Source organism: Novosphingobium sp. YAF33, assembly GCF_052113265.1.
Taxonomy (GTDB): Bacteria; Pseudomonadota; Alphaproteobacteria; order Sphingomonadales; family Sphingomonadaceae; genus Novosphingobium.
The window spans coordinates 114,502-171,915 of record NZ_JBFRCW010000004.1; the positions used below are offsets into that span (position 1 = coordinate 114,502).

General features: G+C 67.0%; 49 protein-coding genes (2 of these 49 cut by a window edge). 23 read left to right on the plus strand and 26 right to left on the minus strand.

The annotated features are described in order from the left end of the window. Together coxB and AB4Z00_RS09915 are read right to left on the minus strand one after the other, a co-directional pair. A protein-coding gene (gene coxB, locus AB4Z00_RS09910; protein ID WP_442045797.1) for a cytochrome c oxidase subunit II crosses the window boundary here: on the minus strand, positions 1-438 show its start. It extends 540 nt beyond the left edge of the window; 438 of the gene's 978 nt are visible here — the first part of the coding sequence; its start codon is at positions 436-438; its stop codon lies beyond the left edge, outside the window. A gap of 163 nt (positions 439-601) precedes the next feature. Then, positions 602-835, minus strand: coding sequence for a hypothetical protein (locus AB4Z00_RS09915; RefSeq protein ID WP_442045798.1), 234 nt, complete (start codon positions 833-835; stop codon positions 602-604). Between the two features lie 157 nt (positions 836-992). On the opposite strand from AB4Z00_RS09915, the gene AB4Z00_RS09920 reads away from it, so the two are divergent. Continuing rightward, positions 993-1,601, plus strand: coding sequence for a flavodoxin family protein (locus AB4Z00_RS09920; protein ID WP_442045799.1), 609 nt, complete (start codon positions 993-995; stop codon positions 1,599-1,601). A 23-nt stretch (positions 1,602-1,624) separates the two neighbouring features. After that, entirely contained in the window at positions 1,625-1,804 is a 180-nt protein-coding gene (locus tag AB4Z00_RS09925) for a hypothetical protein (protein WP_442045800.1), read from the plus strand. A gap of 203 nt (positions 1,805-2,007) precedes the next feature. On the opposite strand, the gene AB4Z00_RS09930 is transcribed toward AB4Z00_RS09925, so the two are convergent. Beyond that, the gene (locus tag AB4Z00_RS09930) at positions 2,008-2,415 is read right to left on the minus strand and encodes a DUF3597 family protein (protein ID WP_442045801.1); all 408 of its coding nucleotides are present in this window, start codon (positions 2,413-2,415) and stop codon (positions 2,008-2,010) included. A 120-nt stretch (positions 2,416-2,535) separates the two neighbouring features. On the opposite strand from AB4Z00_RS09930, the gene AB4Z00_RS09935 reads away from it, so the two are divergent. From AB4Z00_RS09935 to AB4Z00_RS09945, 3 genes are all read left to right on the plus strand, one after another. Further along, entirely contained in the window at positions 2,536-3,117 is a 582-nt protein-coding gene (locus tag AB4Z00_RS09935; RefSeq protein WP_132265963.1) for a DUF4142 domain-containing protein, read from the plus strand. A 192-nt stretch (positions 3,118-3,309) separates the two neighbouring features. Further along, entirely contained in the window at positions 3,310-3,714 is a 405-nt protein-coding gene (locus tag AB4Z00_RS09940; RefSeq protein WP_132265961.1) for an acyl-CoA thioesterase, read from the plus strand. Positions 3,715-3,793: 79 nt separating this feature from the next. Beyond that, positions 3,794-4,147, plus strand: a complete 354-nt coding sequence (locus tag AB4Z00_RS09945; RefSeq protein ID WP_431567704.1) for a hypothetical protein — start codon at positions 3,794-3,796, stop codon at positions 4,145-4,147. A gap of 25 nt (positions 4,148-4,172) precedes the next feature. On the opposite strand, the gene AB4Z00_RS09950 is transcribed toward AB4Z00_RS09945, so the two are convergent. The 5 genes from AB4Z00_RS09950 to AB4Z00_RS09970 form a co-directional block, all read right to left on the minus strand. Next, positions 4,173-6,008: an acetyl-CoA hydrolase/transferase C-terminal domain-containing protein gene (locus tag AB4Z00_RS09950; RefSeq protein WP_442045802.1), complete on the minus strand. Its 1,836-nt coding sequence runs from the start codon at positions 6,006-6,008 to the stop codon at positions 4,173-4,175. Continuing rightward, positions 6,005-8,122 carry a 3-hydroxyacyl-CoA dehydrogenase NAD-binding domain-containing protein gene (locus tag AB4Z00_RS09955; RefSeq protein ID WP_442045803.1) on the minus strand — a complete coding sequence of 706 codons (2,118 nt, stop codon included), beginning with the start codon at positions 8,120-8,122 and terminating at the stop codon, positions 6,005-6,007. Before AB4Z00_RS09955 ends, AB4Z00_RS09950 begins: the two co-directional genes overlap by 4 nt. Before the next feature lie 11 nt (positions 8,123-8,133). Beyond that, entirely contained in the window at positions 8,134-9,420 is a 1,287-nt protein-coding gene (locus tag AB4Z00_RS09960) for an acetyl-CoA C-acetyltransferase (RefSeq protein ID WP_431567701.1), read from the minus strand. Beyond that, the gene (locus tag AB4Z00_RS09965; protein ID WP_442045804.1) at positions 9,417-11,684 is read right to left on the minus strand and encodes an acyl-CoA dehydrogenase; all 2,268 of its coding nucleotides are present in this window, start codon (positions 11,682-11,684) and stop codon (positions 9,417-9,419) included. The genes AB4Z00_RS09960 and AB4Z00_RS09965 overlap by 4 nt, the downstream gene beginning before the upstream one ends. Positions 11,685-11,775: 91 nt before the next feature. Further along, positions 11,776-11,988 (minus strand): DUF2945 domain-containing protein, encoded by a 213-nt coding sequence (locus AB4Z00_RS09970; protein ID WP_442045805.1) that lies wholly within the window; start codon positions 11,986-11,988, stop codon positions 11,776-11,778. A 185-nt stretch (positions 11,989-12,173) separates the two neighbouring features. Here AB4Z00_RS09970 and AB4Z00_RS09975 point away from each other — a divergent pair, with 185 nt between their 5' ends. The 11 genes from AB4Z00_RS09975 to AB4Z00_RS10025 all read left to right on the plus strand — a co-directional run bounded on the left by AB4Z00_RS09975 (position 12,174) and on the right by AB4Z00_RS10025 (position 23,994). Further along, positions 12,174-14,123, plus strand: a complete 1,950-nt coding sequence (locus AB4Z00_RS09975; protein ID WP_442045806.1) for a methyl-accepting chemotaxis protein — start codon at positions 12,174-12,176, stop codon at positions 14,121-14,123. 55 nt (positions 14,124-14,178) lie between these two features. Next, positions 14,179-15,507 (plus strand): chemotaxis protein CheW, encoded by a 1,329-nt coding sequence (locus AB4Z00_RS09980; protein ID WP_442045974.1) that lies wholly within the window; start codon positions 14,179-14,181, stop codon positions 15,505-15,507. 38 nt (positions 15,508-15,545) lie between these two features. Further along, positions 15,546-16,619, plus strand: coding sequence for a chemotaxis-specific protein-glutamate methyltransferase CheB (gene cheB / locus AB4Z00_RS09985; RefSeq protein WP_442045975.1), 1,074 nt, complete (start codon positions 15,546-15,548; stop codon positions 16,617-16,619). After that, positions 16,616-17,464, plus strand: coding sequence for a CheR family methyltransferase (locus AB4Z00_RS09990; RefSeq protein ID WP_442045807.1), 849 nt, complete (start codon positions 16,616-16,618; stop codon positions 17,462-17,464). The genes cheB and AB4Z00_RS09990 overlap by 4 nt, the downstream gene beginning before the upstream one ends. Beyond that, positions 17,464-19,401: a chemotaxis protein CheA gene (locus AB4Z00_RS09995; RefSeq protein WP_442045976.1), complete on the plus strand. Its 1,938-nt coding sequence runs from the start codon at positions 17,464-17,466 to the stop codon at positions 19,399-19,401. Before AB4Z00_RS09990 ends, AB4Z00_RS09995 begins: the two co-directional genes overlap by 1 nt. Further along, on the plus strand, positions 19,398-19,643 hold the full coding sequence (locus tag AB4Z00_RS10000; protein ID WP_442045808.1) for a hypothetical protein: 246 nt from the start codon (positions 19,398-19,400) through the stop codon (positions 19,641-19,643). The genes AB4Z00_RS09995 and AB4Z00_RS10000 overlap by 4 nt, the downstream gene beginning before the upstream one ends. Positions 19,644-19,738: 95 nt before the next feature. After that, entirely contained in the window at positions 19,739-20,122 is a 384-nt protein-coding gene (locus AB4Z00_RS10005) for a response regulator (protein WP_132265947.1), read from the plus strand. Further along, complete coding sequence (locus tag AB4Z00_RS10010) at positions 20,119-20,757, plus strand: chemotaxis protein CheX (RefSeq protein ID WP_132265945.1); 639 nt, start codon at positions 20,119-20,121, stop codon at positions 20,755-20,757. The genes AB4Z00_RS10005 and AB4Z00_RS10010 overlap by 4 nt, the downstream gene beginning before the upstream one ends. Further along, a complete protein-coding gene (locus AB4Z00_RS10015; protein ID WP_442045809.1) occupies positions 20,750-22,786 on the plus strand; it encodes an ATP-binding protein in 2,037 nt (678 codons plus the stop codon). The genes AB4Z00_RS10010 and AB4Z00_RS10015 overlap by 8 nt, the downstream gene beginning before the upstream one ends. A 115-nt stretch (positions 22,787-22,901) precedes the next feature. Continuing rightward, entirely contained in the window at positions 22,902-23,363 is a 462-nt protein-coding gene (locus AB4Z00_RS10020) for a pyridoxamine 5'-phosphate oxidase family protein (protein WP_442045810.1), read from the plus strand. A 58-nt stretch (positions 23,364-23,421) separates the two neighbouring features. After that, a complete protein-coding gene (locus tag AB4Z00_RS10025; RefSeq protein ID WP_442045811.1) occupies positions 23,422-23,994 on the plus strand; it encodes a 3'-5' exonuclease in 573 nt (190 codons plus the stop codon). Between the two features lie 6 nt (positions 23,995-24,000). On the opposite strand, the gene AB4Z00_RS10030 is transcribed toward AB4Z00_RS10025, so the two are convergent. Beyond that, positions 24,001-24,918, minus strand: a complete 918-nt coding sequence (locus tag AB4Z00_RS10030; protein WP_442045812.1) for a LysR family transcriptional regulator — start codon at positions 24,916-24,918, stop codon at positions 24,001-24,003. 215 nt (positions 24,919-25,133) lie between these two features. Between AB4Z00_RS10030 and AB4Z00_RS10035 the strand changes: the two genes are divergently transcribed. Further along, entirely contained in the window at positions 25,134-26,363 is a 1,230-nt protein-coding gene (locus AB4Z00_RS10035; protein ID WP_442045813.1) for an MFS transporter, read from the plus strand. 166 nt (positions 26,364-26,529) lie between these two features. Continuing rightward, positions 26,530-29,208 (plus strand): pyruvate, phosphate dikinase, encoded by a 2,679-nt coding sequence (gene ppdK, locus AB4Z00_RS10040; RefSeq protein ID WP_314466592.1) that lies wholly within the window; start codon positions 26,530-26,532, stop codon positions 29,206-29,208. Between the two features lie 103 nt (positions 29,209-29,311). On the opposite strand, the gene AB4Z00_RS10045 is transcribed toward ppdK, so the two are convergent. Together AB4Z00_RS10045 and AB4Z00_RS10050 are read right to left on the minus strand one after the other, a co-directional pair. Next, the gene (locus AB4Z00_RS10045) at positions 29,312-30,199 is read right to left on the minus strand and encodes a LysR family transcriptional regulator (RefSeq protein ID WP_132265937.1); all 888 of its coding nucleotides are present in this window, start codon (positions 30,197-30,199) and stop codon (positions 29,312-29,314) included. Between the two features lie 58 nt (positions 30,200-30,257). Then, on the minus strand, positions 30,258-31,952 hold the full coding sequence (locus tag AB4Z00_RS10050; RefSeq protein ID WP_442045814.1) for a glycoside hydrolase family 43 protein: 1,695 nt from the start codon (positions 31,950-31,952) through the stop codon (positions 30,258-30,260). Between the two features lie 303 nt (positions 31,953-32,255). Here AB4Z00_RS10050 and AB4Z00_RS10055 point away from each other — a divergent pair, with 303 nt between their 5' ends. After that, the gene (locus AB4Z00_RS10055) at positions 32,256-34,379 is read left to right on the plus strand and encodes a TonB-dependent siderophore receptor (protein ID WP_442045815.1); all 2,124 of its coding nucleotides are present in this window, start codon (positions 32,256-32,258) and stop codon (positions 34,377-34,379) included. A 59-nt stretch (positions 34,380-34,438) separates the two neighbouring features. Here the strand turns inward: AB4Z00_RS10055 and AB4Z00_RS10060 are convergent, their stop codons facing one another. Both AB4Z00_RS10060 and AB4Z00_RS10065 read right to left on the minus strand, forming a co-directional pair. Beyond that, positions 34,439-35,614, minus strand: a complete 1,176-nt coding sequence (locus tag AB4Z00_RS10060; protein WP_442045816.1) for an amidohydrolase family protein — start codon at positions 35,612-35,614, stop codon at positions 34,439-34,441. Then, entirely contained in the window at positions 35,611-37,086 is a 1,476-nt protein-coding gene (locus tag AB4Z00_RS10065; RefSeq protein ID WP_442045817.1) for an amidohydrolase family protein, read from the minus strand. Before AB4Z00_RS10065 ends, AB4Z00_RS10060 begins: the two co-directional genes overlap by 4 nt. 94 nt (positions 37,087-37,180) lie before the next feature. Between AB4Z00_RS10065 and AB4Z00_RS10070 the strand changes: the two genes are divergently transcribed. Further along, the gene (locus AB4Z00_RS10070; RefSeq protein WP_132266250.1) at positions 37,181-38,017 is read left to right on the plus strand and encodes a LysR family transcriptional regulator; all 837 of its coding nucleotides are present in this window, start codon (positions 37,181-37,183) and stop codon (positions 38,015-38,017) included. Between the two features lie 115 nt (positions 38,018-38,132). On the opposite strand, the gene AB4Z00_RS10075 is transcribed toward AB4Z00_RS10070, so the two are convergent. The 4 genes from AB4Z00_RS10075 to AB4Z00_RS10090 form a co-directional block, all read right to left on the minus strand. Then, entirely contained in the window at positions 38,133-39,434 is a 1,302-nt protein-coding gene (locus AB4Z00_RS10075; protein ID WP_442045818.1) for an MFS transporter, read from the minus strand. A gap of 121 nt (positions 39,435-39,555) precedes the next feature. Next, positions 39,556-39,930, minus strand: a complete 375-nt coding sequence (locus AB4Z00_RS10080; RefSeq protein WP_132265926.1) for a response regulator — start codon at positions 39,928-39,930, stop codon at positions 39,556-39,558. Positions 39,931-39,935: 5 nt separating this feature from the next. Next, positions 39,936-43,682, minus strand: coding sequence for a PAS domain S-box protein (locus tag AB4Z00_RS10085; RefSeq protein ID WP_442045819.1), 3,747 nt, complete (start codon positions 43,680-43,682; stop codon positions 39,936-39,938). 186 nt (positions 43,683-43,868) lie between these two features. Next, positions 43,869-44,834 carry a DUF4424 domain-containing protein gene (locus AB4Z00_RS10090; RefSeq protein ID WP_442045820.1) on the minus strand — a complete coding sequence of 322 codons (966 nt, stop codon included), beginning with the start codon at positions 44,832-44,834 and terminating at the stop codon, positions 43,869-43,871. 169 nt (positions 44,835-45,003) lie between these two features. On the opposite strand from AB4Z00_RS10090, the gene AB4Z00_RS10095 reads away from it, so the two are divergent. Together AB4Z00_RS10095 and AB4Z00_RS10100 are read left to right on the plus strand one after the other, a co-directional pair. Next, positions 45,004-46,485 carry a hypothetical protein gene (locus tag AB4Z00_RS10095; RefSeq protein WP_442045821.1) on the plus strand — a complete coding sequence of 494 codons (1,482 nt, stop codon included), beginning with the start codon at positions 45,004-45,006 and terminating at the stop codon, positions 46,483-46,485. A gap of 4 nt (positions 46,486-46,489) precedes the next feature. Next, positions 46,490-47,605, plus strand: a complete 1,116-nt coding sequence (locus AB4Z00_RS10100; RefSeq protein ID WP_442045822.1) for an acyltransferase family protein — start codon at positions 46,490-46,492, stop codon at positions 47,603-47,605. Here the strand turns inward: AB4Z00_RS10100 and AB4Z00_RS10105 are convergent. The 7 genes from AB4Z00_RS10105 to AB4Z00_RS10135 all read right to left on the minus strand — a co-directional run bounded on the left by AB4Z00_RS10105 (position 47,531) and on the right by AB4Z00_RS10135 (position 54,527). Further along, positions 47,531-48,007, minus strand: a complete 477-nt coding sequence (locus AB4Z00_RS10105; protein WP_442045823.1) for a hypothetical protein — start codon at positions 48,005-48,007, stop codon at positions 47,531-47,533. The two genes, AB4Z00_RS10100 and AB4Z00_RS10105, sit on opposite strands and share 75 nt — an antisense overlap. A 78-nt stretch (positions 48,008-48,085) precedes the next feature. After that, positions 48,086-49,129, minus strand: a complete 1,044-nt coding sequence (locus tag AB4Z00_RS10110; RefSeq protein ID WP_442045824.1) for a Csu type fimbrial protein — start codon at positions 49,127-49,129, stop codon at positions 48,086-48,088. Continuing rightward, positions 49,117-51,546 carry a fimbria/pilus outer membrane usher protein gene (locus AB4Z00_RS10115; protein ID WP_442045825.1) on the minus strand — a complete coding sequence of 810 codons (2,430 nt, stop codon included), beginning with the start codon at positions 51,544-51,546 and terminating at the stop codon, positions 49,117-49,119. The genes AB4Z00_RS10110 and AB4Z00_RS10115 overlap by 13 nt, the downstream gene beginning before the upstream one ends. Positions 51,547-51,580: 34 nt before the next feature. Next, the gene (locus AB4Z00_RS10120; RefSeq protein ID WP_442045826.1) at positions 51,581-52,348 is read right to left on the minus strand and encodes a fimbrial biogenesis chaperone; all 768 of its coding nucleotides are present in this window, start codon (positions 52,346-52,348) and stop codon (positions 51,581-51,583) included. 42 nt (positions 52,349-52,390) lie between these two features. Next, entirely contained in the window at positions 52,391-52,981 is a 591-nt protein-coding gene (locus tag AB4Z00_RS10125) for a Csu type fimbrial protein (RefSeq protein WP_442045827.1), read from the minus strand. A gap of 20 nt (positions 52,982-53,001) precedes the next feature. Further along, positions 53,002-53,544 (minus strand): Csu type fimbrial protein, encoded by a 543-nt coding sequence (locus AB4Z00_RS10130; protein ID WP_165921394.1) that lies wholly within the window; start codon positions 53,542-53,544, stop codon positions 53,002-53,004. A 431-nt stretch (positions 53,545-53,975) separates the two neighbouring features. Continuing rightward, entirely contained in the window at positions 53,976-54,527 is a 552-nt protein-coding gene (locus tag AB4Z00_RS10135) for a hypothetical protein (RefSeq protein ID WP_442045828.1), read from the minus strand. 215 nt (positions 54,528-54,742) lie between these two features. On the opposite strand from AB4Z00_RS10135, the gene AB4Z00_RS10140 reads away from it, so the two are divergent. Continuing rightward, the gene (locus tag AB4Z00_RS10140) at positions 54,743-56,458 is read left to right on the plus strand and encodes a methyl-accepting chemotaxis protein (protein WP_442045829.1); all 1,716 of its coding nucleotides are present in this window, start codon (positions 54,743-54,745) and stop codon (positions 56,456-56,458) included. A gap of 56 nt (positions 56,459-56,514) precedes the next feature. On the opposite strand, the gene AB4Z00_RS10145 is transcribed toward AB4Z00_RS10140, so the two are convergent. Together AB4Z00_RS10145 and AB4Z00_RS10150 are read right to left on the minus strand one after the other, a co-directional pair. After that, complete coding sequence (locus AB4Z00_RS10145) at positions 56,515-56,718, minus strand: hypothetical protein (protein WP_132265906.1); 204 nt, start codon at positions 56,716-56,718, stop codon at positions 56,515-56,517. A gap of 150 nt (positions 56,719-56,868) precedes the next feature. Further along, positions 56,869-57,414, minus strand: partial view of a UdgX family uracil-DNA binding protein gene (locus tag AB4Z00_RS10150; RefSeq protein ID WP_442045830.1) — the end only. The gene runs 894 nt beyond the window's last position; 546 of the gene's 1,440 nt are visible here — the last part of the coding sequence; the start codon falls outside the window, past its right edge; it ends in the stop codon at positions 56,869-56,871.

Genomic DNA, 57,414 nt, shown 5'->3' on the forward strand with positions numbered 1-57,414 from the left:
GACCGTCCGGCCGACCGGGAGGCGCACTTCGTTGGCGGAGAGCAGCAGCGGCTCCGTCCGGCCGCCCGGGCCGTTGTGATCGCTCCGCGCGTAAGCGACGCGCCACCAGAACTGCTCGCCCTCTACGCGGATGTGCAAATCGCTGTCGCCGGTGGGAAGGGGGCGCATGGCCGGAAGCGCCCAGACCAGCAGCGCGGTCAGCACAACGGTCGGGACAACCGCACCGAGCCAGAGGACGAGACGCATGCCGCTCTGGTGAGTGAGCTTTCCTTCCGGAGCCCGCGCCGCGACGAAGTAGATCGCGGCCATTCCAAGCGCGATGACGCTGCCTCCCGCCGCCAGCACCGCGGTCAGCCAGAGTGTGGAGCGCGCTTCCAGCCCGAACGGCGCCAGCGCCGACTGATGCCCGTTGCAGCCCGCCAGCACCAGCGTCGCCATGGTAACGGACGCTAAGGTAACGGACGGTGCGGCAATCGATTTTCGCAAGACGACATTTTCCCCTGACTCGTTCGGGGGCAACGCGTCAGGGGCCGCCAGGTTCGAGCGAAAGCGGCGAACGCGGCGTTACAAATGGTTGCTGCGGCGTGCCGCGGCTGAAAGGTCAGCCGTGAGAGCCTCGCCGGGCGCCGCCCACGCCGCCGGTTGTTTCGGTATCGGCGCCCGGATTGAGGCGTTCGTCTTCCTTGTCGGGGTGAAGCTCCGCTTCCCGGGCGCGGGCCGGATCCTTCTGGGGGACGCCTTGGGGCGGCTTGCCATCGCGGTTGGTCCAGCGTCCGTCGGGCGTGCCGGCGGTTCCGGTGACATTGCGGGAATCGTCGGGTTCGTACTCGGCCATGATCCTTCTCCTTCGACAGAAGAAAGGCGCGAGCAGGCGGCCCCGTTCCCAGCTTTCGTTTTCAATCGGTCTTGCCGGCAGGGCGCCCTGCGCTCGAACCAAACGCCGGGTCCCGCGTTGGTTCTGCAAACATGTATCGGAAGAAGGACGCCTGCCCGTGACACTCAAAGCCCTGGCCATCAATTGCACTCTGAAGTCCGATCCAGCCGAGCCTTCCTCCACGGACGCGATGATCGCGGTTCTCGCGAAGGCCTTTGCCGAACGCGATGTCGAGATCACGGAGACCGTGCGGGTGGCTGGGCTCAACGTGCTACCCGGCGTGACCTCGAACGAGGGCGAAGGTGACGAATGGCCCGGCCTGCGGGAAAAGATCCTGGCGCACGATATTCTGGTGTTCGGCGGCCCCATCTGGATGGGCCAGATCGGCAGCGTCGCCAAGCGCGTGCTCGAACGGATGGATGCTTTCCTCGACGAGACCGACGACGAGGGCCGCATGCCCAGCTACGGCAAAGTCGCGGTGGCGGCGATCGTCGGTAACGAGGACGGCGCCCATTTCTCATCGGCCCAGCTGTTCCAGTCCCTTAACGACGTGGGCTGGACGATCCCGGCTGTCGCGGCCTGTTACTGGGTAGGCGAGGCAATGGGATCCACCGATTTCAAGGACTTGGACAAGACACCTGACAAAGTCACCAAGACGGCAAGGATGGTGGCAGGCAATGCGGCGCACCTTGCAGGTCTGCTGAAGACCTCGCCCTACCCCGGTTGAACCGCGCGATCAGGAGATTGGGCATGACCGATAGGAAAGAGGAAGTGAAAGGCGCTGCCAAAGTGATGAAGGGGTACGCCAAGCGCCTTGCGGGGGAGCTTGCCGGGCGTCCCGACCTGGTGGTGGAAGGAGAGAAGGAACAGACCTCGGCCCTCCACGAGATCCGCCGTGCCCGCGACGCGGGCAGCGAAGGCGAGCTATAAGTGCGGCAGCCCGATCCACATGAAGAGACAGGCCGGCAACGGGCGCTAGGCGCCGCACGCTGCCGACCTGTCCGAAACCGCGATACCGCGGCTTCACCCCACCGGGGTGCGCTCATAGCGCCGCTTTGGCAGGGCGCATTAACCGAGGTTACTTTTCAGGATTTACGCTCGGTCCTCATTTGATACCTACCGATGTCTGATACTTATTGGCGAAGGCTGTCGGGCACGATGCCGCCATTCTTGGCAAGGTTGTCCATGACGGCGCGATGGAGGGCGATATTCTGCTCTGCCGAACCGTCTGCAGCGGCATGGACGCCCAGTTCGTCTGCGAGTTCCTTCCGCGCGGAGAGGCTGGAATCGAGATCCAGCAGTTTCAGCAGGTCGACGATGGAGGTCTGGTAATTGCCGCCATGGTCCGCCTTCATCGATGCCATTTCCTCAAGCACCGCGCCGACGTCCACGGGTTCCGCTGCTTCGGGCGCGGCTGCGGCAGGCGCGGGGGCGGCCTGCGTGGGGGCGGGTGCCGCAGGGGCGTTTTGCGTAGGCGCGGGGGCGGCTTTCGCCTTGTTGCGATGGAAGACCTTGTCGAAGATATTTCCTAGCATTCCCATAGTCTTGCTCCTGCCTTGCCGGGACGCTCCGCGATCCTTGCGACCGAGAGCAGTCTGTCCGGGAACGCGCGGCGGACTGGTTGGTTCACGATGGAGCATAGTGAGGAAGAGGAAATCACCATGAAGCACCGGGTACTATACGCCGTCTCGTTCGCAGCACTGGCCCTCACGGCCTGCAAGAAGGAGGCTCCCGCCACGAATGACGTGGCCACGGCACCGGCAACGGAAGTGGTTCCCGGCGCCATTCCGGGGGCGGACATGCCGATGGGCACGGCCACGCAGACCCCTGCGCAGGCCTTCGCCAATGCCGCCGCCAGCAGCGACGCCTTCGAGATCGAGACGTCCAAGCTGGCCATGGCCAAGGGCCAGTCGGCCGCCGTGAAGCGCTTCGCCGAAAAGATGATCGACGCGCACACCCAGTCCACCGCCAAGCTGAAGGGCGTGGCTGACAAGCTGTCGCCCGCGATCACGCCGGACGCCGGCCTCAGCGACGCGCAGGATCAGAAGCTCGATGCGCTGAAGAATCTCACCGGCGCCGATTTCGACAAGGCCTATGCCTCGGCGCAAGTCGATGCGCATCAGATGACCCTCGACAAGCTGAAGGACTACGCGGCGAACGGCGATTCCGCGCCTCTCAAGGCTTTCGCGAAGGAATTGGTGCCTACGGTGACAGCGCACCTGAACATGGCCAAGGCGCTCTAGTTCGCGAGCGGACCAAAGGTTTTAACCTGAAGTTTCGGGCCGTTTCCAAGCGGAAACGGCCCGAAACCACCATTGCCATCGGTGGTGCGACGGGGCGTTTCCGTTCTGTCGTGATACCGCAATGCTTCGGGCTTATCCGAAGCGGATGATATTTGTCTGCTGCGCGCGCCGCACTTCTGCTAGAGTCTTCCTGTGAGCACCGCGATTCCCCACGACTTCCGCATTGGTGTCGATGCAAACGACATCGACTTCATGGGCCATGTGAACAACGCCAGCTACCTCAAGTGGGTGCAGGACGCTGTTCTAGACCATTGGCGCGCCTTTGCGCCTACCGAAGTGGTGGGCCAGCATCTGTGGGTCGCGCTCAAGCACGAGATCACCTACCGCAAGCCCACTTTCCTGGGGGACGACGTGATTGCCACCGTGCTCCTGGAAAAGGTCCAGGGTGCGCGGGCGTTCTACGAAACGATCATCAAGCGCGGTGAGGAAGTGCTGGCCGAAGTGAAGTCCAGCTGGTGCTGCCTCGATGCCGTCACGCTCAAGCCTTCCCGCTTGGCACGCGACGTGATCGACCACTTCTTCGGTAGCGAGTCCTGACAGTCTGACCAGGTTTTTCCGGCGTTTCCGTGAAGGGCCGGTACTTGGGTCATCTGTCCACTCGTGGTATCAGCGCGCCATGTTTCCCGCCGCTATCTTGCTTCTGGCAGCGATGCCTCCGGCTTCTTCCTTCATAAAGGCGCATTCCGACCGGCCCATCGGTGAGGTTGCCGCCTGCGTGGAAACCGAGTTCGACGATGTCGGTGTCAGTGAAAACCTGTCGGTGGAAACCGGCAGGAAGGTGAATTTTCGCGTCGCCAAGGAAACCGATACGCCGACGAGCCCCTTGATGTCCTTCGAGGCGCGGCACGACGGCACGCTGGTTCTCTATGGTTTCGGGGACTGGAAGGACGCGGTGGAACCGATGTGGAAGAACCTGGCGCGGGAATGTTTTCCAGAGGTCCAGGGCACGGCGCCGAAACCAAAGCCCTGAAAACGGCCCGATCGATCTGCCTGGTTCATTCCACGGATCGCAGGGCCCCGAGTACCAAGGTGCGGTAGGTTCGCGAACGCAGGCCTGACGGGGCTTGCAGATCGAGGCGTTCGAGCGCTTCCTCCTCCTCCCGCGTCGGCGCGGTGCGAGCAAGTCCGCGCGCCGCGATGGCTGCCAGCGCGCCGGGGCGCCCGCCGGTTTCGGACAGATGCTGCAGTGCAGGCACGAGCCGCTGCTCGACCGGCGTGAAATCGGTGCCGAAGGGATAGGCGGGAAAGTCGTCCCTTGGCAGGGCGTCGGTGATGCGCTGCGGAAGGTTGGACCGCCATTCCTGCGGGATGCGCCAATCCGCTCCGATTTTTCCGGCGCTTTGCGCTGCCTGCAGAAGTTCGTCCTGAAACCGGCTGTCGGCCACGGCGATCAGGCGCTGGATCACCCGCTCGTCGCTCATGCCGCGAAGGTCGGCCACGCCGTATTCGGTGACCACCACGTCGCGCAAGTGGCGGGGGATCGTCTCATGGCCGTAGCTCCAGACGATGTTGGATTGCAGCGACCCGTCGTGCAGCCGGGTGGCGGGCAGGGTGATGATCGAGCGCGCGCCGTCCAGTTCCATGGCCTGCGCCACGAAGTTGTATTGCCCGCCCACGCCGCTGACGACGCGGCCGTCCTCCAGCCCGTCGGAAACCGTGGCGCCGAGCAGCGTCACCATCATCGCGCTGTTGACAAAGCGGGCGTCGACGCGGGCGGCCCGCTTGGCCGCTTCGTCGCCGTAAAGCGCGTTGACCCAGGAGATTTCGCGCATGTGGATAAGGCCGCGCGTGGCTTCGTCCATGTCGCGCAGCGCTGCATAGAAAGCGCGGGGACCGACGAAGAAACCGCCGTGCAGCACGGCGCCGTCGACTTCGCGCTTGACGATATCGGCCCGGATCAGTTCGACGAAGCCGTCGACCAACATCTCGGTGGGCGCATAGAGGCCGTGCTCGAAGGCACCCATCTCCACGGGCGGGCGCACTTGCCCGGCCACGAGCAAGGTATCGATGGCGCTGCGGAAACGGTCTGGCTGGTGCTGGCGCAGGATCAGCGAATGGGCCACGGCATCGCCGATCTCGCCGATACCGATCTGCAGCGAACCGCCGTCCGCCACCAGCGAGGCGACATGGACGCCGATCGCGTGCTGCGCCGGGCTGACCGGCTGCTTGGGCGGCCCGAACAGGGGAAACCGCGTATCCGCACTGTCGAGGATCATGGCGAAAGCATGGGCGGGAAGGTCTGCCGGCCCGGGCATGAACGGCAGCTCGTCATTGACCTGACCGACCAGCAGGAAATCGGCTTTGCCCGCCTCCCGATGGCGGAGCAGGTCCAGCGTCATGTCGCTGTTGCAGCTGAGGCTGAAGCGGTCCTGTCGGCGGGCAACGATCTGCGCGATCACGTTCACGCCCTGGTCTAGCAGGCAGCGCACGGCATGGGTGTAGTTGGCCGAAATGTAGCTGCGCTGGGCCACGGCGTTGGTGAGCCGGCTGCCCGCCTGGAAGAAGAACTCGTTCACCTCGATGTTGGGCGGCAGGTCGCCCGCCCGCTGGGCCGCGGCATACGCAAATTCGGGATAGCCGCCCATCGTGCGTGCGAAAACCGGCTCAAGAAAGCGGCGTTCGAGGTCCGACCCCAGCGCGGGCGGTTCCAGGGTCAGGGCGGTGAAGATCACGAGCCGTATCGATGGATCGCGCCGGGCGCGTTCGAACAGGGCATTGGCGACATGGGGAGACTTGCCCAGCCCCAGCGGCAGGCCCAGCACGATCCGCCCGCCGGTATGGGCAATGATGCGATCCGCGATCTCTTCCGGATCGGTGAGATATGGGCTCACTTCAGCGCGTCCCACCCCGCGTCCGGTTCGAAGCGCGGCCCATGCTTGGCGGCCAGTTCGGTGAGCGCCGCGACCACCTCACTCACGCCGCGTTCTTTGGCATAGTGCAGCGGGCCGCCGCGGAACGGCGCGAAGCCGGTGCCGAAGATCATCGCCGCGTCTATCACGTCGGGATCGTCGTTCACGCCCTCGCGCAGTACGGCGACGGCGGTGTTGAGCATCGGCAGGATCAGGCGGTCCGCCAGATCGGCCTGGGGCGCTGCGGTACTTCCGTGCCTTGCACCGTGCCCCTTCACCGCCTTGCCCTCTCGCCAGACGTAGATGCCCTTGCCGGTCTTCTTGCCGAGGTCGCCGGCCTCCACCTTTTCCTTCAGCCATGGCGGGGCATCGGGCATCGGCCAGTCGAGTTCGCGCTTCAGCATCTCGGCGACGGCCAGCCCGATGTCGAGCCCCACCTGGTCGGCCAATTCCAGCGGACCGACCGGCATGCCGAAATCGGTCGCCGCCTTGTCGATGACTTCGGGGGCGAGCCCCTCGTCCATCAGGGTCAGCGCTTCGACCAGGTAGGGCGTCAGCACCCGGTTGACGATGAAGCCCGGCGCGCTCTTCGCGGGCGCGGGCAGCTTGCCGATGCGACCAACGAAAGCGCGGGCCTGTGCCGCGACATCCGCATCGGTGCCGTCATGAGTCACCACTTCCACCAGATCCAGCCGCGAGACCGGGTTGAAGAAATGAATGCCGACCAGTCGTTCGGGCCGCTGGAGCCCTTCGCGCAGTTCGGCCAGCGGGATCGAGGAGGTGTTGGTGGCCAGAATGGCGCCGTCCTTCATGCGCGGCTCGGCATCGGCGTAGAGCTTGCGCTTGAGATCGGCCTTCTCCGGCGCGGCCTCGATGACCAGATCGGCGCTCGTCACGCCATGGCCTTCGGGATCGGGGATCAGCCGGTCCAGCGCGTCGCGGATCTTGAGCCGGTCGCCATGCGCGATCTTCTCGTAGAGCGCGGCCGCGCGGCCGATGGCCTTGCCGATCGGCCCGGGCTTCACGTCGGACAGGCTGGTGCGCAGGCCCTTCCACGCGCACCACGCGGCAATGTCCCCGCCCATTGCGCCCGCGCCGATGACGTGGACTTGCGCGATGCCGGAAGTCTTGCCGGCCAGTTCCTTCAGTTTCTGCCGCAGGAAGAACACGCGGATTAGGTTCTGCGCCGTATCGGTCAGCATCAGCTTGGCGAAGGAGCCGATTTCCGCCTGCTTCATGGCATTCAGGTCGCCGCCGTGCTCCTCCCAGAGATCGATCAGCGCATAAGGCGCGGGATAGTGCGCGGAGGGCGCGCGGCCCTCGGCCTGCGCGCGCATCTGCCGGGCGGCGATGCGGCGTGCCGGGGCGCTGTCCTTCAGCCGTTCCACCAGGCCCTGTCGCGCCTGCTCCAGATCGCCGCCGACCGCGGCTGCAATGGCGGCGGCGACATGGCGCTCGGGCACCACGGCATCGACCAGCCCCATGCGCCTGGCCTGCCGGTCATGGATCGACTTGCCGGTGAGCATGGCGCTCATCGCCTCGATCGGATCGCACAAGTGCGTGAAGCGCGCGGTGCCGCCAAGGCCGGGGTGGAGGCCGATCTGCACTTCGGGAAAGCCGAAGCGCGTGCCCTCCACGGCGATGCGCTGCGTGCAGGCGAGGGCCAGTTCCAGCCCGCCGCCCATGGCGTAACCGTGCATGACGGCGATTGTCGGTATGGTCAGCGCGGCCAGCCGGTCGACCACCTCGTGCGCCGCTGCGATCCTCTCGCGGATCGCGCTTTCGTCAGTGACGCCGCGAAATTCCGCGATGTCCGCGCCTGCAAGGAAGCCGTCCCGCTTGGCCGACCGGATGACGAGCGCCTTGGGCGCACGCTGCTCGACAAGGTCGAGGATGCGGGAGAATTCCTCCAGCACCGCTTGCGACAGGGTGTTGGTGCCGGTGCCCTGCTGGTCGATCACGGCCCAGGCCACGCCATCGGCATCGCGCGCAAAGCTCCAGTGCGTGAAGCCTTCGGTGCTTTCCGGGTGATCGTGGGGAACGGGGCCGAGCGTCAGGTCGCGGTCGGCCAGATAAGTCCATACGGGATCGTTCATCGTGGCCTCCTTCATGCGCGTTCGATCAGCATGGCGCCGCCCTGGCCCCCGCCGATGCATTCGGTGGCGATGCCCCGGCCGCTGCCCAGCCGCTCCATCGCCTGCACCAGATGGAGCGCGATGCGCGCGCCGCTGGCGCCGACCGGATGGCCGAGCGAGATCGCCCCGCCGTCGACATTGATGCGCCCGGGATCGATAGTGCCCGCCGCGCCGTCCAGACCGAGCACCTCGCGGCAGAAGCCCTCGTCCTGCCAGGCGGCCAGGCAGGCCAGCACTTGCGCGGCGAAAGCCTCGTTCAGTTCCCAGAGGTCGATGCTGTCGAGCGAAAGTTCGTTGCGTTTCAGCAGTGCGGTGGAGGCAAGCACCGGACCGAGGCCCATGATCGAGGGATCGAGCGCTGACCACTGGCTGTCGACGATACGCGCGCGGGGCTTGAGGCCATGGCGCTCCACCGCCGCTTCCGAGGCGAGAATGGTCCAGCAGGCGCCGTCAGTGATCTGCGAGCTGTTGCCGGCCGTGACTTTGCCGTAGGGCCGCTCGAACACGGGCTTGAGCTTGGCCAGCTTGGCAGGCTCGCTGTCCGGTCGGACGCCGTCGTCGTGGTCGTGGACGGTGCCGTCGCGGGCGAAGGCGGGTTCGAGTTCGCCTTTCAGCCAGCCTTCCGCCTGCGCCTTCGCCAGCCGCTTGTGGCTCTCTACCGCATAACGGTCCGCCGCCTCGCGCGAGATCGAGAAGAGGTGAGCGAGCACTTCGGCGGTCTGCCCCATGCCGAGATCGGTGATCGGATCGGTCAGCCCGCGTTCGAGGCCGACGATGGGCTTCAGGAAATCGGGCCGGAAGTGGCTTGCGGCCTTGAGCGCGCCAAGCGGGCCGGCCTTGTTGCCCTGCATTTCCGCCAGCCATTCCACCGCGTCCTGCCGCAGCACCAGCGGGGCGTGGCTCAAGGCTTCGGCTCCGCCTGCCAGGATCAGGTCGCTGCCGCCGTCGGCGATGTAGCGATAGGCCGTGTCCATCGCCTGCATGCCGGAGCCGCAATTGATCTGCACGGTGAAGGCGGTGGTCTGCGGGCCGCAGCCAAGGCGCAGGGCGGCGACGCGGGCCGGGTTCGCCTCGTCCGCGATGACGTTCACGCAGCCCAGGATCACCTGATCGAAGGCCGTCGGCGTGAATGGCTGGCGCAGCAGCAGCGGCCGCCCGCATTGCACGGCCAGATCGACCGGCGTGAAGGGACCGGGGCCGCCGCGTGCCTTCAGGAACGGGGTGCGGGCACCGTCGACGATATAGACCGGGCGGCTCATTCGGCGGGCTCGGCGATGCGCGGGGTGGCCGTTTCGTGGCCGGACTGGTCGAGGTCTTCGGCCGCGAAGTCGTCCACCGCGATCACTTCCGCCACGGCCGCATCGGCGGCGCGCAAGCTCTCCAGTTCCCCATCGGTGATGAGGCCCTGTTCGTGCGCCTTGTCCAGATCGCGGATGCGTGCCTTGCGCAGGCGGTCGTGGACGGGCTGGGTCGCCACGGTTTGCTGGAAAGCGTCGGTCAGGCGGCCGACGGCCTCGTCCGCCCCCCCGATATAGACGTTCTCCACCAGCCGCTCTCGCGCGGCGCAGGGTTCCAGCAGGATGTCTGCGCACTGGCGGATCGTGCGGTCCGACGGGCCGTTGCGGCGGCCGAACGGCTGGATGAACAGGCGCAGCATCCAGCCGACCGGACGGGCCGGGAAGTTGGCGATGATCTCGGCAAAGCGCTGCTCGATGGTGGCGAAGCCGCTTTCCATGCACCAGGCCAGCAGCGGCAGGTCTTCGTCCTGCCGCCCTTCGTCTTCCCAGCGCTTGAGCGCGCCGGACAGCAGGTAGAGTTCGGAAAGCACGTCACCCAGGCGGCCCGAGAGCAGTTCGCGCCGCTTGAGTTCGCCGCCGAGCGTCAGGAACGAAATGTCCGAAACGAAAGCGAAAGCGGCGGCATAGCGGCTCATCTGCCGGTAATAGCGCGTGGCCTTGCCTGCCCTGGGCGCGGGGGCGAACCTGCCGCCGCTCCAGCCGCGCACGAAGGCGCGGATCGCCGTTTTCAGCGCATGGCCGATGTGCTTCCACAGCACCTGGTCGAAATTCGCCAGCGCCCGGCCGCGATTGGCATCGCCCACGGCGCGGATTTCCTCCAGCAGGTAGGGGTGCGAGCGGATCGCGCCTTGCCCGAAGACCATCAGGCTGCGGGTGAGGATATTGGCGCCTTCCACCGTGATGCCCACCGGAATGGCGCGGTACTGGCTGCCGAGGTAGTTGCGCGGTCCTTCGATGATCGCCTTGCCGCCGTGCACATCCATGGCATCGTTGATAACGACGCGCATCCGCTCGGTGGCGTGGAGCTTGAGGATCGAGGAAATCACCGCCGGGTGGTTGCCCTGGTCCAGCCCGGCGCACGTCAGCCGCCGCGCGCCGTCCAGCAGATAGGCGTTGCCGGCGATGCGGGCGAGGCGCTCCTGAATGCCTTCGAACTTGCCGATCGGCAGATTGAATTGCGAGCGGACGCGGGCATAAGCGCCGGTGGTATGGGCCGCGAAAGCGCCTGCTGCCGCCGAGAGCGAAGGCAGCGAGATCCCGCGCCCGGCCGCCAGCGCGCTCATCAGCATCTTCCAGCCCTGGCCGACGCGCTCCGGCCCGCCGATCACGTTGTCGAGCGGGATGAACACGTCATGGCCTTCGTTGGGACCGTTCTGGAACGTCTGCATGGAGGGGATGTGGCGGCGGCCGATGGTCACGCCCGGCAGGTCCGTGGGCACGAGCGCCACGGTGATACCGATATCGTCCTGATGGCCCAGCAGATGGTCGGGATCGCGCAGCTTGAAGGCCAGGCCGAGAATGGTCGCGACCGGCCCCAGCGTGATGTAGCGCTTGTGCCAGTTGAGGCGGATGCCCAGCACGTCCTCGCCGTTCCATTGGCCCCGGCAGATCACGCCCTCATCGGTCATCGCGGCGGCGTCGGACCCGGCCTCGGGGCTGGTAAGCCCGAAGGCCGGCACTTCGCGCCCGTCGGCCAGGCGGGGCAGCCAGTGCTCCTGCTGTTCTTTCGTGCCGAAGCGCAGGATCAGTTCGCCCGGCCCAAGCGAATTGGGCACCATGGCCGTCACTGCAGTGGAGACCGAGCGCGTCGCGATCTTGCGCACGATTTCGCTATGGGCGAAGTTGGAAAAGCCAAGGCCGCCGTGTTCCCTGGGGATGATGATGCCGAAGAACTTCTCGCGCTTCAGGAAGTCCCAGGCTTCGGGCGGCAGGTCGCGGGTTTCCCAGGTCATGCGCCAGTCGTCGATCATGGCGCAGAGCCTGTCGACCGGGCCGTCCATGAAGGCGCGTTCTTCTTCGGTCAGCGTGGCGGGCGGGATCGCCAGCAATTGCTCCCAGTCCGGATTGCCAGTGAACAGCGCGGCGTCCCACCAGGTATTGCCTGCGTCGATCGCCTCGTTCTCCGTGGCGGACAGTGCGGGCAGCGCGGACTGAACGAGCGAAAGAACCGGACGGGTGAGGATTTCGCGGCGGGCGGTGGTCATGATATGGGTCGCGGGCGACATCGGGCAGGCTCCTTCTCCTGCCCCGCACAACGCCTCTGCAAGGCGAATTGCTCCCGGCTCCGTCTCAAGTCAGCCTCGCGCAGACGCGGCTTCAGGACTTGCGCCGCAGTTCCTCGGGCTTGTGCGCCGCTTTCTTGCCCGACTTGTCGCTCTTGACGATATATTGCGGGTCGTCCGGCGTGGCGGCGATCTTGTGGCGCTTGATATGCGTCTCGGTGGTCTGCTTCTTCTGGACAGTGCCGTGTGTCGCGCCCTGGCTGGTGTCCCACTCCACCTTGTCGCCCTTCTTGAATTCCTTCGTCATGGCGCTGTCGCTCCTGCTCGCGGATATTCCCCGCCAACGCCCGCCGCCGGGTCGGCGTTCCTGTTCGTCCGCTCCTTTCGCGCCTGTGCTTTAGTGCTGGGAGCTTGATGGCGGCTATGGTTTGCGCATATGCCGGGAGGATCACGAGTGGCCCATCCGCTGCCGGGTCATCTGAGAGGTCTTCCATGCCCCTAGTCAAGAAATCCGCGCTGGCCGCCCGCAAGACGGCCCCCACGGGCTCCGGCACCGATACGGTCGCCCCGCAGGCGGTGCCGCGCACGGCCGCGGCATCGGCCCGTGGAGGGCGGCGCGCGGTCACCGTGCTCGAACGGCTGGACGAGGCGACGCAGGAACTCGCCAGCGGGCTTACCGAGGCGGCGAGCGCTGCGGGAGAACTCCAGCGGGCGGCCGATCACATTTCCGTCTCGGCCGAAGAAGCGGCAGGCGCGGCCCAGGAATCGCTTGGGCTGATCGCCAGCCTGCGGGGCAATTTCCGCGAATCCAGCGAGCGCGCGGGTGCTGCGCAGCGGCACATCGAACTGGTGCAGTCGGGCTTTGCCGAAGCGGCGACACAGATCGACGCTTCGGTCGCGGCGATCGTCCTGAATGGCGAGCGGCAGCTGGGATCGGTCCAGCTTGTCGAGAAGCTGGAGGCCACGGCCGCGTCGATCATCGCGATCGGCGGCACGGTGGCGGACCTTTCGGAGCAGACCGGGATGCTGGCGCTCAACGCCGCGATCGAGGCGGCGCGCGCCGACGAGGCGGGAAGAGGCTTCGCGATCATCGCCGACGAAGTGCGGGAACTGGCCGACGATTCGGAGCGGAACGCCGCGGAAATCCGCAGCCTGGGTGACAGCATCGTCTCCGAAATCCGCCAGGTGGCCGAGCGCATCCGCCGTGCCGCCACGGTTGCCATCGGTCAGGCCGATGGCGGGCGGGCGCTGGTGAACGATCTTCAAGAGGCGCGCGGGCGGCTGTCCTCGCTCGGGAAGGGCGCGCAGGATATCGCGCTGGCCGCCATGGAGGCCGACAGCGCCGCCACCGAGGCGGAGAAGGGCGCGGAGCAGATCGCCGCCGCGGCCGAGGAGCAATCGGCGGCAGCGGCAGAAGCGCGGCAGGCCGTGGAGCAGCAGGCGGCCTCGCTGGAGCAGAGCCAGCAGACCGCCGAGACGCTGGCAGTGCTGGCAGACCGGCTTTCGGGCGAAGTCGGCGCAGAGAACGCCGGGCAGGGCCAGGAAAGCGGCGCGGCCGAGCAGATCGCGGCGGCCGCCGAAGAGCTTTCGGCCACCGTGCAGGAACTGTCCGGCGCGGCGGGCGAGATCCTCGTGGCCATCGAGCAGATTTCGCGCGGCGCACAGATCCAGGGCGCAGCCACCTTGCAGGCCAGCGCGGCGATGGTGCAGATCGAAAAGGCGGCTATATCCGCCCAGGAACGCGCGGAAGAGGCCAGCACGGGCATCGCCGCAGTGATCGCCACGACCGAGCAGGGCAGCACCCAGGTGATGGCCCTGGTGTCCGGCGTCACCGAAAGTGTCGAGGAAACCCGCGCGGTGCTGTCGTCGCTCGGCACGATCGGCGACACCGGCCGCCGGATCGAGAAGATCGGCGACGGCCTGGCACTGGTCGCGCTCCAGACCAACATGCTCGCGGTCAACGGCGCGGTGGAAGCGACCCGAGCGGGTAGTGCCGGCGCCGGTTTCTCGACCGTGACCGGCGATATTCGCAAGCTTGCGCGAGAGGCGGCTGCCAATGCGCAAGACGTCAAGGACGCGGTGCGCGCCATCCAGGACCACTTGACCCTCGTACGCAGCGATCTCGACCAGATCGTGGGCGCCGCTGAAACCGAAGGCGGGCGGAACCGCGCGATGATCGAGCGTTTCTCCGTCATGGCCGAAAACCTTTCCGAGACCGGGCGCGGAAATGCCGCCATTCTCGGCGGAGCGCAGGCGATCCTGCACGCCGTGCGCGAGATCCGCAGCGGCAGCGACCAGATCGCCTCGGCCGCCGAACTCGCCGCAGGCGCAGCCCGGCAGGCCAGCGCTGCCGCCCGCCAGCAGGCGCAAGGCGCGGAAGAACTGGCGGCGGCGATCGAGGACATCGCGGCGCTGGCCGTTTCACTCGACCGCGGCGCCTGATCGGTCCGTGTCCGCGCGGGCGGCGGCCGAAAGCGAAGATACGGTTCTCAATTTCGTGGCGGGCGGTCGGCGAATGGCCCTGCCTGCCCGCCTGGTTCGCGAAATCTCGGCTCTGCCGCGACTGACCCCGGTGCCGTTCGGTGCCGCCAGGTTGCTGGGCCTTGGCAACTTTCGGGGGCACATCCTGCCCGTTCTCGCGCTCGGGGATGCCAGGAATGGGGCCGGCGAAGGGGCGCCCGCGCGGGCCTTGCTGCTGGACGGCGCCCGGCCTGTGGCGCTGGCGGTGGATGCCGTTCTGGGCCTCGGCGCAAGAGGGGATAGCGAGAACCTGGACCTCGATGCGCTGCTCGCGGCCAGTTTTCCGGCTCCGGAGCGACGCGCTGCGCGCCATGCACCGCTCCATGCGGAGCGCGGCGAAGCGGTGCGGGACGAGCGCCTGGCACTTCTGGTCATGGATCTGGCCGGCCAGCGCTTCGCCTTGCCCGCCGATCAGGTGCAGGAAGTTCTGACGAAGCCCGCCGATCTTGCCGTCGTTCCCGGAGCGGCGGCAACGGCGCTGGGGGCCATCGAACATCGCGGCAGCCTTTTGCCGCTGTTCTCGCTGGCCCGCCTGCTGGGTTTCGAGGCCGAAGTCCCTGCCGCGCGCGAGCAGATCGTGGTCGTGCGCGTCGGCGCGGGCCGGGTAGGGCTGGTGACGGAACGGGTGCGCAATGTCGTTCATGTCGAGCATGGGCGCCTGGAGCCGGTGCCGGGCGTGCTGCTGCGCGGGGATGCGGAGACTTCGATCCAGGCGATCTGCCGTCCCGGTTCGGGCGAGCGCCTGATTTCCGTGCTCGATGCCGATCATTTGCTCGATGCCGAGGCGGTGGCCGGGATGGAGGCGCTTCCCGACTTGCCGGATGTGACCACCGCGGCTGTGGAGGCGGAGAGCGCCTACCTTGCCTTGCGAGCGGGTGGAAACCGGCTGGCGATGCCGCTCGGCTCCGTGGAAGGGGTGGCGCGGGTGCCGGTTCTCTCGGCCATTCCCGATGCGCCGGGCTGGCTATCAGGCATGGTCAATGTGCGCGGGTCTGCAGTGCCGGTGATCGATGTTTCCATGCGGCTCGGCGGCGGATCGGTGGCGGAACGGGAGGGCAGGCGCCTCGTGCTCGCGCGGCAGGGCGGGGATGTCGTCGGCCTGCTGGTCGAACGCGTGGACGGCCTCATCAGGCTGACGAACGCGGCCATCGAGCATCCAGAGGCCGGCGGCGAGGCGGACGCGATCTTCGAGGGTTATGTGCGCCTGGCCGATGGTGCCGGCGCGGGAGAGCGCATCGCCCTGCTGGTCTCGCCCCTGACCCTGATCGACGCGGCCGGGCGCGATCTGCTGGAGGCGGTGCGTTGACCACGATCCGGCTGCTGATCGTCGACGATTCCGCGCTGATGCGCAAACTGCTCGTCCAGCTTTTCCGCGAGGACGGCGGGTTCGAGATCGCAGTCGCGCGCGATGGCGCCGAGGCGCTGGCCATGCTTTCCACTTTTGCGCCCGATGTGGTGACGATGGACGTTCACATGCCGCAGATGGATGGGCTCGCCTGTCTCGACCGGATCATGGTGGAGCGGCCCTGTCCGGTCGTCATGGTCTCGGCACTGACGCAGGAGGGCGCCGACGAGACCCTGGAGGCGCTGTCGCTGGGTGCGGTCGATTTCGTGGCCAAACCCGAGGGGCCGATCTCGCTGGAGATCGACCGGATCGCCGACCCGCTCGTGGAAAAAGTGCGCGCGGCGGCGTCTGCGCGCCTGCCGCGCTTCGTGCGTCTGGCCGACCGCCTGCGGGCAAGGGCTCATGCGCGCGCTTCTGCGATGAGGACCGGGCATGCCGCTGAGACGCAGCTTGTCGGGAGGGAACCGGCCCAGCTGCCGGGCGCCGAACCGCTGGACGGCATTTCCGCGGTGATCGTCGGTTCCTCTACAGGCGGCCCGCCCGCGCTCGATGCCTTGCTGCAGCCGCTGCCGGCGGACTTCCCCTGGCCCATTGTCATCGCGCAGCACATGCCGGCCAGCTTCACCGGGCCGCTCGCCCGCAGGCTCGACCGGCAATGCGCGCTGACCGTCAGCGAAGTGACCGGCGCGGAACCGCTGCTGCCGGGGCATGTCTATATCGGCCGCGGCGATGCCGACGTGATCCTGTCACGCCGCCGGGGAGAGGCCTTCGTGCTGGCCGCGCCCGCCCGCGCCGACTTGGCCTGGCACCCGAGCACGGATCGGCTCGTCGATTCCGCATGCGATGTGCTGGGCGCCGAGGCCCTGGTGGGGGTACTGCTCACCGGCATGGGCAACGACGGGGCGCAGGCCATGGCGCGCATGCGGCGCGAGGGTGGCCGCGYGATCGCGCAGGACGCCGACAGCGCCGTCGTCTGGGGCATGCCGGGGGCGCTGGTCGCGCTGGACGGCGCTGACCTGGTATTGCCGATGGACCGCATCGCCGGCCAGTTGCTCGACTGGGCCGGCGCATGACGGATACCGGAACGGGCATTTCGCCGGGTTCGGGCGTCGAGAACGCCGATATCGCGCGCATCAGCGACTTGCTGCGCGGCTGGACCGGCATGACTTTCGGCCCGAACAAGACCTATTATATCGAGCGCCGACTGGTGGATCGGATCCGGCGCACCGGATCGCCCGATGTCCGCGCCTATTTCACCCGCCTCCTGACCGACGCGGAAGAACGGCAGCAACTGATCAATGCCGTCACCATCAACGAAACCTATTTCTTCCGCGAGGAACACCAGTTCGCGGCGCTCGCCAATACGATCCTGCCGGAACTGGCCCGCACGCGCATTCCCGGCGACCGCATCCGCATCTGGTCGATGCCCTGCGCAACGGGCGAGGAAGCCTATTCCATCGCGATCTGGCTGCTCGAATTCTGGCCGCTGGTGGATGCCTATAACATCGAGATCGTCGGCTCCGACATCGACACCGCCGCGCTCGCCGCCGCGCGCGAGGGCGACTATGGCGAGCGCGCCGTGGCCCGCATGCCCGAAGAACTGCGGGCGGCCTATTTCGAGCGGGACGAGCGGCACTATCGCCTGATCGCGGACTTGCGCGAATCCGTGCATTTTGCCTACGCCAATCTGATTGACGCCAGTTCCATGGCCGCACAGGGCCAGTTCGACGTGATCCTCTGCCGCAATCTCCTGATCTATTTCGACGAGGCAGGCAGGCAGGTGGCGGCGGACAACCTGCATGGTGCGCTGCGCCGGGGCGGCTATCTTTGCCTTGGTCACAGCGAATCGATGACCCGGATCGACGATCGCTTCAATCTCGTTCGCCTTGACGACGCGATCGTCTATCGTCGCTCATGATGGACGAATTGCTCGAACAGTTCCTGATCGAGGGACGGGATCTCGTGGCACAGGTGCAAGGCGATCTGGTGGCCCTGGCGCGCCAGCCCGAACGCCGCGACGTGCTCGACAGCCTGTTCCGCGCGGTCCACACGCTGAAGGGCTCGGTGGCCCTGTTCGAAATGGCGCCCGCCGAGCGCCTGCTGCACCGTGCCGAGACGCGCCTGGATCAGGCGCGGCGCGGCGATGCGGTGCTGACGGCGGAAGACTTCGACGGCTTCGTGGCAACGGTGGACCAGGTCGACCGCTGGATCGACGATGTGGAACGCGACGGCCGGCTGCCGGCGGATGCCGAGACGCGCAGCCTTGCGCTCGCGGCCTCGCTGGATGCAGCGGAACGCCCCGCCGCGGTGCCGGAAACGACCGGCGAACTGCCGGACTGGACCGCACCGATTGTCCGCAGCGCTGCCGCGGCGGATGGAGCCTGTGCCATGGCCGCCTTCCGCTACAGGCCCGATCCGGATTGCTTCTTTCGCGGCGAAGACCCCCTGACCGTCGTGCGGGCGGTGCCGGGCCTGCTGGCGATGGAACTGCAACCGGCGCCGGACGCGCCGGACCTCGCGCAGTTCGAGCCGTTTCGCTGCGCGATGCATCTGCTGGGGCTCTCCAGCGCCGAGCCGGACGATGTACGCGCGGCCTTTCGCATGGTGCCCGATCAGGTCGAGGTGGTGCGGCTGCGCCAGGGCGAGAGCGAACCCGGCGCGGCGGACACGGCCCCGGCCGACCCGGGCGAGGGCGGCGGCATGCTGCGCGTCTCGGCCTTGCGGCTGGACGTTCTCGCTGCCGAAGTGGGCCAACTCGCGGTGGCGCTCAATGCCCTGGAGGCGACGGCAGAGCGCGCGGCGGTGACGGACCGCGCGCTGGCCGCCGAGCTGCGCCGCGTTCAGGGCGAGCTGTCACGCGCGCTGGGGCGGCTTTCCTCGACGGTGGCCGAAGTGCGCCGGGTGCCGTTGCAGCCCGTCCTGCGCCGTCTGCCGCGTCTGGCGCGCGAACTGGCCGCTTCGCTGGGCAAGGACGTGCGGTTCGAACTGGCCGGCGAGGGGGCGGAAGTGGACAAGCAGGTGGCGGACGCCATCTTCGAGCCGCTGCTCCATCTCGTGCGCAACGCCATCGACCACGGCCTCGAAAGCGCCGAGCGACGCGCGGAGGCCGGCAAGCCTGCCACCGGGACCGTCCGCCTGAGCTTCCAGCGCAGCGGAGACCATCTCGCGGTCGCGCTTTCGGACGACGGCAAGGGCATCGATGCCGCGGTAATCCGGCAGGCGGCGGTGGCTCGCGGCCTCCTGGACGAGGCGGCGGCGGCGGCACTGACGGATCGCCAGGCCTTGCGGCTGATTTTTGCGCCGGGCTTTTCCACCTCGCAAGTGGTTACCGACGTGTCGGGCCGGGGGGTGGGCATGGACGCCGTGCAGCGCGCGGTCGAGCGGATGCAGGGCTCGATCGAGGTGGAGAGCACGCTCGGCCAGGGCACCGATATAGCCATCCGCCTGCCCCTCACGGCGATCCTGACGCGCCTGGTTACGGTGCGTGTCGCTGGCGAGCGCTATGGCCTGCGCATGGACCAGATCCACGAGACGCTGCGCATCGACCCTGCGGAGATCCAGGAGCTTGGCCATGGCCGCGCCTGCGTGATCCGCGACCGCACGGTGCCGGTTTTGTCGCTGGCGGCGCTGCTGGGCCACGAGGACACGCCGGGGGCCGAAGCGGCGAGGCTGGTGGTGACCGGAGCGGCAGGCGAGCGGATCGCGCTGCGCGTAGACGCCGTGGGCGAGCGGATGGATGCCGCCGTGCGCGAACGCTCCGGATTGCTCGCCGCGATGCCGGCCATCGGCGGCACTGCCGTCGATGCCGATGGCGGGGTTCTGCTCGTGCTCGATCTGCCGGAGCTGCTGTCATGAGCATCGTCGTGGAAAGCGATATCGTGCGTCTGGTCGGGGCCTGCCCGGTCGAGGATGCGGAGCCGCTGCTTTTGGCGCTACAGGACGATCCTGAGCGCGTCGTGGACGTCTCGGCCATGGAAGGCGCGCATTTCGCGGTTTTGCAACTGCTGGCGCTGTTCGCCCGGCGGATCGAGGGGGACTTTGCCGATCCCCTGCTTCAGCGCCTGTCCTTTGCCGCACCGCAACCGCCGGCTTTGTAATGAAAGTTATACCCGCCTTCAGGATCGCGCCCTATAGGTCGGGAAAATCGCCCTCGCGGGCAGCACCATGAGCAGCAGAAATTGAGGAGCAGTCCGTGTCGGTTACCGTGATGATCGTGGATGACAGCAAGCTTGCGCGGATCGTGGCATCCAAGGCCCTGGCCCAGCTCCAGCCGGAGTGGAGCAAAGTGGAAGCCGGCAGCGCGCGGGAGGCGCTGGAAGTGATCGAAAACGAGACGGTCGACGTCTCGCTGATCGATTTCAACATGAGCGAGACGGACGGGCTGGAACTTGCGGCCGAGTTGCGCGCTATGCGGCCCGAGATGCCGATTGCGATCATCACCGCCAACATCCAGGACGAGATCATCGCCCGCGCCCGCGAAGTGGGTGCGGCGTTCATCGCCAAGCCCGTGACCAGCGATGGTCTTTCGGGCTTCCTTTCGGGTGCCGCGCTCAAGCTGAGAACGACGCGGGCATGATTCCGGAGCAGGTTGCCCTTACCGAGCTTGAACGCGATGCGCTGACGGAAATCGTCAATATCGGGGTGAGCCGCGCTGCCTCCAGCCTGCGCAAGATGATCGGCGAGCAGGTTCTGCTCTCCGTCCCTTCCATCGAAGTGGTGAGCCACCGGCGCGCCGCGCGCCTCATCAGCGAGCGCGAAGTGGCCGAGCTGATCGCGGTACGGCAGGATTTCCGCGGGCCTTTCTCGGGCCGCGCGCTCCTGATCTTTCCCGAGACGAACAGCCTCGAACTGGTGCGCGCCGTTACCGGCGGCGAACTCAGCGCCGAGGAAGTGGTAGAGATGGAGCATGAGGCCCTGGCCGAAACGGGCAACGTCATACTCAATTCCTGCCTGGCGACGATGGCGAACATGCTGAAACGGTCGTTGACGATGACGATCCCGGAAGTGCTTCGCGGCAATGGTGCCACCCTGTTCGAGGTGGACGAGTCCGGCGCCGAGGAAGGGCTCGTGCTGTTCCTCTACATCGACTTCGCCGTGCGCATGCGCGACATCAGGGGCTATATCGCCATGCTGATGGACATCCCCTCGCTGGCGACGCTGAAGGAACTGCTGGACGAATTCATCGCGAGCGTCGTGGGCGACGATGCCTGACACGGACGGGGGACCGGGCGGCGGCGCCGGTGATGGCAAGGGCGGAAACGGGATGGCGCGCGCCGCGGGCAGCGCCCTGAACGACGAGCAATTGCGCGCGGTCCTTGCGGCGGCCGGGGCCAGCGGGTCCTGGGACTGGGACATCGCCGGAGAACGCTTGTTCCTCGATGCCAGCTTCGCCGATCTCTACGGCCTGCCCACCGACCAGATCCGGGACGGTTTCCCCACCGCCACGTTCTTCCGCTCGATCCATCCCGAAGACCGCCCGCGCATCCGCATCGCGGTGGCGGGCATGCTGGCCGGGGCCTCGCTGTTTTCCAAGGAGTTCCGCGTCGTCACGCCGGCGGGCAAGGTCCTGTGGATGCACGGGCGCGGGCAATGTCATCTCGATGCCGATGACGAGCCGTTGCGCTTCACCGGCCTGCTGGTCGACGTTACCGAGCGCAAGCGTACCGAAGAACGCCTGCGCATCGCGCAGAGTGCGGGCGGGGTCGGCACTTTCGAATATAACGACGGCTTTGCGACCGTGTCCGTCTCCACCGAATTCTGCGTGTTGCTGGGCCTGCACCCGGCGGACCGGCTACCGCTGCGAACGATCAATTCGGTCGTCAGCGAAGGTGAACTGGCGCTGATCCCCGAAGGCGTGCAGGGCGCCCTTCCGGACACGCTGGCGGGCGAGTTCCTCATCCGCAGGGGCGACGACGGCGAACTGCGCTGGATCGCCCGGCGCGGCGAAGTGCAGTACGAGGCGGACGGCACGGGTTACCGTTTGCTGGGCGTCATCTACGACGTCACCAACGCCAAGCGGCAGGAAGCCACGCTGCGCGAACTGGCGGAAACGCTGGAACAGCGCGTCGCCGCCGAAGTCGCGGAACGCCAGCATGCCGAAGAGGCCCTGCGCCAGGCGCAGAAGATGGAGGCCGTCGGTCAGCTTACCGGCGGCATCGCTCACGACTTCAACAACCTCCTGACGATCATCATCGGCAGCATCGACATGGCCTCTCGCCGGGTGGCGCCTTCGGCCGATCCGCGCGTGCGGCGCTCGCTGGAACAGGCGATGAAGGGGGCCGAGCGCGCCGCCGCACTGACCCACCGCCTGCTCGCCTTCTCGCGCCGCCAGCCTCTGGACCCGCGCGCGGTGAACGTGCGCGACTTGCTGGAGGGCATGTCGGATCTGCTCTCGCGCACGATCACCGAAGCCATCGCCATCGCCATCGATGCGAATTCCGGCGTGTGGATGATCGAGGCCGATCCTCACCAGCTTGAAAATGCGATCTTGAACCTGGCGGTCAACGCGCGCGACGCCATGCCCGAGGGCGGTTCGCTGCGGATCACCGCCCGCAACGCAGTCCATTCCGGCACTGGCGGGGACATGCCCGCCGGCGATTATGTGGCCATCGAAGTGGTCGACAACGGCGTTGGCATGGACGAGGCGACGCTGGCGAAAGTCTTCGATCCCTTCTTCACCACCAAGGACGTGGGCAAGGGCACGGGGCTGGGCCTGTCGATGGTCTATGGATTCGCCAAGCAGTCGGGCGGCGGCATCGATATCGCCTCGGAGCCGGGCAGCGGTACGCGGGTGGTGCTTCACCTTCCCCGCGGCGATGCAAGCGCAGTAGAGGATCAGGCCTACCATCCCGCCGCCGAGGATTTCGGCCGCCCTTCCGAGACGATCCTGGTGGTCGAGGACGATGACGACGTGCGCCGCTACGCCGTGGGCGCGCTCTGCGATCTCGGCTACCGCGTGCTGGAGGCGGCCGACGGCTTTGCCGCGCTCGACTTGCTGCGCGGGCGCGATCGACCCGTGGACCTGCTGGTGACCGACGTGGTGATGCCGCGCATGTCGGGCAGCGAACTGGCGCAGTCCGCCCACGAGATCGTGCCCGGTCTCGGCGTTCTCTACACCTCGGGATACCCTCACGACGCGATCATGCACGAAGGGCGGCTGGGCGAGGGCGTGGAACTGCTCTCCAAGCCGTTCACCATGCAGGCGCTGGCCGCGAAAGTGCGCGAACTGCTGGACCGCTGAGCGCCGTCAACGCCGCAAGGTTCCGGCTGGCGACGCTCCTGCCCGCTTGGTCTTTCCCTCGGGAGCATCGACGCCCATCGCGGGTTGATTTCGGCAACCTCATGGGAGAACTGCAATGACCAGCAAGACCCTCAGCGACCTTGCCGAGAAGATGAAGGACATAGATTTCACGATGCTCTCCACCCACGGCCCCGGCGGCACGATCGCCGCGCGGCCGATGAGCAACAACCGCGATGTGGAATATGACGGCGATTCCTGGTTCTTCACGACCGAGGATGCCGCGATGGTATCCGAGATCGCCGACGATCCCCGCGTCGGCCTGAGCTTCCAGGGCAAGGCCGGGATCCTGGGCATGCGGCCATTCTTCATTGCCGTGGAGGGCAAGGGCGAACTGATCCGCGACAAGGCCCAGTTCGCCGCGCACTGGACCAAGGACCTCGATCGCTGGTTCAAGGACGGCGTCGATACGCCCGGCCTCGTGCTGATCCGCGTGGGAGCAGAGCGCGCTCACTATTGGGACGGCGAGGACGAGGGCGAAGTGATCGTGGAGAGAGGGTCCTACGTTGGTGGTCCCTGACGCTTTCGGCTCCGCAGGTCCGGCTCGGCGCGTCCCTCCGCGGGCGTGCTGAGCGGGCATGCGCGTATTCCTCGATTTCGAAGCGTCTTCGCTGGCGAAGCGCAGCTATCCGATCGAGGTGGCCTGGGTGTTCGAAGACGGGCGCTGCGAAAGCCATTTGATCCAGCCGCACCCGGACTGGACGGACTGGGACGAGGAGGCCGAGGCCATCCACGGTATCTCCCGAAGCCAGCTTGCGCGCGAGGGAGAGCCGCATGACCGGGTGGCGCTCCGCATGGTGGAGGTGCTGACCGGCCACGACCTCTTCGCCAGTGCGCCGTCCTGGGATGCCAAGTGGCTTAACGCGCTGCTGCGCAGCGTGGGTTTCCCCAAGCACCAGCTTCGGCTGGGCAAGACGTCCGAGATGATCGCACGGGAACTGGGCACTCTGCTCGGAGAAGCGTTGTCACCGGAGGAAGCCCGGGAGGCTGTGAAGGCAATTCTTGCGGAGACGGACCCGGCGCGGACGGGGCCGCCCGCCCACCGGGCGCTGCCCGATGCGCAGGCCGATTGCTCGCGTTGGCTCGCAGCGCAGGGGGCTGCCGAGGCGCTCCGGCAGGCGAAAGGCGATCTGCCGCCCCGGACGGCGTAGCGCCGACTACCCCGCCTGACCGCCGTGATCCTGACGAGCCGCGGCCATGAGGCGATCCTTGAACCAGATCATGCCCGCATCGCTCGCGCGGGCCGCGTGATACTGGATCATCTCCCGCATCGGCGGCATGGCGATCGGCGCGGGTCGGATTTCCAGCGGCAACAGGGGTGCAAATAGCCGGGCGAGCCGCTCATGCATCAAAGCCAGCAAGTGCGTGCCGGGCAGCAGCCATGGCACCAGCGAGAACGATGGCGCCGTCACTTCTATGCGCCGCCGGTCATCGGTCGCCAGCAGGTGCCGCTCTGCGAACGAGGGAACGCCGGTGATCCGTACCGCCACATGGCCGCAGGAATGGAAGGCCTCTTCGGTCATCTCGCCGGAAAAGACGGGGTTCCCCGACCAGCCCACCACGACGTGGCGCTCCTCGAACAGCAGTTCGCTGGGGTGGTCGGCGCTGAGGAACTGTTCCGGCGTGAGCTGGAAGTCGAGCTTGCCGTCTTCCAGCAGCGCGCTGGTCTGGCGGGTGGGCAGTACGACGTTGATCGCCACGTTCGGGGCTTCTGTCTTGAGCTGGGGCAGCAGGGGACTGAGCAGGATCGTGGCGATGTAGTCGGAAGCGGCGATTTCGAAGCGGCGGTCGGAGGTGGCCGGATCGAAGGCCGTGGCCCCGGATATGAGCGCGCGAAGGCTGCGGACCGCTTCGGAGACTTGCGGCGCCAGCGCCAGGGCATGGGGCGTCGCCACCATCCGCCGGCCATGCGGCACCAGCAGTTCGTCGTTGAGCGCCAGCCGCAGCCGCGCGAGTGCCGCGCTCATGGCCGACTGTGTCAGGTTGAGGCGCTGCGCCGCCCGCGTGACGTTCTGCTCCTCCAGCAGCAGCTCCAGCGCGATCAGCAGGTTGAGATCGAACTTGTCGAGGCGCATCGAATATCGATCCTGTCCATGATAAGAGCATTGAACCAGAGGTTTCATCGATGATGAACCGGTCCAAGTCCAGCCCTTTGGAAGCGATTTGCCAAGCGAGGCCGCCTGGCTATCATGCGCTTCATGTTAAAGAGGAATCAAGCGGGCCGCACGGGCCGATGAAGGCCGACGCTGGTCGCGACGGGAAGGAGCGCGGGCCTCTTTCGAGGCGCTCGATGGTGATCGCCGCATTCTCGACCATCGTCGAGTGGTACGATTTCACGCTTTACCTCTATCTGGCGACCGTGCTGTCGCGGGTGTTCTTCGGCGGCGGCGAAGGATCGCTTTCGGTCACGCTCGGCGGGTTCGCCGTGGCCTATCTCATGCGGCCGCTGGGCGCGGCGGTTTTCGGCCATGTCGGAGATCGCTATGGACGCAGGCGCATGATGCTGCTGTCCATGGCACTGATGACGGCGGCCATGCTCGCCACCGCCGCGATGCCGACTTATGYCAGCATCGGCGCGGCTTCGGGCTGGTTGCTGCTCGGCCTGCGCTGCGTCATGGCCTTCTCGGTCGGCGGCGAATATACCGGCGTCGTCGCCTATCTGATGGAAGGCGCTCACCGCCGGCGGCGGGGTCTGGTGACGTCCTCGGCGGCCGCCGCCAGCGAACTCGGCGGTCTGCTGGCGGCGGGCGTCTCGGCGCTGGTCGTCAATGCGCTGGCTCCGGCCGCGCTCGACGCCTGGGGCTGGCGCATACCCTTCCTGTTCGGCGCCGGCCTTGCCGGAGCCGTGCTGCTGGCCCGGGCAACGCTGGAGGAATCCCCCGAGTTCGAGCGGCAGGTGGTCCACCGCACGGTGCCCGAACGACCGCTGCGCCTCGTCCTTACCCGCCACCGCGCTGCGATCGGGCGCGGGTTCGCCATCTCCGCGCTGGGATCGATCACATATTACGTCGGCATCACTTATGTCCCGGCATTCGTCACCGAATCCGGCGTGATGGCGGAGAGCGAGGCCTTGTGGCTGTCCACGGCGGCGGCCTTCCTCGTCATTCTGGTCACGCCGTTCATCGGCGCGCTGTCCGACCGGATTGGGCGCCGACCGGTGCTTCTCGGCGTGGGCGCGCTGGCGGTGCTGCTGCCCGCCGCGTCCTTCGCCGCAATGGGAGAAGGATCCTACGGGGCCGCGCTGATCGGCGCGCTGTTGCTGGCGGCGCTGGGCGGCGCAGTGAGCGCGGTGGGGGCGGTAGCGACGGCGGAGCAGTTTCCCGGCGAGGGGCGTCTTTCGGGGCTGGCCCTGGGTGCCACGGCCGCGACGGCGATCTTCGGCGGGCTGGCGCCATTCGTGGCGCAATTGCTGGTCAAGGCAACGGGCTGGCAGGCCGTGCCGGGCGTGATGATCGCGATCGTGGCCATCGGAGCCTTGCCGGTATTCCTCAGAATGCCGGAAACCAGACCGACCCGCTGAAGCGCGCGAGTGCAGCCGGATTTCACAAATTGTGAAATCCGGCTTTGCCATTTATCGATGGTCGTCGCGGAAAAATCCCGTCATCTACACCGTTGCATCGCAGCAAAGTGCCGAATCCCGGTTCGGGCACAATAACGCTCCTGGCAGCAACGAGGTATTTCGATCCATGACGGCTTTGACTGAAACGCGCTACGTCTATCGCTTCGGTGGCGGCGTCGACGATGGTGGCAAGGGCGACAAGAACCTCCTTGGCGGCAAGGGCGCGAACCTCGACGGCATGGCTGCGATCGGCCTGCCGGTCCCCCCGGGCTTCACCATCACCACCGAGATGTGCACGCGCTACTACACGGACGGCGGCGTCTATCCCGAAAGCGTGAAGGCCGAAGTGGCAGAGGGCATCGCCCATATCCAGCAGGTGACCGGCAAGACCTTCGGCAACATCGCCGATCCGCTGCTGGTCTCGGTGCGTTCGGGCGCGCGCATCTCGATGCCGGGCATGATGGACACCGTGCTCAACCTCGGTCTCAATGACCAGACGGTCGAAGGCCTCGCCCAGACCTCGGGCGACGAGCGTTTCGCCTGGGACAGCTATCGCCGTTTCATCCAGATGTATTCGGACGTCGTGCTCGAACTCGATCACGGTGCCTTCGAGGAAGCGCTGGACATCGCGAAGGAAGATCGCGGCTACGACCTCGACACCGAGATGACCGCTGCCGACTGGAAGATCCTGGTCGCCGAATACAAGGCCATCGTCGAGAAGCTCTGGGACAAGCCTTTCCCGCAGGACGTGCACGACCAGCTCTGGGGTGCGATCGGCGCCGTGTTCGGTTCCTGGCAGTCGGACCGCGCCAAGGTCTATCGCCGCCTGAACTCCATCCCCGGCGAATGGGGTACGGCCGTCAACGTGCAGGCCATGGTCTTCGGCAACATGGGCGAAACCTCGGCCACCGGCGTCGCCTTCACCCGTGACCCCGCCACCGGCGAGAATGCGTACTACGGCGAATATCTCATCAATGCCCAGGGCGAGGACGTCGTCGCCGGCATCCGCACGCCGCAGTACCTCACCAAGGACGCCCGCGAGCGTGCCGGTGCCCGGGCCGCCTCGATGGAAGAGGCCATGCCCGAGACCTATGGCGAACTCGCCGGTGTGTTCGAAGTGCTGGAAAAGCACTACCGCGACATGCAGGACATCGAGTTCACGGTACAGCAGGGCAAGCTCTGGATGCTCCAGACCCGCTCGGGCAAGCGCACTGCCAAGGCCGCGCTGAAGATCGCGGTCGACATGGCGCGCGAAGGTCTCATCAGCGAGGAAGAGGCCGTTGCCCGCGTCGATCCCGCCGCGCTCGACCAGCTGCTTCACCCCACGCTCGATCCCGATGCGCCGCGCGACGTGCTCACCAAGGGCCTGCCTGCATCGCCGGGCGCGGCTTCGGGCGCGATCGTGCTCGATGCCGATACCGCCGAAAAGCTGGCCGAGCAGGGCAAGGCCGTGATCCTTGTCCGCGTGGAAACCAGCCCTGAGGACATCCACGGCATGCATGCCGCCCGCGGTATCCTGACCGCACGCGGCGGCATGACCAGCCACGCCGCCGTCGTGGCGCGCGGCATGGGCCGCCCCTGCGTCTCGGGCGCCGGCAGCCTGCAGATCGACAATGTCGCTCGCACCATGCGCATCGACGGGCGCGTCCTGAAGGAAGGCGACACCGTCACCATCGACGGCGCCACCGGCGAAGTCATGGCCGGCGAAGTGGCCACCGTGCAGCCGGAACTCGCCGGTGACTTCGGCACGCTGATGGAATGGGCCGACAAGGTTCGCCGTCTCAAGGTCCGCGCCAATGCGGAAACGCCGCTGGATTGCCGCACCGCGCGCGAATTCGGCGCCGAGGGTGTCGGGCTCTGCCGCACCGAACACATGTTCTTCGATGCCGCCCGCATCACTGCCGTGCGCGAGATGATCCTGGCTGAGGGCGAGGCCGAGCGCCGCGCCGCGCTGGCCAAGCTGCTGCCCGAACAGCGTGACGACTTCGCGGAGATCTTCACGGTCATGGCCGGTCTGCCGGTAACGATCCGCCTGCTCGATCCGCCGCTTCACGAATTCCTGCCCCATGCCGAGGCGGAATTCGAAGACGTGGCGCGTGCCGCCGGCGTCAGCGTAGACACGCTCAAGCGCCGCGCTGCGGAGCTGCACGAGGTCAACCCGATGCTCGGCCATCGCGGCTGCCGCCTCGGCGTGACCTATCCGGAAATCTACGAGATGCAGGCCCGCGCGATCTTCGAGGCGGCGCTCATCGTCAAGGAGAACACCGGCGAGGCGCCGATCCCCGAAGTGATGATCCCGCTGGTCGCCACCCGCAAGGAGCTGGAGCTGATGAAGGCCATTGTCGACCGCGTTGCGGCCGAAGTCTTCAGCGAGCGCGGCGCCACCGTGGACTACCTCGTGGGCACGATGATCGAACTGCCGCGCGCTGCGCTCAAGGCGGGCGAGATCGCGGAGCTGGGCGAATTCTTCTCGTTCGGCACCAACGATCTCACCCAGACGACCATCGGCATCAGCCGTGACGATGCCAGCCGCTTCCTGACGCATTATGTCGACAAGGGCATCTTCGCCCGCGATCCTTTCGTCAGCCTCGACGTGGACGGTGTCGGCGAACTGATCGAACTGGCCGCGGAACGTGGCCGCAAGACGCGCCCCGATATCAAGCTGGGCATCTGCGGTGAACATGGCGGCGATCCGGCCTCCATCGCTTTCTGCGAAAAGACCGGCCTCGATTACGTCTCGGCCTCGCCTTACCGCGTGCCGATCGCGCGCCTGGCGGCGGCGCAGGCGGCGCTTGCCAACAAGTAAGTCATAACCGCGTCGGGGAGGAGGAGCGACCTGACCGGGAATGCGGATCGCGCGCGATAGCGTGCGGTCCGCATTTGCTTTGGCCATTGCGAAACCTCGGCCTTCAGCGGCCGGCGGAGCGTTCCACCAGGAAGTCGATCAGCAGTCGCGCCGGGCCGGACAGGCTGGCGCCGTTGGCGGCGATCAGCATCTGGCGCTCGGCCCAGTTCTCGTCGAGTTCCACCAGTTTGAGACCCATGGGCACGATGAAGTTCTTGGCGGCTTCGCTGGGCAGGACGCCGATGCCGAAGCCGGCCTGGATCATGCGGCAGACCGCGTCATAGCTGTCTACGGCGGCGCGCAGGCGGAAGGACCAGCCCTGCTCGTCGGCAGCACGGGCGAGGAGGCGGGTATTGGCGGTATCGTAGCCCATTTGCACGAATTCGTGCTCGGCCAGATCGTGGAAGCGAACCGAATGGGTGCCGAAAAGCAAGTGCGGCGGGGCGACCACGGTGAGCCGGTCGCATCGGTATTTCCAGGTATCGAGACCCACCGTTCCCGGCTCTTCCATGATGACGCCCACTTGCGCTTCGCCGGCGCGAAGGCGGCCGACGATCTCTGCGGAGTAGACCTCCTGGATGTTCAGGCGGATCTTGTCGTTGGCATGGCCGAAAGCGGCGAGGTCGGCGGGCAGGAACTGGGTGATCGCCGAAGTGCAGGCGAGAATGTCGACGCTGCCTTTCAGACCGTTGGCGTAGTCGGAGAGGTCGGACACTGCCAGCCCGATGTCGCGCATGATGCGCTGGGCATGGGCCAGCAGGGCATTCCCCGCCGCCGTCGGCGTCACGCCGCGCCCGTTGCGGACCAGCAGTTGCACGCCGAGGTCCTGCTCCAGCTGGGTGAGCCGGCGGCTGATCGCGCCGATTGCGAGGTTCGCCTCGTCGGCCGCCCGCGACAGGCTCCCCAGTTCCGCAACGCGAATGAACAGTTGCAGGGTCGTCAGGTTGAGCATCGGATTTCGCGCGTTACGGCCATGAGCCGGTCTCTATAGTGCGCAACGCTCCCCGCGGCTAGCGCGCCGCGGCGGCTCGCGCTTGCCAGGCATAGGGGCCGACCACCGTACCTACGAAGCCGCCTGCCGACTTGGTGCTGAGAAAGCGCACGTCGACGGTCTGCGCCAATGTGGCGCGCTGCCCGTCCGCGGCATAGGAGATGTCCACGCTGGCGCCTTTGAAGTGGAGGAAGAGCGTGACCGGCCCGGTGCCTGCGAAGGGCTGCGAAGCGATCTCACGCTCGGGCGCATCGCCGTCGCGCACGAGAAGGGCGACGCGGGTGGTGCCCTGTTTGCGGAGAAGGCCGAAGAACAGGTAGGCCTTGTCGGACTGGACGGCGGCCAGTCCCGCGCGGTCGCCATCGGCGGCGGGCGCGTAGCGCAAGTCCACCGATATGGCGGCGTCATGGTGCTGCTGCCGCCTGCCCACAAAGGCGGGGGCGGCGGAGAGGTCGCCCAGCGGCGTCGCGCCTTCCAGTACCAGCGAGCCGTTTTCCAGCTTGTAGAACGGCGCGCGGGGCGTGCGCAGGCCGATCCAGGCCATGCCCAGCCGGTCGCCGTCGAACGTGTCGCGGTAGCTGTAGCCTCCCGAGGCAGCCGGTGCGGCGGCGCCGGCGGGCAGGTCCGGCCGAGCCGCGACCAGCGGGATGGCCTTGTCCGCCGGCAGGATACGCGGCCAGCCATCCTGCCAGGTGACGGGGAGCAGGAATGTCTCGCGGCCGATGTTGTAGTAATCGCCCTCATAGGGCCGGGTCGCGAGGAACGTTGCCCACCACTTGCCGTCCTGCGTTTCGACGAGCTTGGCATGCCCGGCGGAAGTGACCGGGTTGGCGCGCGCGGGATCGAGCGACCTCTGGCTGAGAATGGGATTGCCGGACCAGGGCACGAACGGCCCGCGCACGCTGCGGGAGCGAAAGACGACTTCGCTGTGCTGCTCCCCGGTGCCGCCTTCCGCGGCGATGAGGTAATATTGGCCGTCGCGGCGGAGCAAGTGCGGCCCTTCGATCCAGACGGGTTTGCGTGCCAGGTCCACGCCTCCGTTGACGATCTGCGTCGCTGCGCCGACCATCTTGCCGGCGTGCCAATCGAATTCCTGAACCCAGATCGCGCGGTGCCCTTCGTAAAGCGCGGTCCCGCTCGGCGCCCGGTTGTTGACGATGAAGGCGCGGTCGCCCTCCCAGTAGAGCGAGGGATCGATACCTTCGAACGACAGCCAGACCGGGGCCGACCACGGGCCTTTGGCGTCCTTCGCGGTCATCACGAAATTGCCGCCGCAATCGACGCAAGTGCCCAGCAGGTAGAACGTGCCCGCATGCCAGGAGATGTCCGGGGCGAACATCCCGCGCGAGCTTCGCAGGCCCGCGAAGTCGAATTGATCCGGGCGGTCGATGGCGTTGCCGATCTGGCGCCAGTTCACGAGGTCGGACGAAGCGAAGACCGGCAGTCCGGGATAGTGTGCGAAGGAGGAATTGACGAGGTAGTAGGTGTCGCCCACGCGCGTCACCGAAGGATCGGGATAGTAGCCGGGAAGGATCGGGTTACGATATTCTCCCGGGCCGGGCTCCACCGCGTCCTGGCTGCGGCCCTGGTAGGCAAAGTTGTTGAAACGGGCGCCGCGATCCGGTTCTGCCGCGCGTGCTGCCGGCATGGGGGACGCCAGCAAAGGCAAGGCGCCGGCGGCGAGCAGGAATGCAGCGCGAACGGATTTCAGCAATGGTTCTCTTCCTTTGCGGGAGAGCTTAGGTCACGCTTGATGGTAACGCTACCATAAACCGAGCAGGCCGTGATCGAGGCTGCGGGGCCACCCGTTCGGCGTAAATAGCACCTTCTCGGTCGTGGCGCATATCCCACACAAAGGCCGGACAGCTTGTTTAATCAACCAGCAATCCCTCAGCAATCTTGCGAGCCAGTCGCATTATCACTAGTGGCGCGATCGCGACTCATTATCGATATCGAAAGGCAGTTTATGTTTCGAACGACGGTCCGCGGCCGCCTTCTCCTGGGAGCAGCCACCGGCATGGTGGCCATTTCCCTCCTTCCCGCTGCCGCACAGGCTGCGGCGGCCGATTCCGACGACACCATCGTCGTCAAGGGTGACCGTTCCGCAACCGTGGCCTCCTCGGGTACGAAGAGCGATGTTCCGCTGGCGGAAACGCCGCAGTCGGTGTCGGTGATCGACGCGTCCACGATCGCCGAGCTGGGCATCCAGAACCTCAACCAGGCCTTGCGCTATGTGGCCGGCGTCACGCCGGAAACGCGTGGTTCCTCGGCCGAGGTCTACGATCAGTTCAAGCTGCGCGGCTTCGATGCGCCGGTCTATCTCGATGGCCTGAAGATGTTCTCCAGCGGCTCCGGCTATGCGACGCCGCAAGTGGACATGTCGCGCTTGGACCGTATCGAAGTGGTGAAGGGCCCGGCATCGGCGCTCTACGGTTCTTCCAGCCCGGGCGGCTTCGTCAACGAGCAGAGCAAGCTGCCGATCGACCGCGATTTCTACGGCGCCGTGTCCGGCACCTACGGCAATTACAGCAATTACCGCATCGATGGCGACGTGGGCGGCAAAGTGGGCGAAACCGTCCTCTGGCGCCTCTACGGCAGCGCCAACGGGGCCGATGCCCAGCAGCGCTACGGCAAGCGCCGCCGCGAAACCGTTTCCGGGGCCGTGACGCTGGGCGCCGGCACCTCGACCACGTTCACGGTGCTCGGCGCTTACTCGCACGATCCGTTCAACGGCAACTACGGCGTGTTCCCGGCCAGCGGTACCCTGTTCGACAACGCCAACGGCAAGATTTCGACCAAGTTCTACGGCGGCGAGCCGGACGACTTCTTCAAGCGCGAGCAGGCCGCGGGTACCTTCATCTTCCGCCACGATTTCGGCAATGGCTGGGCCTTCCGCTCGTCTGGGCGCTACCAGTATGTGAAGACCCGTCTGGGCATCGTCTATACCTCGGGAACGCCGGTCGAAACGGACAGCACGGTCTACAACCGCGCGTCCTATGCGACGAATGAGCAGCTCAACAACTGGACGTACGACAATCAGCTGTCCGGCGAGTTCACCACGGGTTCGGTGCACCACTCGGTCCTGTTCGGTGTGGACCGCCAGGTTGCCCATTCGACCGAGCTTTACGCTTTTGGATCGGCGACCACGATCGACGCGTACAATCCGGTCTATGGAACGATCGCAACGCCCGCGAACCCTTACGTGGTTCCAGGCTATGACGCGGACTTCAATTACGATCCGAACAATTACTCCGAGCCTGGCTACACCGCCACCCGCCAGCGCCAGCAAGGCATCTACGCGCAGGACCGCATCTCGGTGGGTAATCTGGACGTGACGCTCGGCGGCCGGCAGGACTGGGCGCGTCTGGAGCAGAACGGCTCGGTGCAGACCAACCGCAAGTTCACCTGGCGTGCGGCGGCGCTCTACAAGACCGAACTCGGCCTGTCGCCTTACGTGACCTACTCCACCTCGTTCGAACCGCAGTCCTCGGTGCTGGAAAGCGGCGAACTGGCCAAGCCTTCGGTCGGCAAGCAGATCGAGGCGGGCGCCAAGTACCAGGTTCCCGGCACCGATATCCTGCTGACCGGCGCCTGGTTCCAGATCAACCAGACCAATGTGGTGGTTTCCGATCCCGTCACGTTCACCGCGTTCCAGTCGGGCGAAGTCCGCTCGCGCGGCGTCGAGGTGGAGGCCAGCGGGTCGCTGCCCTACGACTTCAACTTCCGGGTTGCCTTCAGCACCCAGAACGTGAAGGTCCTCGAAGACGTCAATACGGACAACGTCGGCAAGGGCCTGGCGACTGTCGGCAAGGGCGGCATCTCGGCCAACCTGGCCTGGGCGCCGAAGTCCGGTTCGCTGGAAGGCTTCTCGATCGGCGGCGGTGTTCGCCATGTCGACAAGGTCTATGCCGGCAGCCTCGATGGCACGACCACGATCTACACCCCGTCCTACACCGTTTTCGACGGCCTGGTCCGCTACAATCTGGGCAAGCTGAATCCGGACCTCGGCGGCGTGACCATCGGCCTGAACGCCACCAATATCTTCGACAAGAAGTACCTGACGAGCTGCTTCGCGGCTTACAGCTGGTGCTGGTACGGCAACCGTCGCACCGTGCGGGGGACCATCGGCTTCACCTGGTAAGCCGGACCGACGCGGTCACGAAAGGCCCCGCAGCGTACCGAACGCTGCGGGGCTTTCCTTTATCGGATCGGCGCGCCGAGGGGTTTGCCGTGACGGAAGACCCGGCGTTCCGAGGGCGGGGCGGCCACGGCGGCCGCCGCACTCACGGCCGGTAGCGCCACGAAGCTGGCCTCTGCGCCCACTTGCAGGCCCCGGCCTTCGAGGCCAAGCGAGACGGCGGCCTCGGTCGTCGCCATGGCCAGCGCCACGCCAAGATCCTCGTCCCGGTAGAAGCCCGAGCGATAGCCGATCAGCATCGCCCGCTGGAGCATGTCGCCATTGCCGTAGGGCCACCATGCGTCGCGGATATTGTCGTTCCCGGCAAAGACCCGCACGCCATGTTCGCGCAGGCGCAGAATGGGCGGAAAGGCGCGATCTCCCGGTGCGTTGGTCATGATCGCCACCCCGGCGTCGGCCAGGGCACGGGCAATCGTGTCGAGCACGGGAAGTTCCACGTCGCCCAGGGCATAGGCATGGCTCACCGTCACCCGGCCGCCGAGGCCCAGCGCGCGGGTGCGCGCGGCAATGCGGTGCAATTGCTCAACGCCCGGCAGTCCGGCCTCGTGCAGATGGATGTCGATCTTGGCACCGCGCCGCTCGGCAAGGCCGAAGACGATGCCGAGATGAGCTTCGGAATCGCCGTCCATTCCTTCGGGATCGATCCCGCCCACCACTTCCGCGCCTTCGCGGATGGCGGCGTCGAGAATGTCGGCCGTGCCGGGGCAAGTGACGATGCCTGCCTGCGGGAAGGCCACCAGTTCGATGTCCATCTGGCCGCGCCATTTTTCACGAGCGGCCATGACCGCGTGAAGATGCGAGAGCCCGGTCGTGGCATCGACATCCACATGGCTGCGCATCGCCACGGTGCCCAGGCTGGCAGCCTGGCCGATCAGCACGTCGGCGCGGACCGCGGCAGGGCGCACGTCGGCGAGCATGGCTTTCTCCACCGCGAGCCGTTCGCGCAGGCTGGCGGCGGGGCGATGGGGTTGCCACGGTTCGCCGAAGAAGCTCTTGTCGAGGTGGATATGGCCGTCGACGAAGCCCGGCAGCACCAGATGTCCGCCCAAGTCCACGCGCCCGGCCGTATCGTCGGCGGCAAGGTCGGGGCCGATTGCCACGAAGCGGCCGCCCGAAACCGCCAGGTCGGCCAGGCTGCCGTCCGGGAGCAGGGCGCCGGTGAAGAGCTGCTCTATCATTGCGTGGCTCCGGCCTTGTCGGCGATGTTCCAGGTCGCGACCTTGTTCTTCGTATCCGTCAGCATCCCGTCCAGCGCCGTGCGGTCGTAGAGCTTGCCGTTCATGATGACGGCGCGGATCGCGCGGGTGGCGGCGATGTCCTTCAGCGGATTGCGGTCCAGCAGGACGAGATCGGCCGCCTTGCCCGGGGCGACGGCGCCATAGCGGCCTAGCAGGCCGAACCAGGCGGGACCGGCGCGGGTCGCGGCGGACAGGGCCTGCGCCGGGGTGAGGCCTTCCTTCACGAAGAGGCTCAGTTCGTCGTGCAGGCCGGTGCCGGGATAGTTGAAGGAATTGAGGAAGCCCGCATCGGTGCCCGCGATCACGGTGACGCCCGCCTTCTCCAGCAGCGGCAGCACCGCCGCCATGCGCTGGAAGTGCGCATGGCGCGCCTCGACCGCGGCAGCATCGGCCTTTGCGGCGCGTTCGATGCGCCATTCGTAGGTCTTGCGCAGCTTCGGACCGATATAGGCGAGATAGGAATCGTGTGCGTGATCGTCGGCATCGAGCCAGGCGAGGATGCGGCTGCCGTTCAGCGTGGGCGTGACGAAAACGCCTTTCTGCGCGAAGTTGCGATAGGAGGCCATGGCCGTCGCCGTGTCGAACCCGCTGTCGAGCCGGCGATTGGCCTCGGCGCGGTCCATGCGGCCCGCGGCGAAATCGGCGGCGATCGCCGCCTCATCCTTCACACCGGCCTTGTAGGCATAGTCGATGTGCTCGATCGAGCTGATCCCGGCATCGACCGCCTGGCCGACGGTCAGCGCCATCGGGATATGGCCGGAGCTTCGCAGCCCGCGCGCCTTGGCCTGCGAGACGGCATAGAGGAACAGTTGCGGGTCCAGCGTGCTGTCAGTGATCTTCACGAAGTCGACTTTGTCCCGGTCCTGCAGCCGGGCCAGCGCTGCATCGACATCGGCCTTGCTGCCGACTTCGATCGTGCCTTTCCAGACCGGCTTGATCCCCTCGATCTTGGCGCCGGATGTCAGCAGGCGGGGGCCGAACAGGGTGCCGCCGGCGATCTCGCCGCGCCAGGACAGGACCTGGTCGGGAAGGTCGCCCGAACAGTCGCGGATGGTGGTGATGCCGTGAGCGACATAGAGCGGCAGCAGCGCCTTGTTCTCCTCGACAAGGTCCGGGCCGCCGCCGAAATGAACGTGCATGTCCCAGAGGCCGGGGATCAGGAAGCGTCCCTTGCCCTCGACCACGCTCTGCGCATGCCAGGCCCGGGCGATCTCGCTGTCCTTGCCGACTGCCACGACATCCTTGCCGCGCAGCACGACCGCCTGCTCGCCGATGGCGCGCCCGTGTTCGACGTCTATGACCGTGACGTGGCGGATCATCATGTCAGCGCTGTCGGTGACCGGTGCGCTGGCGGCGAGGGCGGAGGTCGTGGAGGCGAGGAGGGCGACGATCAGCGGGGCGACGAACTTCATGGCGGAAGACTCCTTTTCCGCAAATCTACGCCGCCGCGTTATCATTCACAAATTAGATATTGGCATGTGCATCATTCGCTCTATGAATGAACATATGCTCGATCCCCGTCTCCTGCGCAGTTTCGTCGCCATTGCCGATACCGGCCATTTCACGCGCGCGGCTGAGCGACTGGGCATGACGCAGTCGACGATAAGCCAGCAACTCGGACGATTGGAAGACATGGCGGGCCATGCCCTGATCGATCGCGCCGCGCGGCCGGTGCGTCCGACGCCGATGGGCGAACGCCTGCTGGGCCACGCCCGCCGCATCCTGCAACTCGACGAGGAAGCACAGAGCCTGCTGCGCGATCCGGCGGGCACGGCGGCGATCTCCATCGGCATGCCGGAAGACCTGGCGACGCTTGCCATGGCGCAGGGCCTGGCGCGTTTCGCTGCCCGCAACAGCCGGATCAGGCTGGACGTGGTCACCGGGCTGAGCCGCGATCTGGCCGGGCGGTACCGGCAGGGGGAATTCGACATCGTCGTCGTCAAGGAAGACCAGCCCGCCGCGGATTGCCGCGCCAGCTTCCCGGAGCCGCTGGGCTGGTTTGCCGGTCCCGGCCACGCGGTGGAGGCGCGCGATCCTCTGCCCTTGGTGACGTTTCCCAATGGCGGGCTCTACCGCGACACGATGTTCCGCGAACTGGAGGCCATCGGCCGCCGCTGGTACGTCGCCTTTTCCGGCAGTAGCCTGCAGAGCGTGCTTGCGGCAGTCTCTGCGGGCATGGGGATTTCGCTGCTGCCGATTTCGGTGACGCAGGGGCAGGGGCTTCGCCGGGTCGACGGCCTGGGCGAGGCTACGCCGATGGTCGTCTCGCTCTATGCGCGCGAAGATCAGGAGCCGATCGGCGATCTGGTGGCGCTGACCTCGAAAGTGTTGGAGAACCGGTGACCCTCCGCCCCGGCAATGGGGCAGAGGGTGGCTGCGCTTTCGGGCAAGCAAACGGCGTCCTCGCGCCGGGCGGCCGAGGTGGAGCGCAAGTCGGGCCGCGCGCGATCGGACTGCTTTAGTCTTCGAGGATGAGCCCGTGATGCCGCGTCTCGCGCATCCGCACATAGACCACCAGCGAGATGGCGATCATGACCGAGACGTAGATGTAGAAGGCCTGCTCCATGCCTGCCTGCTTGAACCACAGGGCCACGAATTCGGCCGTGCCGCCGAACATGGTGTTGGCCAGGGCATAGGGCAGGGCAACGCCCAGCGCGCGGATATGGGCGGGGAACAGCTCGGCCTTCACCACGGCATTGATCGAGGTATAGCCGGTGACGATCACCAGCCCGGCCATCACCAGCAGCCCGGCGACCACGGGATTGCGGGTTTCCGCAAGCGTGGCGAAGATCGGGTATGTGCAGAGCACGCCGAATACTCCGAAGCCGATCATCAGCGGCTTGCGGCCCACCCGGTCGGACAGGGCGCCGGCCAGCGGCTGGAGCAGCATGAACACGAAGAGTGTCACGCCGTTGATCTCGGAAGCGGTCTCGCGGCTGAGGCCGCTGGTGTTGACCAGGAACTTCTGCATGTAGATCGAATAGGCGTAGAACGCGATCGTGCCGCCCGCCGTCAGCAGCATGACCGTCAGGGTTTCTCGCGGGTGATGGCGGATCAGTTCGAGGAAGCCGGACTGCGGTGCCCCCTCGGCACGGGCTTTCTCGAAGCTGTGCGTCTCGGCCATGCCCCGGCGCAGGCGGAACACCAGAACCGCCAGGGCGCCGCCGATCACGAAGGGAATACGCCAGCCCCAGGCATCGAGCTGGGCCTCGGTCAGCAGCGCCTGGAGCACCAGCAGGACGCAGATCGCCACGAGCTGCCCGGCAATCAGCGTGACGTACTGGAAGCTGGAAAAGAACCCGCGCCGGTCGCGTCCGGCCATCTCGGAGAGATAAGTGGCGCTGGCGCCATATTCGCCGCCGACGGAAAGGCCCTGCATCAGCCGCGCCAGCACCAGCAGCAGCGGCGCGCCGATGCCGATGGACTGGTAGGACGGCGTCACCGCGATCAGCAGCGATCCCGCGCACATCAGCGCCACCGACAGCGTGAGCCCGCTCTTGCGGCCCTTGCGGTCGGCATAGATGCCCATCAACCAGGCGCCGACCGGGCGCATCAGGAACCCGACCGCGAAGATCGCCGCCGCGCTCAGAAGCTGGGCGGTCCGGTCCTCGTCCGGGAAGAAGTGCGGCGCGAAGTAGAGCGTGAAGGCCGAATAGGCGTACCAATCGTACCACTCGACCAGATTGCCGGTGGAGCCCGCGACAATGGCCTTCAGCCGCTGGCGGCGGTCGGGGGCGACGGGTGGCGGGGTTGTCGACATCGGGATGCGCCCTCTTGCTGGTCGTCCTGCCGCAGCAACGGGCGGAACGAGCGGACGGTTATGGGAATTGGCTGGCAAGGTCCAGAAAGCAGGTCGAGGGCGCCGGGAGGAAAACCCCGGCTCAGCCCCGGGCCTGTTCCAGCGCTTTCAGGGCTTCTGTCAGCTGCGCGAAAGTGTAGGGCTTGTTCAGCATGAAGGCCGGCGGATGGGGCAGATCCCAATTGCCGCCGCCACTGGCGATGGCGAAAGGCACCGCGCGGGCACCCAGCTCGGCGATGATGGGATCGGCGCGCTCGCCGGCCAGGTTCATGTCAATGACGGCCACGTCGAACTCTTCGTCGCGCCCCGCTTCCAGTGCCGAGGCGAGGGTGGCGTAAGGACCGACCACGCGGCAGCCCAGGTCGTCGAGCATTTCCTCCAGCAGCATCGCCACCAGAATTTCGTCTTCGGCCACCAGAACGCGCAGCCCTTCCACTTCGGGGTTCCCCTCGATCATTTGCGTCAATCCTCGATGCTTTCGCGTATCCGCTTCGCCAGTGCATCCATGGCGAAGGGCTTTGTTATCATGGCCATGCCCGGTTCCAGAAATCCGGCGGCAAGCGCGGCGTTCTCGGCATAGCCGGTCATGAACAGCACTTTCAGGCCGGGCCGCGCGGAGCGGCCGCCATCGGCGACCTGGCGGCCATTCAGGCCGGGCAGGCCGATGTCGGTGATGAGCAGGTCGATGCGCTGGTCGGATTGCAGTATCTCGAGGCCGGAGGGCCCGTCCGCCGCTTCGATGGCCTTGTAGCCGAGTTCGTCAAGCACTTCTATGATGAGTCCGCGCACCACGGCCTCGTCCTCGACCACCAGCACGACTTCGCCTTCGACCGCTGCGGGCAGATGGCCCGCATGTCCGGCATGCTCGTCGGCTTCTTCGACGCCGCGATGGCGTGGCAGGAAGAGCTTGACGCTGGTGCCCATGCCTTCCTCGGAATAGATCCGGGCATAGCCTTCGGACTGCCGTGCAAAGCCGTAGATCATCGAGAGGCCGAGCCCGGTTCCCTGTCCCATCGGCTTGGTGGTGAAGAACGGTTCGAAGGCCCGGTCGCTCACTTCGCGCGTCATGCCCACGCCGGTATCGCTGATGGCGATGCAGACATATTGCCCGGGCCGCAGGTCGCGCTGCTGGACGACGGATTGGTCGTCGAAATGGGCGTTGCACGTCTCGATGGTCAGCTTGCCGCCGTCCGGCATGGCATCGCGGGCATTGATGACCAGGTTGAGGATCGCGCTTTCGAGCTGGTTGGGATCGCAGCGGGTCTGCCAGAGCCCTTCGGAAAGCCCGAACTCCAGCTTGATGTGCTCTCCCAGCGTCCGCCGCAGCATGTCCTCCATCGAGGCGATCAGCGGGTTCGCGCGGACCGGGCGCGGGTCCAGCGGCTGGCGGCGCGAGAACGCGAGAAGACGGTGCGTCAGCGAGGCGGCGCGCTCGGCGGAGGCCTTGGCGCCTTGCAGCCAGCGTTCGAGATCGCCGGTACGCCCTTGCGCCAGGCGGTTGTGCATCATGTCCAGGCTGCCGGTGATGCCCTGGAGCAGGTTGTTGAAATCATGGGCAATGCCCCCGGTCAACTGGCCGACCGCCTCCATCTTCTGGCTCTGGCGAAGCGCATCTTCCATGGAGCGCTGTTCGGTGACATCGCGGCCCACGGCGTGAATGCGGCCGCCGTCCGGCACGGCGGTCCAGGCAATCAGGCGGTAGTCGCCGCCGCGGGTGCGATGACGGTTTTCGAAAGCGAGCATCCCGGCGGAGGCCCGGTCCGGCGCGCCGGTTTCGCCCGCGCCCGGTCCTCCCTGGTCCGCTTCCCCTTCATCAGGGGCCGTATTGAACAGGCCCGAACTGCTCGCCAGCCGCGTCAGGGCCGAAGCGGTGACGGCGCGGTCGTCGGGATGGACGAAAGCGGCGATCCGGCGGCCCAGCATCTCGCCCTCATGCCAGCCCAGCAGCCTCTCGGCGGAAGGGTTGACCGCCGTGATCAGGCCGGCATGGTCGCAGACCAGCATGAGGTCGCGGCTGATCGACCAGAGCCGGTCGCGATCCTGCGCAAAGGCGGCCTCGGCCTGCTTCTGGGCCTCGATCTCGGTATTGGTGCCGATCCAGGCCGTGGTCTCGCCCTGGGCATCGACGAGCGGCAGCGCGCGGGAGAGGTGCCAGCGATAGCCTTCCTGCGCGTCGAGCAGCCGGAACTCGGTCTCGAAAACTTCGCCGGTCTTTACCGAGTGGGCCCATTTCGTCCGGGCATCCTCCCGGTCGTCAGGGTGGAGCACCGCGTTCCAGCCATCGTTGCCCAGGCTTTCGCGGGTACGTCCGGTATAGGCGTAGACACGCTCGTTGAACCAGTCGATCTGGCCGTCCGCCCGCGCGGTCCAGACCTGGTTGGGCATGTTCTGCGCCAGCGTGCTGAACTGCGCCTCGCTCTTTTCGAGCGCGCGCTGGATGCGGCGGCGGTCGGTCACGTCCTGCACCACGCCGATCATGCGGGCAGGGCGTCCCTCGCTGTCGAATTCGAACTCGGCCTTGCGGGCGATCACCCGCTCTTCGTCGGTGTCGGCGCGGTGGACCCGGTATTCCACGTCGAGCTGGGTCGCTCCCTGCTGGCGCCGGATCCAGGTGGATACGAGGTACCGGTCTTCCGGGACGACCAGGCCCTCGATCAGCTCGGTCGGCGGCGATCCGCCCGGCTGGGTGCCGGGATCGATACCGAAGATGCGCCAGAATTCCTCGGTGCCGTCGATCTTGTTGGCCGCGATGTCGATGGCGAAGAGACCCACCCCGCCCGCGCGCTGCGCGCGGCGGAGCCGTTCTTCGCTCTCCTCCAGCGCCTGGCGGGCACGGTGTTCGGGCGTCCGGTCGCGCATGAGCTTGACGAAGCCGATCGCCTCGTCGGCGGGGCCGCGCAGCGGGGTCATTTCGCTGAGGCCCCAGAACCGCTCACCCGACTTGCGCAAGTGCCAGCGCGCATCATGGGCGCGGCCGGTCTCCAGCGCTTCCTTGCGCTTCGCCGCGGGACGGCCGAGTGCGCGGTCCTCGGGGGTGAAGAACGTGGCCATCGGTTGGCCCAGCATTTCCTGCTCGCTCCAGCCGAGCATGGCGGCAGCGCCCGCGTTCCATAGAGTGATGCGGCCATCGGGATCGGTGGCAACGATGCCGTAGTCTATCGCGCTGTCCAGGATCTGGCGGTTGAACACTTCCCGTTCGCGCAGTTGCCCCTCCGCGCCCACGCGCTGGACGTGCGCCCACGACCTTTCGGTCACTTCGCGAATGACGCCGAGTTCGTAGTCGCTCCAGTCGTGCGGCTTGCGGTCGTGGATCGCCATCAGCGCGATCAGGTGGCCCTGTTTCACCAGCGGCATGCAAACCGTGGCGGCAATGCCGATATTCTCGAATGTCTCCGCTTCCTCGGGCGCGAGTTCGCGGCGGTTGTCGGCGATGATGAGCGGGCGCCCGGCATTGAGGTCCTGCACCGCGCGCACGCCGAAATCGGCAAGGCTGTAGTGGCCGACGATGGATGGCGAACCGGCCGCGTGCCAGTCGCCGCGAATGGTGAAGCCGTCGCCGTCGCGGTCCATGTCGGCATAGGCGCAGTTGGACAGCCCCAGATGCTGGGCGGTCATGCGTGTCGTGGTCGCCAGGATCTGGTCGGCATCGCGGCTGTCGCGCACGGCCCGGCCCAGATCGTCGAGAAAGCGCAGGCGGGTTTCGCTCTGCTGCAAGGCCTGGCGTGCGGCATGGGCCTCGGTCGTTTCCACCACGACCGCGATCACGCCCGCCGGGACGCCGTCGTCGCCGGGGACGGGGGAATAGTCGAGGTTGAGCCAGACCTCCTCCGGGCGCCCGTGGCGGTGCAGGGTCAGCACATGGTCGCGATAGCTGAGCGTGCCGCCGGAGAGGCCCACTTTCATGACGTTGTCGTTGAAGTCCGCCACTTCCTCCCAGCCGTCACGCACGTTCGAACCGAGCAGGCGGCTGTCCCGCGCGCCGGCGAAGTGGGAATAGGCATCGTTGTAGATCATGACGCCGCTCTCGCCCCAGAGCAGCACCAGCGGCACGGGGGAAGGCAGCATGAAGCCCACGGTCTGCTTCAGGCTGGCTTGCCAGCCGGCGATCGGGCCAAGCGCCGTCGCGCTCCAGTCATGCGCGGCGATACGGCGTGCGAGATCTCCGCCGTGGGACAGGAACCCTTCGGCCTCGTACTCGCCGTGTTTCATCGACCCCACCTCCTGTGCGCCCACCCGCCCGTGCCCCACCCATAGGCGCGCGGCCCCGAGTGCGCCCGGCCCCGCCAAGGCTTTAGCCTATCCGCAGTCGGGACACGGCGAAATGCAGAACTCCCGGAAATGTTGCGGGTTCCCGCAAGGGGCGCAAGAGGCGACGTTTTTCGCCTTTTTAGCGTCTTACTCCGAAGCCTGATCGCCGGTGCGACGTTGCAGGAAAAGGATCGAGAGGTCGCGTTCCGGTCGCCAATCCGTCTTCGTCATCTCGAAACGGGTCGCACCGATCTTGCGCACGCCTGCTCCGCAGAAGCTGACGAGATCCTCGGGGCGCTCCTTGTCGACCACCAGGCGAAAGCGGCCGATCGGTTTCTTCCAGTTCCCGGCCGTCACCAGGATGTAGTCCAGCCAGGCTTCCGAGTAGATGATTTTCGCCGCCTCCGCCCGGCGCAAGGTGGCGAGCAGCGCTGGCTCTATGCAATAGTTCCGCAAGGCCTGCGGCTCGGGATCGCTGCCGAGCAAGGTGCCGACGGTACCGCCCACCGAGGGCTGGTAGCGATGCTCGACGACGACGGGCACGCCGGCGGGAAAGCGCTGCATCCAGTGGTAGGTCGTTTCCAGCGTCCAGGCGGGATAGCCGTCGGCATCGACAAGGCCAAGCCGCTCGGCTTCCGCGCGCGCGGAGGGGGCAAGGCGGTCCACTGCCTCCTGCGCGGGGCCAAGATGAGGCGCCAGCGGCACCGCATGGGCGCGCAGCCAGGCGGTGCGATCGACCTTGCCGGCCATGGCCTTCTGTTCGATCTCCATGGCCACCGGCTTGCCGTCCACCCTTGTCCGGAAGCCCAGGAAGTTGTCGGGCGAGTCCACCGGCATCGCGATGTCCACCTCGAAGAAGGCGCGGCCGCCCACGGCTGGCAGGGGGAAAGCCACGCGGCTGACCACGTCCTGGCCGCTGGTATTGACGAACGTGTAGCGCACCTTGACGGCAGACCGCGAGATTTCAAGGTCCTCGGTGCGCATCTCGATGGCATCGCTTTTGGTCAGGACCAGCCCGCCGGCAGCAAGCTGCGCAGAGGAATCGTTGGCCAGCGCCGCGCCCGGAAGGACGGAAAGGAGGGCCGCGACGGCGGCATAGGACGTTCTCCACATGAACCGGTCGTAGCCCGCCCAGTGCCCTGGTTTCAATCGCTTGCGATGCCGCTGCCATGCCAGGACCGTTCCGTGGGCGCGGCGGGCAGAGTTAACGCTTCATTCGCCAAGCCGCGCTACACGCCGTTGCAGCGACCTTGTCGGGACGCGACTTTGCGGAGCTTGTTTCTTGGCGCGTTGGTCTGACCGGATAGTGGTGTTCGCCGCGGTGCTGCTGCTGGGCCTTGCGCTCGTCTGGACCTGCCTTCAACGTGGGCCGTGGTACGACGAGTTCTACACCCAGTTCGTGACGCGTCCCGGCCTGTCCTGGATCACCGCGCTGCGCGAGAGCTGGATGGCGGACAACCATCCGCCGCTTTACTACATCCTGGCCCGGGCGACATCGTGGCTGGGGTCGATTACCCAGCACCGCCTGCTCAACGTCGCGCTCGGCGCGCTGGCTCTGGCAGGGGCAGCCGTCATCGTGCGCGATGTTCCCCGGCTCGCACCGGCCGCCACGGTGACGACGCTGGCGCTCGCCTCCAATCCTTGGGCGTTGATCGCGGGCAGCGAGCTGCGCTCCTACTTCCTCTCGCTTTGCGCGGGGACCGTGTTCGCCCTTGGCCTCTGCGCGATCCGGTCGACCGGCGCGGCGGGGGGGAAGGGTCGCCAGACGGCATTCTGGGCCGCCGCGCTGCTGGCGTTCAACACCCATATCATCACTTCGCTGGCCTGCGCCGCGATCGCCCTGCCGTTCCTTTTCGCGGCCGCGCTGCGGCGCAAGGGGGCTGAATTGCGCGCGGTCGGCGCGCCGGTTGTGGCGGGAGGGCTGGTCTTTGCAGCCGTGACAGCGCTCCAGCTGCCGGTCTGGCTTGCCAATACGGCGGTGTTCTGGATCGAGCCGGGGTTCGATTCCGCCCGCTGGTCGGTCGAATGGGCGTTGCTGCGGACACTGGAAGCGAACCCGTTGGTGCTGGTCGGCGCGCTTGCCGGGGCCGGATTGCTCGCCCGGGACGTGCTGGTCCTGAAGAGGCCGCGCGGCGAGGCGGGCGCGCTGGCGCTCCTTGCGGCAGGCGTGGTTCTGGCCGCTGGCGGACTGGTGGTCCTCCACCTCCTGCGGCCGATCCTGGTCGAGAAATATCTCATGGCGCTGGTTGCCGCCCTTTGCGTGGGCATGGGGCTGGCGGGCGGGAGGTTGCTGGAAGGGCTTGCGCCGCACTGGCGTTCGCTGGCGCTCGTCTCGGGACTGGCGGCGACGGTCTGGGCCCTGTTCCAGAACGTGCCGCTGGCGGTGGAGCGTATCAGCTGGCTGAATACCGGGCGGGCGATTGCGCGCGAGGTTGCGCTCTGCCCCGGCACCGTCGTGCATACCGACCCGTTCTGGAATGCCGAAGTCATGGCGATGAAGCCGCGCGACAATGCGCAAGTGGTACCGTTCGCCTATCGCTATATAGCACAGTCCTTCGGTTTCGCGCTGGCGCCCGCTGGATCGCGAACGATGGGGCAGGAATGCCCGACCGTGTTCTGGGGCGAGCATGACAGCAAGCGTCAGTTCGATGCGGGCGCGGTGGCGGCGCATTTGCGCCAGTCCGGCTTCGCGGTGGAAGGCATGGACTTCCGGCGGCTTGGCGATGGCTGGATCGCCGTGATCCCGCCGCGTAACCTGCGGTGACCGCATGACGGGTTCTCCTGCCGGCCAGGCGTCCCGCAAGCTCTGGAGCATCCAGGCGCTGCGCGGGTTGGCGGCCCTTGCGGTCGTGGCCTACCATGCCGCGCGCCACCTCGGTAAGGCCGTGGACGCGTCCGCGATCACGCGCCTGACCCAGCCGGGCCATGCCGGGGTGGACCTGTTCTTCGTGCTCTCGGGCTTCATCATCCTCCACGTCCACCGGGCGGACATCGGGCGTCCGCAGGCCCTGCGACGCTATGTCTGGCAGCGCTTTGCCCGGCTCATGCCGATCTATTGGGTGGCGCTGGCGGCGACCATCGCGCTCATGCTTCCCCGCCATGCGGATGAAGTGACCGCGGCAGGCGTGGCGCTTTCGGCCAGCCTCCTGCCGACGGTTCAAGACCCCTTGCTGGGCGTTGCCTGGACGCTTCAGCACGAGATGCTGTTCTACGGCGCCTTCGCGTTGCTGATCCTCAATCGACGGCTCGGCCTGTGCGTTCTGGCGCTTTGGCTGGGCTGGGGGATAAGTCAGTTCTGCGGGCTCGTTCCGAGCGGACTGGACGTTCCGCGCCTGAGCAGCGTGTTCAATCTGCAGTTCCTGTTCGGCATGATGGCCGCTGCTGCCGTCGCCTCCGGCCGCCTCAGCCATGGCCGCCGCCTCGCGGCGCTGTCGGCCCTGCTCCTGGTGGTGGTCGGGATGCTGGAAGCAACCGGGCGGATGGACGGCTATGGTAGTTTGGCCCGCCTTGCCTACGGCGTTCCCTCGGCCCTGCTGATTGCCGGGCTGGCGGGCTGGGAAGGGCAGGCGGCCAAGCCTGTACGCGTTCCGGGGGTGCTCACGGCGCTGGGCGACGCCTCCTACAGCCTTTACCTCTTCCACCTTCTGGGGATCGGGGTGGCCTGGCAGCTATGGCTTCGCGCCGGACTGGATCCCGCCGAGAATCTCGCGGCCTGCTACCTGTTCCTGCTGGCCGGAGCCACGGGGTGCGGTCTTGCGTGCCATTACGGCATAGAGAGGCCCTTGCTGCAATATCTGCGGTCGCGGCGCTCAGCCGGGCTTGCGCGTGGCCAGCCGCGCGATGCGCTTGATCCGGCGGTATCCGCTCCGCCGCCCGCGCGCTGAGGGCTCGGCTTCCGACCGGACCCTTCGCAGCAGTGCACGCAGTTCTGCAGGCGTGGGATCCCGTTCCTCGCCGATGCGGGCGACCAGCGCGGGATAGTGCCACTTCGCCTGACCGACGGGCCGCGTCTTCGCGCTTTCGGCACGGGTAGTTCCGCTCGTGGCCCAGAACAGCAGACCCGCCACGGCGACACATCCGAAGGTCAGTGTGGTGGCCCAGAGGCTCCCTCTGCCCACGCCCAGTACCAGCACGGCGACCAGTAGCGCCGACAGGCCCAGTCCGGCCGCCATCGGGTGATGCATGCGCAGCGCGGCCTTGACGCAAAGGACGGTTGCCGCCGTCACGAGCAGGGCGCTGACGGTGATTTCCAGGATCGCTTGCCCAAGAATGGTCAGGATCGTCATGAAAGGCTCCTCTCCCAAGAATGCCTGTTGCAACAATATCGTATCGCGACGGAAAAGCCAAGTCGCCGACCCGGACGATCAGAAGGCCACATCGATGCGGATCGTGTCGCTATAGGCTCCGGCAGGCGGCGTGACCTGGCCCGGCAGGAGGGCCGCGCGGTAGGTATAGCCTTGCGAGGTCAGCGAATCGTAAGTCCCGGCATTGCTGTCTGCCGAGGCGCTGCTGCGGCGAGCGGAGCCGGTCGCGCCCCAGCGGTCGGTGGAACTGGCGGTCTTATAGATTTCGTACTGGAGGTAGTTGGCGGTGGTGCCCGCACGCATTCGGCGTAGGCCGCTGGCCGCGTTGCTGCCATCGTCCAGGCCGACCGTGTAGGCCGTGCCGGCACTGCAGCGGATCAGGATCGTCCGCGTGATGGGATTGAAGCTCCCCACCAGCGGCGCCGAGCCGAAAGCGGCAGTGGGCGCGGTGATGATGCAGTCGTTCTGCACGACCAGGGTGATGGAAATCCGCACGGCCGTGCCCGTCCCCCAATTCGTGGGCGTGCCGAGTAGCGGCCGCACGAAACCGGGGCTGGAATCGTAGGCCAGACAGACCGCCACCCCCAGAGTGCAGACCGAATAGAACCAGCGCACATCGAGGAACCCCGTGTAGGTCCCGGCCCTGAGCGCGGATGTCGCGGTGGTGCGGAAGTAGATCGGGATCGAATTGTTGGTCCCGCTGAAGAGGCTGAGCAGCGTTGTCGAAGACAGGTTCTGCAGGGTGCCGATGGTCAGCGGCGTGCCGTTCTGCGCCAATGAGGCGACGAAGGGGATCGTCTGGCCGCTCGGCCCGGTCAACAGGAATGTCGAGGCGTCGACGCGCAGGGCGACGTAGTGGGTCGCCAGCAGGGCCAGCGCGACATCGCATTGCAGTCCGGACGAACCGCTCCCCTGCTGGGCAGTGCTGGCCACGCTGTAGGAACTGACGCTGCCGAGGTTGGTGCTGGCGGCGGATACGGTGCAGGCGGCGGCCCGCTGCGGTGTGAGAGCGAGCGCGAGGAATAGCGCGAGCGCGGGAAGGAACCGGCTCGCAGGTCGGCGGCCAAGAGGGTCAGGGAGCAGGCGTGCTATCAGGGCCGGCATGTCAGGGTTCCCAGGTCGAGGATGTCATCGCGGGGCGGACCGGCGCTGAACTGGACGCGGCAGCTCGCGTCTTCGGGAAGGACAACTTCCAGCGCGTTTTCCGGGGCGACGTTCTCGAGATAGAGCATGCCGTCCCACCCGACGTAGGTTCTGGCCGCATGGTTCAGCGTGACCGGCGTTCCGGCCGGAAGCGGCTGCCCCGCTGCATCGACGATCACCGCGCGCGCGGCGGCGACACGCGCCACCGGGAAGCGCACCACGTAGCCGCTGCCCGCCGCCACCGCCACGCGCTGGCTCACCCGGTCGGCCTGGACACTGGGGGGCAGGGCGAGCGTGTCGATGTCGTAATGCGCCGGATACCAGGCGCTTGCGGCGGGAACGAGGAGTTGCCCGTTGCGGTCGGTCTCGCCGATGACCTGGTTTTCGTAGCGGACGGGGATGCCGGCCTCGCCATTGGTGGAAACGACGGCGAAAGCGTCGGTCACGCGGTTCGCCGCGAACAGGCCGCCGTCCATGAAGACGAGCGCGCCACTGGCGCCGAACCACCCGGTCATGCCCCCTGCGCCGCCGTGCGGCTGTCCATAAGCGCCCGCGCGAAGCTGAATGGGCTGCGTGCGCCAGGCCACGTCGCCGCGCAGATAAGGGCTGTCGCCGGAGTCGCGGTAGGCGCTGGCGTTCCAGCCGAACCCACCGTCCGTGGGCACCGGCCGCGTGTAGTCCGCCCGCAGCCCGGTCCTGCCGCGATCGTCCCGCGTCAGGCCGCCGCTGACGGAGCCGGTGCCGAGCGGCACTGTCAGGGTCAATGCGCCCGACCAGCTCCGCCGCTCGCCGTCTCCGCCCGAGAATTCTCGCGAGAGCGTGGCGTAGATGCGGCTCTGGCCCCAGAGCGGAAGTGTCCAGGAGAGGTTGGCGAAGCGGGCATTGCGGGCATTCTCCTGCCGCAAGTCGAAGATGCCAACGCCCAGGGTGCCGGTGCTGCCCAGGGCGAGGCTGGCCGTGGCCGCCGTCTGGCGTTCCCAGCCTTCGTCCTCGCGTTCCAGGCGGCCCAGATCGGTGTAGCCGCGGTCATGCCGGGTATGGCGCAGCCCGAGTGAGAACGTCCGCGCCTGATATTCATAGCCGACTGCCAGTTCCCCGCCCGCGCGTGCGCCGAAGCTGCGGCTGTAGGAGGCGCTGACGATGCCGAGATTGCCGATCCGCGCCACGCCCCCGGCACCGAGCACATGCATGTCCCGCGTCGTCTCGGCGCGCATTTCCAGCGTCAGTCCGCTCGTCAGGCCGTGGCGGGCATAGGCGCTGCCGGCCACTGCGCCATAGTCGAAGCTGCGCAGGCCGTAATTGCGCCGAAAGGCTCCGGCGGCGATGGAATAGTCGGTGAAGCCGGCGCGCAGCAGGGTGCTGCTGACGTAGAACGGAACGGAGGTCACCACGCTGCGGCCATGAACGTCGGTGACGATCAGGTTGGCCAGCCCGCTGCCGGAGATCGGCGGCAGGGTGTCGAGCGCGAAAGGTCCGGGATTGACGCGGCTGCCGGCGATCCGCTGGCCGTTGACCACCAGGTCCACGGTCGAGGGCAAGGCGGCATTGCCTGCGAACTCGGGCAGCGGATAGGTGATGACGTCGGGCCGGACCGAGAAATCGCGGGACACTTGCGCGCCGCCGAGCCGAACTGCGGGCGCCCAGGACAGCGATCGGGTGATGACGTCGCCCGCTTCCACGGTGGTCATGCTGCGCTCGTCCGACCAGCGCCAATATGTGTCGTAGCGCATGTAGGGGCTTTGCGCGGCTGGCCCGCCGCCGACGCGCAGGGCGCCCGTGCTGGAGAAGATGCCGGCGGGTCCGAATATCCGCGCCTCGTGCCACAGCGAGGCCTGGAAACCGATGCCGCCGCCGCCGGTGGCATAAGCGTCGTAGTTGAGCAGGGCGCCCATGTCGCGCATGGCCGGGCGGAAGCCGCCTTGCTCCGTGCCGATCCGCTGGGCCGGCAGGTACTTCGGCAGGACGGTGAGATGAAGCTGCTGGCGCCCCGCGTCATAGTCCGCAACAACGCCGTCGAGACTGTCGAGGTAGAGCCGTTCCTCGGTAACGGACAGCACCATTCCGGCCCGGCGCAGGTCTTCCGCCCGCACCAGGAAACGCGGCCCTGCCTTGATGAGCGAGGCCACCACACCGCTGTCCATGCCGTTGACCAGCAGTTCCAGTTCCAGCCTTTGCTCGGCGTCGAAGTCGACCCGCTCGGGCGGGGGGGGAAGCTCGGTGAAGACGTCAAGACCGGGCGCCGCGCTGGGGATCGCCGGGGCGGGGGCAGCCAGACACTCCGGCGCCAGGACGAGCCCCGCCAGCGCGGTGATCGCGGGAATGCCGCCGGTCCGCGACATCCAGGCCGGGCGCGATCGATCCGGTAAGGCTCCCGGCATTCCGGCTCATTCCGGCCCTGTCGTCATGTGCCGGTCATTCCGGCAGCCGTTCGATGCGGGCCATCGCCTTGCCGTTGAGAGTCGCCTCCAGGTCTCCGGCGGCGTCGACGCCTTCGGGCAGCGGCCAGCGCATCGTCGCGCCGGGCAGGACGTAGCCGAACAGCCCCTCGTTAAGGCTCGAGCGCTTGCCGTTGCCCGAAAAGGCCACGCCGCTCAGGCGGGCATGGCCGCCGCCGCTGTTGCGGATCTCCAGGAACCGGCCGCCGGCCTCGGATACCGGGCGCCAGGCCAGGTGGGGCGGCGGAGCCGGCGCCTTCTTGCGGGCATCCTCGGGCCTGGCATAGGAAAACAGCGGCAACGAATAGCGCATGCGGAATGTGACCGCCGCGCCAGGCGTGGTCTGCGCATCGGCCGTGGGGATCTGGTCCACCACGACGCGGTAAGGCTTTTCGGGCACGCCCGGTGGCGGCACGAGGCGGGTGAGGCGCACCAGTTGCCGCTCCCCCGGCGCGATAGTGAGGATCGGCGGCGTGCCCAGGATATCGTTCTGGGCGGCATAGACGTTCTCGCCGTTCTGCTGGGCCCAGGCATAGACGCGGACTTGCAGCGTAATGGGCGCCTTGCCTGGATTTTCGAGCCAGAGTGCGGCCGCAGGCTGGTCGCCCTCGATCACCGGGCTGACCGGCCAGAGCAGCAGCGAGCCGGCCGACTGGGCCAGCGCCGGTCCGGCAGCCGGCGCCAGGGCGCTGGAGGCAATCGCGGCACCGAGGGCGAGTTTAAGCGACAGAACGGCGGCCTTCATCGGTGGCTCCTCGGAGGTGGCGGGGCGAAAAGGGGGCGCTGGTCACCATGTCAACGTGACGGTCAGGGTGTCGGTATAGGTTCCGGGCGGCATGGTTCCGGAGGGTGTCAGCGCGGCAAAGATCGGAAGGCGCACGTCCTCGCTGTTGGTCGAGCCGATGCTGTTGCCGTAGGCCGTGCCGGCCACGATCGGCAGGGTGCAGGCCGCATCGCGGCAGAGCGCATAGGGAATGCGCGCGGTGGTCGTGCCGGTGCGCTGAAGGTTGCGCTGGCCCGAGGCGGCATGGGTGCCGCCGTCGATGGTCATGATGAGGTTCACGCCCGGCGTGCAGCGCAGCCGGATGGCCTGGCCGGTGGTGGTGGTGGCCGTCCTTTGCTGGGTGGGAAAGGTGGAGACCGTTCCGAAGTCCAGCGTGCCCATCCGTCCCGCATTACCGCTGGAGCCAAGACCGTCGACCAGGCAACCGGGCGTGACCGTGGCGGTGACGTCGAATGTCGCCGTCGTGGCCGCCCATGCGCCAGCGGCGCCAAACGTGGCCCCGGCCGCAAGGAGGCCGGCAGCAAGAGCGACGCTGGAGGCGGGAAAGGCAGGCGCAGAACGCCTTCCCGCCGCGGCAGGGCGGTCGGAGGGCATGACGATTTCGGGACGCTTCCCTAGAGTTCCAGGACGACCGTGACGATGTCCGCATAAGAGCCCGGCGTCAGGCCCGGCTCCCCGAAGGCGCGGCCGTAGACATTCACGGTCTGCACGGAGCCGTCGCTGGGCAGGACGATGTCCCCTCCCACGGGTATCACGGCATTGCGCGCCGCGTCGCTATAGAGGTTGTAGGTAACGAACTGGCCGGGCGCGGCCTGGTTGACCATGGCGTGAACGCCCACCCCGGCGCCCGATCCGTCGTTCTGTCCGGCATTGAAGGAGAGCGTGGGGGTCACGCCATTGCTGCACTGAACCGTGAAGCCGGCGGCGCCGCTCAGCACCTGGGCGTCGACTTGCGTGAACAGGGTGTTCTGCGATCCGAAGGCGAGCGTTCCGAAATTCACATTGGCCGAACCGTCGTCGTAGTTCTGGCCGTTGATGATGCACCCTGCGGTCAGCGTGATCGTGGCGTTGATCGTCCCGTTGATGTCGGCGTGTGCCGGCACGGCGGCCAGCATGCCCAGCGAAAGACCGCTTGCGGCAATGACAGTCCTCAACACGATGGCACCTCTCTTTCCTCTCTCGCTCCCGGTGGGAAGCAATGCGTTGGCAAAAGCCCGGCCGCGATCCCGCTTCGACCTGACCAGAGCCGCTGGCCGGGTGTCCTGCTCCAGCAATCGAATGAAATGGCTGGATGCGGCGGCGCAGTGCGTGAAATCGTAATCAACCCACAATGGGTGAAGTTCCGACCATTTTGGAATGAAAAACCGCCGCATCGGTTATTTCTTGGGGAGGGGTACTTAATTCGGTTCATCGATAACTGCCGAAGAATCCGGAAAGACTGCGGTTTTAGCAATGCTAATTGTAAATTAACCAAACGCGAATTTACCGCCGGATCGAACAGTGTTCGCCGCTCCAAGATCCCTCTAACCAAATTTTTTGCCATGGATTTAGAGGATTAGCGGATACACAGCCGTCAATCGCGCCAAAGTCATGCGTCTCGCCATTTCTCCATGGCGGTATCGTAGGCCTGGCGGGCCTTCGCGGCACGCGCATCCAGCGCGTCCTGTCGTCGGGCGTGGGAACGGCGCAATTCCGTGATCTCCGCCGCGATCCGGGTGCGCTCCGTTTCCAGATCCTGCAGAGCCGCCTCGAACGCCCGCTCCTGCCGATCTCTTTCGTCCTCGGCGGCATCAAGCTGGGCGCGACTGGGCTTCGGCGGCGAAGCCTTGCGCTTTTTCGGAGCAGGTTTGCCGGAAGAACCGAGGGCCTCCACGGCCTTTCGCGGCGACTTGCGAGGCTGCGTCCTGGCGGCTTCGGCAAGATGCTGATCCGTGCTGCCGCGCGGCACGCGGACGACTTTTCCCGGATCTGCCAGGGCCGCCCTGGCCAGTTCGGGGTCCGTCACTTTCTCCGCCTGCCCCCGCGCAAAGAGGTCGGCTTCCGCGCCCCACGCCGCCAGAGCCGCCTTCTGGCTCGGCGCGGCCACATAGGCATCGTGGAAACCGATAGGGGTGCGGAATACCTTGAGCTTGGCGGCCATCACGACATCTCCGACAGGATCAGCGCATTCTTTGCGGCATGGTTCCCGCGGCGTCGTTCAGCAGCTTTGTTGCAAATCATGAAAATTCGCCCGGTTTCCGCGCGGGGCTGCATCATCGTCCTATAACGATTGCAGCCGCGTCCGGTCCGGGAGATCATCTCCCGGCTCGTGCTGCGCGGTGCCTTTCTCTCGTCTCCCCCCAACAGAGAACCGCCATGACCGCCATCCGTGCCTTTCTGAAACGCCAGCATCTCTCGACCAAAGTCACCCTCATGACCGTGGGTGCGCTCATCCTGCTATCCGCCGTGTTCTTCATCGGCACCCGCGTTCTTCTCGTCGACGACGCGCGGACCCAGGGAGAGGAGCGACTGGACACGAACATGCGCGTGGCCTGGTCGGTGATCGAGTGGAGCGGTCTCAACTATTCTCTGCGCGGCGACACGCTCTATGCCGGCGAGACGCCGCTCAACGCCAACAATGCCGCGGTAGACCGAATGAAGGAACTCGTCGGCGGCACCGCCACGATCTTCATGGGCGACCAGCGGGTGGCGACCAATGTCCAGAACCCGGACGGAACACGGGCCCTGGGCACGCGGCTCGCGGCCGGACCGGTGAAGGACGCCGTACTCGGCAAGGGCGAATCCTATCGCGGCGAGACCGAGATCCTGGGAACCCGCTATTTCGCGGCCTACGATCCCATCAAGGATGCCAACGGCAAAGTGATCGGTATCCTTTTCGTCGGCGTCTCGGCCGAGGACTTCTACCGCAATGTCGACAGTCTCGGCTGGCACATCCTGCTGCTGGCCGTCGTCGTCACGGCCATTGCGGCGGCGCTCTGCATGCGCGGCGCCCGGAAACTGTTCGCACCTCTGGAAACCGCGAGTGCCACGATGATGCGCCTTGCCAAGGGCGACAAYGGGACCGAGATCGTCGATACCGAGCGACCCGACGAAATCGGCGGGATCGCGCGCGCCCTGCTGGTGTTCCGCGAGGCGGCGGTGGCCAAGGAAGCCGCGGACCGCGAGCAGCGGCAGGTGGTGGAGCGTCTGGCCGAAAGCCTGGCGCACTTGTCTTCCGGCGACCTCACGGCGCAGATCGATCAGGTCTTCCCGGAAACTTACGAGGCGCTGCGGACGAATTACAATTCGGCGCTCTCGGGGCTGCGCGGCATGATCGGCGCCACCGGGGACAGCACTTCGGTCATCAGGGGCAGCTCTTTCGAGATCGCCCAGGCCTCCGAAGACCTGGCCCGCCGCACCGAAGCGAGCGCGGCCAGCCTCGAACAGAGTTCGGCGGCGCTGCTGGAGATCGACAATGGCCTGCGATCTGGCGCCACGGCCGCAACCGAAACGGTGACCCGCGCCGACGAGGCGATTGCCACGGTCAGCGGTGGGCGCGCGGTGGCGGCCGAGGCAGTAGGCGCCATGCGCCGCGTTTCCGACAGCGCCACCAATATCGACGGTGTGATCGAGGGACTGGACAAGATCGCGTTCCAGACCCGCGTGCTAGCCATGAATGCGGCCGTCGAGGCCGGGCGTGCCGGCGAGGCAGGACGTGGCTTCGCGGTCGTCGCCGATCTCGTCTCGGCATTGGCCAAGCGATCGGAAGAGGAAGCCCGCAGCGCCCGCGCGCAGCTGACCGTCACGCAGTCCGAAATCGTCGCGGCCCTGGGCGCGGTGGAGCGGGTGGACGGGGCTTTCGAAGGAATCGCCGGAGACGTGGCGCAAGTCCATGTCCTGCTGGGCGGCATGGCGCGCAGCAATCGCGCCTCAGCCACGTCGGTCAGCGAGATCACCGCGGCCATCGGCGCGATGAACATTGCGACGCAGCAGAATGCCGCCATGGTGGAGCAGGCGTCCGCTGCCGCGCGGGGACTGACCGAGGAAGTGAACCGCCTTGCAGCGCAGGCATCGGCGTTCAGGGTCGCCTGAGCCGAGGGCGAATCAGGCCCTGGTCCTCAAACGACGAACCGCTGGGCAGAAGCCTTCTAGGCCGTGACGAGGACGGTCATTTCGGTGCGGGAACGGCGGATCGTGCAGAGCTTCAGGGCGCCGTCCCACAGTTCGGCGCTGCGCTTGGCCGCTTCGCGGTGGGCGATGATCAGGGCTCCGGCAATGTCCGGGGCCTTGAACTCCAGCCGCTTGGCCAGACCGTGCTCATCCTCGAAAAACCTCAGGGTGTAGATATTCATATGAGTCCTCCAGCGGTGCGCCGCCGTGTTCGGTATTCGCACTTGCGGAAGAACGGCTAACCCATTTCGCACCGTTCCGGAGTGATTTGCGTCAAATCGTTGCTCCGAAAAGCCGTGCGGTTGGCGGCGGGTGGAAGGCATTTCGGCGCTTCAGGCGGCTTCGGCCAGGCTTTCGACGGCGCTGCGGATATCGGCGACATAGCGGGCGAACTCCGCTTCCGCATCCGCGTCCGGCGGCAGGCGCAGCAGGTAGCTGGGGTGTACCGTGATCCAGCAGGGTGTTCCGTCCGGCAAAGCCACCGGGCGTCCGCGTTCCTGCCCGACCGTCACTGCGCGGCCGGTGAGCGAGCGCGCCGCCGTGGCGCCCATGGCGATAATGAGGCGCGGGCGGACGATGGCGCGTTCCTGGTCGATCCACCAGCGGCAGGCTTCGATTTCTCCAGTGTTGGGACGGGCATGGATGCGCCGCTTGCCGCGCGGCTCGAACTTGAAGTGCTTGACGGCATTGGTGATGTAGGCCCGGGTCCGGTCGATACCGACTTGCGCCATGGCACGGTCGAAGACGGCGCCTGCAGGACCGACGAACGGCCGGCCGGCCAGATCTTCCTGGTCGCCGGGCTGTTCGCCCACGATCATGATCTCGGCATCGTGCGGCCCTTCGCCGAAGACCGTCTGCGTGGCCGGCTTCCACAAGGG

Coding starts and splice junctions, on each gene's coding strand:
- AB4Z00_RS10020 (WP_442045810.1), top strand. CDS start 22,902: ATGACCAGCAAGACCCTCAGCGACCTTGCCGAGAAGATGAAGGACATA.
- AB4Z00_RS10065 (WP_442045817.1), bottom strand. CDS start 37,086: ATGAAGTTCGTCGCCCCGCTGATCGTCGCCCTCCTCGCCTCCACGACC.
- AB4Z00_RS09925 (WP_442045800.1), top strand. CDS start 1,625: ATGACCGATAGGAAAGAGGAAGTGAAAGGCGCTGCCAAAGTGATGAAG.
- AB4Z00_RS10010 (WP_132265945.1), top strand. CDS start 20,119: ATGATTCCGGAGCAGGTTGCCCTTACCGAGCTTGAACGCGATGCGCTG.
- AB4Z00_RS10000 (WP_442045808.1), top strand. CDS start 19,398: ATGAGCATCGTCGTGGAAAGCGATATCGTGCGTCTGGTCGGGGCCTGC.
- AB4Z00_RS09955 (WP_442045803.1), bottom strand. CDS start 8,122: ATGAACGATCCCGTATGGACTTATCTGGCCGACCGCGACCTGACGCTC.
- AB4Z00_RS10145 (WP_132265906.1), bottom strand. CDS start 56,718: ATGAATATCTACACCCTGAGGTTTTTCGAGGATGAGCACGGTCTGGCC.
- AB4Z00_RS10015 (WP_442045809.1), top strand. CDS start 20,750: ATGCCTGACACGGACGGGGGACCGGGCGGCGGCGCCGGTGATGGCAAG.
- AB4Z00_RS10045 (WP_132265937.1), bottom strand. CDS start 30,199: ATGCTCAACCTGACGACCCTGCAACTGTTCATTCGCGTTGCGGAACTG.
- AB4Z00_RS09930 (WP_442045801.1), bottom strand. CDS start 2,415: ATGGGAATGCTAGGAAATATCTTCGACAAGGTCTTCCATCGCAACAAG.
- AB4Z00_RS10100 (WP_442045822.1), top strand. CDS start 46,490: ATGACGGGTTCTCCTGCCGGCCAGGCGTCCCGCAAGCTCTGGAGCATC.
- AB4Z00_RS09970 (WP_442045805.1), bottom strand. CDS start 11,988: ATGACGAAGGAATTCAAGAAGGGCGACAAGGTGGAGTGGGACACCAGC.
- AB4Z00_RS10135 (WP_442045828.1), bottom strand. CDS start 54,527: ATGGCCGCCAAGCTCAAGGTATTCCGCACCCCTATCGGTTTCCACGAT.
- AB4Z00_RS10070 (WP_132266250.1), top strand. CDS start 37,181: ATGCTCGATCCCCGTCTCCTGCGCAGTTTCGTCGCCATTGCCGATACC.
- AB4Z00_RS10080 (WP_132265926.1), bottom strand. CDS start 39,930: ATGATCGAGGGGAACCCCGAAGTGGAAGGGCTGCGCGTTCTGGTGGCC.
- AB4Z00_RS09965 (WP_442045804.1), bottom strand. CDS start 11,684: ATGTCGCCCGCGACCCATATCATGACCACCGCCCGCCGCGAAATCCTC.
- AB4Z00_RS10060 (WP_442045816.1), bottom strand. CDS start 35,614: ATGATAGAGCAGCTCTTCACCGGCGCCCTGCTCCCGGACGGCAGCCTG.
- AB4Z00_RS09975 (WP_442045806.1), top strand. CDS start 12,174: ATGCCCCTAGTCAAGAAATCCGCGCTGGCCGCCCGCAAGACGGCCCCC.
- AB4Z00_RS10085 (WP_442045819.1), bottom strand. CDS start 43,682: ATGAAACACGGCGAGTACGAGGCCGAAGGGTTCCTGTCCCACGGCGGA.
- AB4Z00_RS10090 (WP_442045820.1), bottom strand. CDS start 44,834: ATGTGGAGAACGTCCTATGCCGCCGTCGCGGCCCTCCTTTCCGTCCTT.
- ppdK (WP_314466592.1), top strand. CDS start 26,530: ATGACGGCTTTGACTGAAACGCGCTACGTCTATCGCTTCGGTGGCGGC.
- AB4Z00_RS10115 (WP_442045825.1), bottom strand. CDS start 51,546: ATGCCGGGAGCCTTACCGGATCGATCGCGCCCGGCCTGGATGTCGCGG.
- AB4Z00_RS10120 (WP_442045826.1), bottom strand. CDS start 52,348: ATGAAGGCCGCCGTTCTGTCGCTTAAACTCGCCCTCGGTGCCGCGATT.
- AB4Z00_RS09995 (WP_442045976.1), top strand. CDS start 17,464: ATGGACGAATTGCTCGAACAGTTCCTGATCGAGGGACGGGATCTCGTG.
- AB4Z00_RS09915 (WP_442045798.1), bottom strand. CDS start 835: ATGGCCGAGTACGAACCCGACGATTCCCGCAATGTCACCGGAACCGCC.
- AB4Z00_RS09990 (WP_442045807.1), top strand. CDS start 16,616: ATGACGGATACCGGAACGGGCATTTCGCCGGGTTCGGGCGTCGAGAAC.
- AB4Z00_RS09945 (WP_431567704.1), top strand. CDS start 3,794: ATGTTTCCCGCCGCTATCTTGCTTCTGGCAGCGATGCCTCCGGCTTCT.
- AB4Z00_RS10105 (WP_442045823.1), bottom strand. CDS start 48,007: ATGACGATCCTGACCATTCTTGGGCAAGCGATCCTGGAAATCACCGTC.
- AB4Z00_RS10025 (WP_442045811.1), top strand. CDS start 23,422: ATGCGCGTATTCCTCGATTTCGAAGCGTCTTCGCTGGCGAAGCGCAGC.
- AB4Z00_RS10110 (WP_442045824.1), bottom strand. CDS start 49,129: ATGCCGGCCCTGATAGCACGCCTGCTCCCTGACCCTCTTGGCCGCCGA.
- AB4Z00_RS10125 (WP_442045827.1), bottom strand. CDS start 52,981: ATGCCCTCCGACCGCCCTGCCGCGGCGGGAAGGCGTTCTGCGCCTGCC.
- AB4Z00_RS10030 (WP_442045812.1), bottom strand. CDS start 24,918: ATGCGCCTCGACAAGTTCGATCTCAACCTGCTGATCGCGCTGGAGCTG.
- AB4Z00_RS10075 (WP_442045818.1), bottom strand. CDS start 39,434: ATGTCGACAACCCCGCCACCCGTCGCCCCCGACCGCCGCCAGCGGCTG.
- AB4Z00_RS09960 (WP_431567701.1), bottom strand. CDS start 9,420: ATGAGCCGCCCGGTCTATATCGTCGACGGTGCCCGCACCCCGTTCCTG.
- AB4Z00_RS09935 (WP_132265963.1), top strand. CDS start 2,536: ATGAAGCACCGGGTACTATACGCCGTCTCGTTCGCAGCACTGGCCCTC.
- AB4Z00_RS10055 (WP_442045815.1), top strand. CDS start 32,256: ATGGTGGCCATTTCCCTCCTTCCCGCTGCCGCACAGGCTGCGGCGGCC.